Source organism: Allobosea sp. 05T439, assembly GCF_056396005.1.
The window spans coordinates 1-57,146 of record NZ_JBFTKP010000013.1 but is presented as its reverse complement, the minus strand read 5'-3'; the positions used below and the strand labels follow the sequence as shown (position 1 = coordinate 57,146).

The window sequence follows — 57,146 nt, the reverse complement described above, 5'->3', positions numbered from 1 at the left end:
GCCTCGCCGTCTCAATCGAGCTTGAACTTGCCGAATTCGCGGTGCTCGCCATAGATGCGGCGGACGGTGCCGGTGATCGAGCGGTAGACGATGGTCTCGGTCTCGATCACGTCCTTGCCGAACTTCACGCCTGACAGCATGCCGCCGTCGGTGACGCCGGTGGCAGACACGATGACGTCGCCCGAGGCCATTTCGGACATGTCGTATTTCTTGTTCGGATCCAGGACGCCCATGCCATGGGCGCGCTTGCGCTTCTCCTCGGTGTCGAGGATCAGGCGCCCCTGCATCTGGCCGCCGACGCAGCGCAGCGCAGCCGCCGCCAGCACGCCCTCGGGCGCGCCGCCAATGCCCATATAGATGTCGATGCCGGTCTTGGCAGGCTCGGTGCAGAAGATCACGCCGGCGACGTCGCCATCGGTGATCAGGCGGATCGACGCACCGGTCTTGCGGATCTCCTCGATCAGCTTGGCATGGCGCGGACGGTCCATGACCAGTGCGCTGATCTCATGCGGCTTTACGCCCTTGGCCTTGGCGAGCGCATGGATGTTGTCGGTCGGCGACGCGTCGAGATCGATGACGCCCTGCGCATAGCCGGGGCCGATCGCGATCTTGTCCATGTAGACGTCGGGCGCATAAAGCAGCTTGCCGGCTTCAGCCATGGCCATGACGGCGATGGCGCCGGGCATGTCCTTGGCGCAAAGCGTCGTGCCTTCGAGCGGATCGACGGCGATGTGGACCTTGGGCCCGTGCCGGTTGCCGACCTTCTCGCCGATGAAGAGCATCGGGGCTTCGTCGCGCTCGCCCTCGCCGATGACGATCTCGCCATCGATGGGCAGGCGGTTGAGCTCGCGGCGCATGGCATCGACCGCTGCCTGGTCGGCTGCCTTCTCATTGCCATGGCCGCGCAGGCGCGCTGCGGAGACCGCTGCACGCTCGGTGACGCGGACCAGTTCCATCGACAGATAGCGCTCGATGATATGGGATGAGGCGATGGTGAGTTCGGACATGAGGCTCCCTCGAACTATTCAGCAGTCGGCAATCGGCAGGTCGGACACGCAGGCGCCGAAGGCCTATTCCCGTTCAATCCTTATCACCTGCGGCGGTTCAGCAATGTGACCGTCGGCGGTGACCTTTTCGAGCGCGTCGCGGATCGCCGACTCGCTGGTGGCGTAGGTGATGAGTACGACCGGCACCGGCGCTCCGGAACGCCCCGTCGGGTCCCGGGTGGCGGCGGCTTCCGAACGATGCTGGACGATGCTCTCGAGCGAGATATCGGCCTGCGCCATGCGGGTGGCGATGGCTGCGGCGGCACCCGGCCGATCCGCAACCGCGAGGCGGATGTAATAGCCGCCCTCATGACGCTGCATCGGCGTGCGCGCCGGCTGCTCGAGCCGCGAGACCGGAAGGCCGAAGGGCAAGCCCGAGGTGCCGCTCGCGACATCGGTGATATCGGCGACGACGGCAGACGCCGTGGGATCGCCACCGGCACCGGGACCGACCAGGGTCAGTTCACGGACCGCGTCGGCATCGATCGTCACCGCATTGGTAACGCCCATGACCTGCGCGATGGCGGAGGATTTCGGCACCATTGTCGGGTGCACGCGCTGTTCGATTCCGGTGCGAGTGCGCTCGGCGACACCGAGCAGCTTGATGCGGTAGCCGAGCTCGTCGGCCATCTTCAGATCGAGCGGCGCGATCGAGGAAATGCCTTCCACATGAATCGCTTCGGCGTCGATCTTCACCCCGAATGCGAGGCTGGTCAGAATGGCGAGCTTATGGGCTGTGTCGTAACCCTCGACATCGAAGGTCGGGTCGGCCTCGGCATAACCGAGACGCTGGGCATCCTTGAGGCAGGCCTCGAAGGTCAGCCCCTCCAGCTCCATGCGCGAGAGGATGTAATTGCAGGTGCCGTTGAGGATGCCATAGAGCCGCGAAACATTGTTCCCGGAGAGCGCCTCGCGCAGCGTCTTGACCACCGGAATACCGCCGGCGGAGGAGGCTTCGAACGCAAGCGCCACGCCCTTCTCTTCAGCCAGCGCGGCAAGCGCGACGCCGTGATGCGCAAGCAGCGCCTTGTTCGCCGTCACCACCGATTTGCCGGAGGACAGAGCGGCCTCGACCGCAGCCTTGGCGACGCCGTCCGAACCGCCGACGAGTTCGACGAAGCAATCGATCTGCGACGAGCGCGCCAGCTCGACCGGATCGTCGAACCAGGTGTAGCCGGTGAGATCGATGCCGCGATCACGGGTTCGGTCGCGGGCCGAAACGGCCGTCACACGCACGGCGCGGCCGCAGCGGGCCGCAATGGCGTTTTCCTGGCGGTTGAGGATGCGCAGCACCGAAGCGCCGACCGTGCCAAGGCCGGCGACACCAACGCGCAAGGGAGCAGGACCGGGTGAGGAAGCGAGCGTCGTCATGCCGTCGGGGTCGCACGCGACAACGGGCGAGTCAACGGAGCGGATGCGCGGTTCGGTACGAAGCCTGGCGCGACGCGCGCAGTTTCTCAGCTCAGGAACGGGAAGCGATCAAGGACTCACGGCGGACACAACATGTGCGCTGATTCGCCCTTCGAGCTCGTCGGTCGATGCCATGGCGCGCTCCTGTAAGACAGGACGTTCGATCTGGGGCTGGATCGAGCCGCATCCGGTCATTCAGCGCGTATCCAGGCTGAAGAACCGTACGCTGGAGCGCGTGACTGCGAAACGGATATCAAACGGCTGGAGGCTGGTGCGGGCTTGGGTCGCTGGTCAGTCGAACCGGCAGACGACCTCGGCTGCGAGCCGTTTCAGCTTGCCATCGGCAAAGGTCAGATGCAGCCGCAGCAGCTGATTGCCGAAGGCCGTGGTCTTGATGGTGTGCAGCGCTTCCAGCGTCGGTCCGGTCCAGGTCGTCGCGTTCTCGACTACGGGGCGCCAGAACCAGGCGGCAGGCGGCACAATGCTGATCGTGCCCAGGCGCTGTTCGGCTTCGGCCTGTTCCAGCCCCAGGGGGAAATAGCGCGCGGCAATCTCCGTCGCGTCCCGGCCGCATTCGTTGGAGCGAGTCGCGGTGAGAATATCGGACACCAGCGGCGAGTTCGTCTGCGTGTTGCGTCCGCGCGAGTAATCATAGGTGACGACGAGGCAGACCAGCGCGAACAGGCCAAAACCGATGCCGATCAAACGGCCTTTGCTGAACATGCCGAGCCCCTGCCCTCAACTGCAAGACCGATGGCGGCGCGTCTGCGCCGGCCATCGCGCACTCGTCTTAGCTCAGCTTACCCAGCTTTGGATATCTGGATGACGTTGTGAAGCGTTTGATCCGCGCCCTTGAGGAAGCGGCCGATATTCCGGGCCGCCTGCCGGATGCGCTGCTCGTTCTCGACGATGGCGATGCGGACGAAATCGTCGCCATGTTCGCCAAAGCCAATGCCGGGCGCGACGGCGACCTCCGCCTTCTCGATCAGCAGCTTCGAGAACTCGAGCGAGCCGAGATGGCGGAACTTCTCCGGGATCGCCACCCAGGCGAACATCGAGGCCTGCGGTGCGGGGAAGTCCCAGCCGGCCTTGCCGAAGCTTTCGACAAGCGCGTCGCGCCGCTTGCGATAGATCTCGCGCATTTCGCGGATGCAATCGTCCGGGCCATTCAGGGCGGCGGCTGCGGCAACTTGGATCGGCGTATAGGCGCCGTAGTCGAGATAGGACTTGACCCGCGCCAGCGCCGCGAGCAGGCGCTCGTTGCCAACGGCAAAGCCCATGCGCCAGCCGGCCATCGAGAAGGTCTTCGACATCGACGTGAACTCGACCGTGACGTCCATGGCGCCCGGCACCTGCAACATCGAGGGCGGCGGGTCGTTCTCGTCGAAATAGACCTCGGCATAGGCGAGATCGGACAGCAGAATCAGCTCGTGCTTCTTCGCGAAGGCGACGAGGTCGCGGTAGAAATCGAGCGAGGCGGTATAGGCGGTCGGGTTCGCCGGATAGCAGGTCACGAGTGCGATCGGCTTCGGCACCGAGTGGATCATCGCCCGCTCCAAGGCGGGGAAGAAGGCCGGAGTCGGCTCTGCGGGAACGGAGCGGATGACACCGCCTGCCATCAGGAAGCCGAAGGCATGAATCGGATAGCTCGGATTCGGCACGAGCACGACGTCGCCGGGGCCGGTGATCGCCTGCGCCATATTGGCGAAGCCTTCCTTCGAGCCCAGTGTCGCGACCACCTGGGTGTCGGGGTTCAGCTTCACGCCAAAACGGCGCGCGTAATAATGCGCCTGGGCGCGGCGCAGGCCGGCAATGCCCTTTGAAGCGGAGTAACGGTCCGTGCGCGGCTTGCCGGCGGTTTCGACCAGCTTCTCGATGACATGTTTCGGCGCCGGCAGATCGGGATTGCCCATGCCGAGGTCGATGATATCGACGCCCTTGGCTCGTTCGGCCGCCTTGATCTTGTTGACCTGTTCGAAAACATAGGGCGGCAGGCGTTTGATGCGATGAAAATCGGTCATTTCGAACATGTCCCTGGACGCGCCGCGAGAACCGGCTCGTCACAATTGTGCGTTGACTGCCCTTAGCATCGCATCTTCGGTCAGGACAGGCCGTAAGACGCAATTTTCGACGAAAGACGCCAGCGTGGCAGGGGCGGCTCGGGCCTCTCCTAGCGGCATGCCCCTTCCGGCCGCAGCCTTCGTGCCGCTCATTTGGCCTTCATCAGAACCGGCAGTTCCTTCAGAAAGGCGTCGCGGAGCTTCCGGCCGGGTATGCCATCCGTGCGTTCCGCGCCGATCAGCAGGCGCGCGAAGACGACGCGCCTGTCCTTGTTGTCGGCCCAGCCGACGAACCAGCCGAGAGGCCGCTTCCGATCGATTTCGCCTGCAGCGTTCCGAAKCCAGATGCTGCCGGTCTTGCCTTTCACCGTCCAGTCTCCGGCGCTGAAGCTGGGAAGGATCGCCCTGGTCATCTCATGGGCCTTGCCGGAAACCGGCAGCGAGCCGGACAGGAGGCGCCTCAGGAAGCCCGTCTGCTCCTCTGGCGAGATGGTCAGCGACGACGAGATCCAGGAATGGGTCAGGCCATTGTTCTGCCCGCGATCACCCGAGACATCGCCGTTGCCATAGCCGAGCTTCGCGACATGGGCTGCGAAGCTCCTGGGCCCGAGCCGGGCGGTCATTTCGCGCGAGTACCAGATAACCGAATCCGCCTCCCAGATCGTCGGGTCGACCGGCTTGCGATCCCGCGCCACCGCGTTGAATCGCGGTTGATAGTCCCAGAGGGGCTTGTGCTGGTCTTCGAGAATGCCCGCGTCGTAACCGATCGCAGCAAGCGGCACCTTGAAGGTCGATGCGGGGCTGAAGCGCTTGTCGCAGGTTCCTTCGCGGTGGAGCGTCTTTCCCGATGCCGCCTCGAGAATGAGCGTGCAATCGAGATACGGCTTCACGGGGACAGTCTGAGCCTGCGCAGAATTGGGCAGCATTGCGCCCGCGATCAGCATGGCTGCGGCGAAGGAGAATGAACGATGGTCCGCTTGCGCCATGGGGCACGGTCTCCGGAACGGCAACGCCCCTGCCCTAGCGAGCCGGCCCGTCCGGGATATGGCGCGATTCCGACTAACTCGAATTAACCTAACCGATTGGTGAAGGCTGCCCTGCCCGGCAGATTGCAGGAGCCAGACGGGACGAGCCAGCCGAGTCGACTTCCGCCCAATAGAACAGGCGGCTAATCGAATCGCCGATTAGTTGGTCGGAACCACGGCCGGCGCTGGCGGCGCGGTCGCGCCGAGGGACTTGGCTTGTTCGCCGGCAGCCTCATTCGAGAGGCGCTTGGCTTCGAGGTTGGTTTCGAGCGTCTTGAAATCCGCCACGGGCTTGCGCGGTGCAGCGCGCGTCGCAGACGTGCCGACCGAGATGTAATCCCGCTCCGTCGAGCGGCTCTCCTTGACGAAGGGCTTCGATTCCTGCGGCGTGGTCGCCAGTCCCGCAGCCTCGGCGACACCCTTCACGCCATCCCCCGCACAGCCGGCAAGAAATGGGGCGCAGAGCAGCAGCAGCGCCAGGAACCTTGTCGTAGGATTGTTGAGTGACATGAGCAGGTCCGGCGCGTTGCAGAATTATCTTTTTACACCATATCGTTTACGTCCTTAATGGGACCAAAATAGGAAGCAAGGGCTTCCGCAAAAGACGTGGCAAGGGGAGACGATTCATGTGCCCGCCAGCCGACGACAAGCCGAAGGGTCCCGCTGGCTCGGACGAAGCGCCTGTGCCGGATTTCGACCTGCTGGCCCAGAACATGGGGCGCTTCATGGAAGAGGCCGGGAAGGTGACCGCTGCCTATCTGAAGCCGATCGAGCGCGGCGAGGCGAAGACCGGCGCCGCCGACGAGGTAAGCGAAATGGTCAAGACCATTGGCCGCGTCGCAGAACGCTGGGTCACGGACCCGCGCAAGATCATCGAGGCACAAGCTTCGCTGACCAGCGACTTCATGAGTTTGTGGGCTTCGACCCTGAAGCGGGCCAGCGGCGAGGAAGCAGCTCCGGTCGCCGAGCCCGACAAGCGCGATGCGCGCTTTGCCGATCCGGACTGGTCGGCCCACCCGATGTTCGATTTCGTCAAGCAGGCCTATCTGATCGGCTCGCGCTGGGCCGAGTCTATGGTTGATCGCGCCGAGGACCTTGACCCGCATACCCGTGAGAAGGCGCGCTTCTACGTCAAGCAGATCGCCAGCGCGCTTTCGCCCTCGAATTTCGTCGCAACGAATCCCGAACTCCTGCGCGAGACGCTCAAGCAGAACGGCGAGAATCTCGTGCGCGGGATGAAGATGCTGGCCGAGGATGTCGAAGCCGGAGGCGGCGAACTCAAGATCCGCCAGTCGGACGGGCGTGCCTTTGAGGTCGGCGTCAATATCGCCACGACGCCCGGCAAGGTCATCTATCGCAACGAGATCATGGAGCTGATCCAGTACGCACCGTCGACCGAGCAGGTCTTCAAGCGCCCCCTGCTGATCGTGCCGCCCTGGATCAACAAGTTCTACATTCTCGATCTCAATGCCGAGAAGAGCTTTATCCGCTGGTGCGTGGCGCAGGGACTGACGGTCTTCTGCATCTCCTGGGTCAACCCCGACGAGCGCCACGCCGCCAAGGATTTCGAGAGCTATATGCGCGAGGGCATCTTCGAGGCCCTTGACGCGGTCGAGCAGGCGACCGGCGAAAAGCGCGTGACCGCCATCGGCTATTGCGTCGGCGGCACGCTGCTTGGCGTCACCCTCGCCTATATGGCTGCGACCAGGGACAAGCGCATCGAGAGCGCGACCTTCTTCACGACGCAGGTCGATTTCTCGAAGGCCGGCGAACTCTCAGTCTTCGTCGATGAGGATCAGATCCGCGCCGTCGAGGAGCAGATGGCCCAGCGCGGCTATCTCGACGGCGCGCGCATGGCCGGAGCCTTCAACATGCTGCGGCCGAACGACCTGATCTGGTCCTATGCCGTCAACAACTACCTGAAGGGCAAGCTCCCGACCGCGTTCGACCTGCTCTACTGGAACTCCGATTCGACGCGCATGCCGGCCGCCAACCATTCCTTCTATCTGCGCGGCTGCTATCTGGAGAACCGGCTCTCCAAGGGTGAGATGACGATCGGCGGGAAGACGCTCGATCTGAAGGCGGTGAAGATTCCCGTCTACAACCTCGCCGCCAAGGAAGACCACATTGCTCCGGCCCAGTCCGTCTTCATCGGCTCGCAATGTTTCGGCGGGCCGGTCGACTATGTCATGGCGGGCTCCGGCCATATCGCGGGGGTGATCAACCCGCCTGGCAAGGTGAAGTACCAGTACTGGACCGGGGGCAAACCCGAGGGCGTGTTCGCCGATTGGGCCAAGGGCGCCGTCGAACACCCCGGTTCCTGGTGGCCGCATTGGCTCGGCTGGCTGACTTCGCAGGCGCCGAAGACACTGCCGGCGCGCGAGCCGGGCGACGGCGCACTGGCGCCGCTCGAGGACGCGCCTGGAAGCTACGTCAAGATCAGGGTTTGAGCCCCTTCGGAGCCGGATGACCTTCCGGATCACAAAAAAGCCGGCCCAAGGGCCGGCTTTTCGCAGAATTGGGTACGTCGATCAGTTCTTCCGCACCACCGGGCGCATCGGGATCGTCTCCTGCGGATTGTCCCAACGATAGGTGATGCCGGCGGAAACKACATGAACATGCGGCTTGGCCTCGGCCGTGTAGAGAACCGCGCCCTGCTGCGGATGCGCTCCGGAATAGTTCACGCTMGCATTCTGGACGTGGAGGTAGGTATAGCCCAGGTCGAACTTGATCCTATCCGAGACCTGATAGCTGAAGCCTGTCGATAACCAGAGGCGGTCATTATCCGAGATGAAGACCGTGCGGTTCTCGTCGTTCACGGCCGAAAGCTCGTAACCGACACCGGCGCGAAGGGTCAGATCGCGGTTGTATTTGTATTCGAGACCCGCCGCGAAGTACCAGCTGTCGTCATACTGGAAGTTCAGGCTGGTGAAAGGAACGCCAAAATTGCTGGCGACCACGGGAATGCGACGGAAACGGCTCCAGTTCGTCCATTCGACACCAAGGTGAGCTTGCCACTGGTCGTTGATGACCTGGGAGAGGCCGAATACGACCGAATCGGGCAGATTCAGGTTCGCCTTGATCGGGTTCGAACCCGCAGCGAGGATCGGCGGGACCGCGGCCGGGGTCTTGAACGTGCCCTCCAGCGAATGATGGATCATCGAGCGGTAGGCCAGGCCGATATTGGTTCCCTGCCACGGGGTCAGCGTCACGCCGAGCTTGTAACCGAAATCGATCGAGTCGCCTTCGAGGATGGTGTTGGCCGCCGTAGCCGTGATGCCAGCTGCCTGCTTCAGATTGGTCTTGAAATACTGCACCTGGAGCGCTGCGCCCACGGCGAGCCAGTCATTCACCTGGTAGCCGACCGTCGGCGTAACGTTGATCGTCGCGACGCGCGCCGAGCGGCCGTAAATCTGAGACGCATTGAATTGGTTTTCGGGTTTCGAGCGCAATCCGAAGGGCACGCCGGTGTGCATGCCGATCCAGAGGCGATCGGTCAGCTGCCAGGCTGAATACGAAGCCGGCACGAAACCGCCATCGCCGCCGATCTCGCCGGTGCCGAGGTTGCTTCCTCCAGCGGCGCCGATCGGGACGATCGCGCCGTTAGGCAGCCGCACCCGTGTTGGCGAGGTCGGATCGTAGCTGGCGCTCGGGGCGATGTAGCTGAAGTTCCAATTGCTGTTGCGGCCTGGAAACATGGTGATCGTGGCCGGGTTGAAGGTCATGGCTCCCATGCCGATGCCGCCGGAGGCCGCGCCGGCAAATGCCATGCCGAGGCCCTCGGCACTCGTTCCACTGCGCAGCGAAAACGAACTTGCCGAAGCGACGCCGGAAACCAGAAGAGCAGCGACTGAAACGGTAGCAGCGGCGGTGTAGCGAACCATGCTCTTCATCGAGTACCCATCCCTAGGATTGACGTTCTTTCGGGCAAATCACCCGCTTCGCCGACGAACATGCCGCGCTCGCGTTTCTGCCGCAATCCCGCCCTGAACGGCACAATTTCGCCATGCTTCTCCATGTGCTTGCACCGCAGCAGGCAGAATCGGCTAAAAATCCGCCGATTCCTGCAGTGCCGATCAAGTCAGCGCGTGAAAAAGATCGTTTATATGCGAACTATCACAAGTTTTGCGCAGGTGGCAGTTCTACGAGCCTACGTCTAATGGTTGCAGAAGCCTTTGCTTTGGCGACGGCCGTTGCATTCCCGCAACAAGTTTCGGGGCCCCCCTGTGCAGTCGCGTCATGCGCAGGAACCGCTTGCCTCGGGCGCCCCGTCCGCACAGGATCGCGCACCTTTGATCATATCGATTGAAACGGGGGAAACGACGTGAAACTGGTACGTTATGGCGCTTTCGGCCAAGAGAAGCCCGCGCTGCTGGACTCCAAGGGCGTGCTGCGCGACCTGTCAGGCAAGGTTCCGGACATCGCCGGCAAGGCGCTGACCTCGGCCTCGCTTGCGGCACTGAAGGCGCTCGATGCCGAAACGCTCCCCGAGGTTCAGGGGACGCCGCGCATCGGCGCCTGCGTCGGCGATGTGCGCAATTTCATCGCTGTCGGCCTCAACTTCGCCGACCATGCGGCTGAGACCGGCGCGCCGATCCCGGCCGAGCCGATCCTGTTCAACAAGGCGCCGAACTGCATCGTCGGCCCCTATGACGACGTCACCATCCCGAAGAACTCGAAGAAGACCGACTGGGAAGTCGAGCTTGCGATCGTGATCGGCGATGGCGGCTCCTATATCGCCGAGAAGGACGCCATGGCCGCGATCGCAGGCTTTTGCGTCTGCAACGACGTCTCGGAGCGCGAATTCCAGACCGAGCGCGGCGGCCAATGGGCCAAGGGCAAGGGCTGCCCGACCTTCGGCCCGCTCGGCCCCTGGCTGGTGACCCCCGACGAGATCGCCGATATCCAGAATCTCGGCATGTGGCTCGAGGTCGATGGCGAGCGCGTGCAGAACGGCTCGACCAAGACGATGATCTTCGGTGCCGCCTATCTCGTGCACTATATCAGCCAGTTCATGCGGCTCGATCCGGGTGATGTCATCACCACCGGCACTCCGCCCGGCGTTGGTCTCGGCTTCAAGCCGCCGCGCTTCCTGAAGGGCGGCGAGGTCGTGGCTCTCGGCATCGACGGCCTCGGCACGCAGAAGCAGAACTTCGTCCCCTACAAGGGCTGAGATAAAAAGACGCCGCCATGGCTGCTTGACCCAACCATGGCGGCGTTGCCCACACCGCAAATAATGTCGCTCACAGCTGCCATGGAGGCAGCCAAAGCGGCGGGGACTAGTCTCGGGTCTCGTGTCGTAAAGCCACCAGTCGCCGCAGCGACGTGACATTACGCACAACCGATCCCCCGATAGAGGCCATCCCTCCCCATATCGGCTACCCCCATTTGGGGGACGTCAAGGCAAAGGGTCATCACGACCCCGTCAGCTGACCATAGGTCATGACCGCAGCGGATTGCCCGCGCTGCTCCCCTTGCCTCAACGGAGAAGGCCCCGCTTGGGGCCGGGCCTTTCGCCTTTGCGGACGATATCCGGCTCGATGATCTAAGCTTCGCCGAGCCCGAGCATCAGGCGGATATTCTGGACCGCAGCGCCCGAGGCGCCCTTGCCGAGATTGTCGAGCTTGGCGACGAGCACCGCCTGCCGCAGCTCCTCATTGCCGAAGACCCGCAATTCGAGCTGGTTGGTGTCGTTGAGCGACTCCGCTTCCAGCTTGCCGCCGGCCTCGGCCGGAACCACCTTCACATAGGTCGAGCCGGCATAGCGCGCCGCCAGCGCGTCGTGCAGGTCGGCGACCTTCGGCTTGCCCGGAAGCGTGTCGAGATGCAGCGGTACCGAGACGAGCATGCCCTGGCGGAAATTGCCCACGGACGGCACGAAGATCGGCCGCCGGGTCAGGCGCGCGTATTCCTGCAGCTCCGGCAGGTGCTTGTGCTTGAGCCCCAGCCCGTAGAGCTCGAAGGACGGGGCGACGCCCGCCTCATAGGCTTCGATCATGCTCTTGCCGCCGCCGGAATAGCCGGAAACGGCATTGACCGTCACCGGATGATCCTGCGCGAGCAGGCCCGCATCGACCAGCGGCCGCAGCAGGGCGATGCCGCCGGTGGGGTAGCATCCGGGATTGGAGACGCGGTTGGCATTGGCGATTGCCGCGGCATGGCCGGGGGCGAGTTCGGCAAAGCCGTAGACCCAGCCCGGCGCGACGCGATGGGCAGTCGCGGCATCGACGATCTTGGGAGCGTCCGCGCCGAGTTCGTCGGCGAGCGCCACCGATTCCTTCGCTGCCTCGTCAGGCAGGCAGAGCACGACGAGATCAACCCCGGCCATCATCGCCTTGCGGGCGGCCGGATCCTTGCGCTTGTCGGGATCGATGCTCTTCACGACGACCTCCGGCAGCTCTGCCAGCCGGTCGCGAATGCCAAGGCCGGTGGTGCCGGCTTCGCCGTCGATGAAGATCGATTTCAGATTCTGGCTCATCAGGGCCTCCGAAAGCGCGCTCGCGCTCATTGATAGGTCAGCATCAGGCATAAAAAAACCGCGCTCCGGGCGCGGTTCGCGGACAATTCGGGGTTCAGCCGAGCGTCATCGCGGGCGCGCCGGGGCGGCCTGGTTGGTGCGACGTCGGATCGAGCACATGAACATGACGCTGATATGTGGGAGGGCGCCGCCCCTGTCAATCGGCATGTGACGCGACGTTGCCCTGCGGGGCACGGCAAGCCTCTCGCCCGACGGGGCGAAGGCTTGCGTCATGCCAGATTTGCCAACAGATTGAATCGCTTGGTGCACGCGGCTCGTAAGTCGATTCAGCCCGCTCGCACAGCGATTCAACCGGCCTTCTTCTTCAGCGCCAGCGCCTGGATGTAGTGTTGGGCCACGGCGGCACCGGCGATCGCCGTCGCGTCGGCATGGTCATAGGGCGGGGAGATCTCGACGATGTCCATGCCGCGGAAATCGAGATCGCGGATGGCCCAGACCATGCGCAGTGCCTGCGCCGCAGTAAAGCCGCCGGCAACGGGCGTGCCCGTGCCCGGCGCGAAGGCCGGATCGAGCGCGTCGATATCGAAGGTGAGATAGGCGGGGCCCTGCCCGACGCGCTGCTTGATGCGCTCGACGACGCCATCGACGCCGAGCTCATGGGCTTCATAGGCGCCAAGCACCTGKATGCCGCAATCCCGGGGCGCAACCGTGCGGATGCCGACCTGGATCGAGCGATCGACATCGATCAGCCCCTCGCGCACCGCCTCCAGCATGAACGTGCCATGCGAGACAGCGCCGACGCCATCGTCCCAGGTGTCCTGATGCGCATCGAATTGGACGATCGCCAGCTTGCCATGGCGGGCGACATGGGCACGCAGCAGCGGCAGGGTGATGAAATGGTCGCCGCCGAGCGTCACCAGATGGGCGCCGGTGGCGATGATCGCGGCGGATTCGCGCTCGATCGCCTTGGCGCAGCCCAGCAGGTCGCTGCGCGGCAGCGAGCAGTCGCCGTAATCCACGGCCGAGAGATGCTCGAACGGGTCGATGCGCGACGGATACTGGGCATCGCCGTCGAAGATCGCACTGACGCGGCGCAGTGATTGCGGTCCAAAGCGCGTGCCCGGCCGGTTGGAGACCGCGAGATCGAAGGGCACGCCCCAGATCACCAGATCGCAGCCGGCGACATCCTTGCTGTAGCGGCGGCGCATGAAGGAGAGCGCGCCGGCATAGGTCGGGTCCTGCGCCGGGCCGCGCCGATCGCCGGTGAAGGCGTGGTCGATGGAGGGGGTGTCGACGGGTTCGGTCATGGCAGCAATCCGTGAATGAAGTCAGCGCCTGCCCGTGAGCCAGACATAGAGGCACCAGGGCAGGATCAGGGCGAGGCCGGTCAGGACCAGCCGAAACGTGGTCCAGGCGATGGGGTTCTGCAGGGCGCGGCCATCGAGTTCAGGCACGCCATGGATCAGGCCGAGCGCGAAGGCCGGCGTCAGGAAGATGATCAACGCCCGTCCGACCCGACGCCCGGTCGGCTCCCCCGTCCGCGCAAGCGCGAGCAGCGCGGGAACTGCGATCATTCCGAAAGCAATGAGAACGAGCAGGATGCGCATGGCGGAGGCTGGAACCGGAGACGTGAGCCTGCGGTTTAGCATGGCCGCTGCCCTGATCCAGCCGCGCCGGGCGGCAGTCACAGCCGAATCTGTCGTTCAGGGCCCCGGCGCTATCAGCGCCCGCCCGCCACCCGCAGAACCACGCCTGTCGTATAGGCGGAAGCCTCGGACAGCAGGAACAGCACGGCCTCGGCGATCTCGTCCGGAGACGCCGCCCGCTGCAGGGGAACGAGCGGCGCGATGCGCTCGACCCTGCCCGCTTCGCCCGTCGACAGGGCGTGGATCTCGGTCTCGGTAATGCCGGGCGCAACCGCATTGACGCGGATGCCGGCTGGAGCAAGCTCCTTCGCCAGACCAACCGTCAACGTATCAATCGCTCCCTTGGAGGCGGCGTACCAGACATATTCGCCGGGCGAGCCGAGCGTTGCCGCAGCCGAGGAGATGTTGACGATCGCCCTGCCCTTCCGCTCCGGCTGAGCGAGCAGCGCCCGTGCCGCTTCACGCGCGACCAGCAGCGCGCCGGTGACGTTCACGTCGATGCAGTTGCGAATGACCTCTGCGTCCGCCTCGGCCAGCGGGCCCGACTTACCGGTGATGCCTGCATTGTTGACGACCTGGGCGATGGGCCCGAGCTTCCCCTTCGCCTCGGCGAAGACGCGCAGGATATCCGCCTCACCAGACATGTCGCCCTGGAGTGCAACGGCGCTTGCGCCCGCGGCCTTGCAGGCCGCGACAACCGTTGCGGCCGCGGCCGCGTCGCGCTGGTAGTTGACGGCGACATCATAGCCACGACCGGCCGCCATGACTGAGATGGCGGCGCCGATGCCGCGGCTGCCTCCGGTAACGAGAAGAACGGGACGGGTAGCGCTCATCGGCGGCGACTCCAGCTGGTGCGGAGCTGAAGCCAATACGAAAAGGGCGGCTCTTGCGAGCCGCCCTGTAAGCATAGCCAGACTGCGTGAGCCGGATCAGCGCTTCGAGAACTGGAAGCTGCGGCGGGCCTTGGCCTTACCGAACTTCTTACGCTCGACGACGCGCGAGTCGCGGGTCAGGAAGCCTTCCTTCTTGAGCGGACCGCGCAGTTCCGGCTCGTAGAAGGTCAGGGCCTTGGAGATGCCGTGGCGCACAGCGCCGGCCTGGCCGGAGAGACCGCCGCCCTTGACCGTGACGACGACGTCGTACTGGGTCATGCGGTCGACGATCATCAGCGGCTGCTGCAGGATCAGGCGCAGCACCGGACGAGCGAAGTAGACTTCCTGGTCGCGGGTGTTGACCGTGATCTTGCCGGAGCCCGGCTTGATCCAGACGCGGGCGATGGCGTTCTTGCGCTTGCCGGTGGCATAGGCGCGGCCCTGCGCATCGACCTTCTTGACGTGAACGGGAGCGTCGGGCTGAGCCGTCTTGGCGACCTGGCCGAGCTGCTCGAGAGACTGAAGAACCTCAGCCATGATCAGAGCCTCGCATTCTTGCTGTTGAGCGCGGCGACGTCGAGCGCCTCCGGCGACTGGGCGGCGTGGGGGTGCTCAGCGCCCTTGTAGACGCGCAGGTTGCCCAGGATCTGGCGGAACAGCGGGCCGCGCGGCAGCATGCGCTCGACAGCCTTCTCGACGACGCGCTCAGGGAAGCGGCCTTCGAGCAGGAACTTGGCGGAACGCTCCTTGATACCACCCGGGAAGCCGGTGTGATGGTAGTAGACCTTCTGGTCGCGCTTGCGACCCGTCAGGACCACCTTCTCGGCGTTGATGACGATGATGTTGTCGCCACAGTCGACATGCGGGGTGTAGGCGGCCTTGTGCTTGCCGCGCAGACGCATCGCCACAACGGAGGCGAGACGACCAACGACCAGCCCGGAGGCATCGATCACAACCCACTTCTTCTCGACGTCGGCGGGCTTGAGCGAGACGGTCTTCATCGCGGCACCCTTCGGTTGCTTGAAAAAGGACAAGCMGCCGGAAGGCCGGCGGCGGTGTGGGGCGGTGGATAGGGGCAAGCTGCCGTACTGTCAAGCACCACGATCACGGTCCAAGGCGAAAAATCGCATTGTTTTCAGTGCAATGGCAAAAACGGTATTTAGATACCGCATTCCGTTCCAGCGATCCTGCGAGGTCCGGCAGGATCATCCCTTTCCCTGCGCTTCTCCCGACGCTCCGATTCCCCCACGGAGACGGTTCTGCGGCCAGGACCAGCGCTCGACTCCTAGCGCTCCGACGGAATCGAGTAGGTGCCGGTCGCATGGCAGACCATCTCGCTGTCGCCCTGCGAGAACAGCGCGACCTCTCCGACGGCGAGCCGCTTGCCGAGCTTGAGCAGCCTGGCGTCCGCGATCAGCGCCACCGGCCCCGGCTTGCGCAGGAAATTGTAGTTGAGGCTCGTCGTCACAGCGAGGCCGACCGGGCCGATCTGGCCGAGGATCGCGACATAGAGGGCGAGATMAGCCAGCGCCATCATGGTCGGACCGGAGATCGTGCCCCCCGGGCGCAAATGCCGCTCGTGATAGTCGCAGCGCATGCGCGCCGTCAGCGGGCCGACATCTTCGATGAAATGAGTGCGCCCGCCATAATGGAGTTGCGGGAAGACCTGATCGAGATAGGTCTCCACCTCTGAGATCGTCATGCGGGGTGTCATGTGCGGGAAACCGGATGCCAGCGGGAAACTCCTCCCCTTGCAGCATGACGGTTGGGCTCCGACAATAGCCACGGATGCGAAAGGCCATGCCATGAATGCCCATATCGAGCCCGGCACCGCCCCGGTCCTGCTGCGCGCAGACCAGGACGGCATCGCGACACTGACGCTGAACCGTCCGCAGGCGCGCAATCCGCTTGGCGAAGCGATGCTGGCCGCGTTGAGCGAGGCTTTCGGGGCCATTGCGGCAGACGATACGGTGCGCGCCGTCGTGCTGACGGCCGCCGGCCCGGTCTTCTCGGCCGGTCACGACCTCAAGGAGATGAGCGCGCATCGCGCCGATCCAGACCGTGGCCGCGCCTATTTCACCGATATCCTTGGCCGCTGCTCGGCCATGATGCAGCAAATCACCGCCCTGCCCCAGCCCGTCATTGCAGCGGTGGAAGGCACGGCGACCGCTGCGGGCTGCCAGCTCGTCGCGACCTGCGATCTCGCCGTCGCCGGCGCGCAGGCGCGGTTCTGCACGCCCGGGGTCCATATCGGGCTGTTCTGCTCGACGCCGATGGTGGCGCTCTCGCGCAACCTCGCGGGGAAGCATGCGCTGGAGATGCTGCTGCTGGGCGAGATGGTCCCGGCCGAGGAGGCGGCCCGGATGGGGCTGGTCAACCGGGTCGTTCCGGCGGGCGTAGCGCTTGCGGAGGCCTTGCGACTGGCGGGCGTGATCGCATCGAAATCGACTGCCACGGTGAAGGTCGGCAAGCGCGCCTTCTACCAGCAGCGCGAGATGGGCCTCGCCGCAGCCTATGATCACGCATCGGCGGTCATGGTCGAGAACATGCTCGCCCGCGACGCCGAGGAAGGGATCGGCGCCTTCATGGGGAAACGCCAGCCGGTCTGGAACGGCAACTAGCGGCTCAGGAGCCTCAGTCGGGCCCTCTCCATCAAGCCGGAATCAGCGCCGCACGCGGCGACAACCGTGACACGCCGCGTGCAGCTATCCATCAGGCGCCTGTTCACAGGATCGCGGGGAAGTGCTCCGGCATCTCGGTTTGCAGGTGCTCCTTGGTCTCTTCTTCCGGCTGCGGCACGGCTGGCAACTGCAAAACGGTCGCCTTTTGTCCCGTAGACAGGTTCGTCAGCAGAATGACCTGCCCGTCGGGCAGCTCGAGCGCATCGTGATGCGCATAGGGCTTGTCGAGATCGATCTGACGGAAGCGGGCCATCGTCGCTGCCATCTTGCGATGCGGCAGGAAGCCGACCACCCTATCGCACTCGATCTCGCTCGCGAACGCCAGCTCCGTGCCGGGCAGCACGCAGACCGCAACCTCCGGCTGTGCCGAGGTGCAGAACCCGCGCGTGCTCGAATTCGGGAAGCTGGTGGTCGTCAGTTCGTCGCCCACTTTGGCGGGAGTGGACATCACATTGTGCAGGCTATAGTCGCACATGGTAGACCCTCCTTTCATGACGGAACAACCGGGGTTGTTCGCCCTGTGTTCCATTGAATCAGATAAGAGTGGCAAAGCTGTGGTTCAGCCCCTCGGCGCCAAAATGCTGGGGCATGATCGCCGCGTATTTCTCGTGAGGATTCAGCACCTTGAATCATGAGGCCTATGAAGATGCGCTAATCCGCCGCATCCTGCGCGAGGTGAAAACCATCGCCCTGGTCGGCGCCTCGGCCAACGAGGCGCGGCCGAGCTGGATCGTCACCAAGTATCTGCTCGATCGCGGCTATGACGTCATCCCCGTCAATCCCGGCCTTGCCGGCCAGACGCTGCTCGGCAAGACGGTCTACGGTGCGTTGAAGGAGATTCCGGTTCCCGTCGACATGGTCGAGATCTTCCGCAATTCGGAAGCCGCCGGGCCGATCACGGACGAGGCTTTGGCGCTCTCGCCCCTGCCGAAAGTGATCTGGATGCAGCTGTCCGTCCGCAATGACGCGGCCGCCGCTCGCGCCGAGGCCAAGGGCCTTACCGTGATCATGAACCGCTGCCCGAAGATCGAGTATGGCCGGCTCTCCGGCGAGATCGGCTGGCAGGGCATCAACTCGCGCATCATCTCGAACAAGAAGCCGCAACTGGCCGGCAAGGGCTTCCAGAAATTGTCGATCGACCGGCCCGGGACCTGACCAGGCCATCCCCAGGAGAACGGCGATGCGCGAGGAAACGACCACTTGCTGCATCGCCGGAGGCGGCCCCGCCGGGATGATGCTCGGTTTCCTGCTCGCGCGAGCCGGAATCGAAGTCACCGTGCTGGAGAAGCACGCCGATTTCCTGCGGGATTTCCGCGGCGACACGATCCACCCTTCGACACTCGAGCTGATGCATGAACTCGGATTGCTCGAGGCCTTCCTGAAGCTGCCGCACAGCAAGGAAGACCATATCGTCGCCCGCTTCGGAGACGACGAGATCACGCTCGCCGATTTCAGCCATTTGCCGGTCAAGGCTCCCTATGTCGCCTTCATGCCGCAATGGGATTTTCTCGATTTCCTGGCGGAACGGGGACGCGAGCAGCCCTCCTTCCATCTGCGGATGCAGACGAAGGCCGAGGGACTGATCAAGCAGAACGGGCGTGTGGCCGGCGTCGCGGCCATGGCGCCCGACGGCCCGCTTTCGATCAGGGCCGATCTCGTGGTTGCGGCCGACGGGCGCAGCTCCGATCTGCGCGCGGCGTCTGGCCTCCCGGTGAAAGTGCTCGGCGCGCCGATGGACGTGCTCTGGTTCCGGCTGTCGCGCAGCAAGAGTGATCGCAACCAGACATTCGGCCAGGTCGCGGGCGGCCGGTTCTTCATCATGCTCAATCGCGGCGACTACTGGCAATGCGCCTTCATCATCCCCAAGGGTTCGCTGGAATCCTTGCAGGTCCGGGGCATGCGGGCCTTCCGGGACGGTGTCGTCGCGCTCTCGCCCTTTCTCAAGGACCGGATAGCGGAGCTGCGCAGCTGGGACGACATCAAGCTGCTCTCGGTCGCGGTCGATCGCCTGACGCGCTGGTGGAAGCCCGGCCTGCTCTGCATCGGCGACGCTGCGCATGCGATGTCCCCGATCGGCGGTGTTGGGATCAATCTGGCGGTGCAGGATGCCGTCGCAACGGCCAACCTGCTGGCAGCGCCGCTCCGCGAGAGGCGGCTGACGGATACCGCGCTCGCAGCCGTGCAGCATCGCCGTGAATTCCCGGCAAAACTCACCCAATCCATGCAGATCGCCATCCAGAACCGGGTGATCACGCCGCTGCTCGCCAGCCGCGGACCGGTGGCGCCGCCGCTGCCGCTGCGCCTCCTGCAGCGCTTCCCGCTGCTGCGCCGCCTGCCGGCACGGCTGATCGGCCTGGGGATCAGGCCGGAGCATATCGGCCCCGCTCTCAGGCCCGTCCGGCCGAATTGACGCCGCACAGAGCGTTCGTTAAATCGAACGGGACCGTTTCACGATCAGAATTTGCAGGGAGCACGCCATGTCAGACCGCTCACCGGGTTTCCATACGCTCGCCATTCATGCCGGTGCAGCGCCTGATGCAGCCACCGGCGCGCGCGCCACGCCGATCTACCAGACGACATCCTTCGTCTTCGACGATGTCGACCACGCCGCATCGCTGTTCGGCCTGCAGGCTTTCGGCAACATCTATACGCGGATCGGCAACCCGACCAACGCGGTGCTCGAGGAGCGCGTCGCCGCGCTCGAGGGCGGCACTGCGGCGCTCGCCGTCGCATCCGGCCACGCCGCCGAGTTCCTCTGCTTCCACGCCCTGCTGCAGCCGGGCGACGAGTTCGTCGCCGCGCGCAAGCTCTATGGCGGCTCGATCAACCAGTTCAACCATTCCTACAAGAATTTCGGCTGGAATGTGATCTGGGCCGATTCCGACGATCTTGAGAGCTTCGCCGCCGCGGTGACCCCGCGCACCAAGGCGATCTTCATCGAGTCGATCGCCAATCCGGGCGGGGTGATCGTCGACATTGCCGGCGTCGCGGCCATCGCCAAGAAGCACAACATTCCGCTCATCGTCGACAACACGATKGCGAGCCCCTACCTGATCCGCCCGTTCGAGCACGGCGCCGACATCATCGTGCATTCCGCCACCAAGTTCCTGGGCGGGCACGGCAACTCGATCGGCGGCCTGATCGTCGATGGCGGCTCGTTCAACTGGGTGGGCGACGAGCGCTACCCGATGCTGTCCAAGCCGCGGCCGGAATATAACGGCATGGTGCTTGGCGAGACCTTCGGCAATTTTGCCTTCGCCATTGCGACCCGCGTGCTCGGCCTGCGCGACATGGGCCCGGCGCTCTCGCCCTTCAATGCCTTCATGATCCTGACGGGCATCGAGACCCTGCCGCTGCGCATGCAGCGCCACTGCGAGAGCGCACTCGCCGTCGCAAAGCACCTCTCGACGCATCCGGCGGTGGAATGGGTCAGCTATCCCGGCCTGGACGGCGATAAGTATCACGACCTCGCCAAGCGCTACTCGCCGAAGGGAGCGGGCGCGGTCTTCACCATCGGCCTGAAGGGCGGCTACGATGCGGGTGTCAAGCTGGTCTCGAACCTGCAGCTGTTCTCGCATCTCGCCAATATCGGCGATACGCGCTCGCTGGTGATCCACCCCGCCTCGACGACGCATCGCCAGCTCTCGGACGCACAGAAGACCGCGTCGGGCGCCGGACCGGAGGTCGTGCGCCTCTCGATCGGGCTCGAGGACGTGGCCGACCTGATCGGCGATCTCGATCAGGCGCTGATCTAGCATCCGGCAGCGCTCCGACGGGGCGTCCCCCCGGAAAAAATGCAGACCCGGGATCCCTCCATGAACCATTCCGGCCGGGATCCCGGGTCTCTTTCCTTTGCCGCTCGGAGCGACAGTGTTCCGGTGGCGTCAGGCCCGGACTGGATGCGCGGTGCCAGCCCCGCTCCGCGTGACATGTACGACTGTCATCGCCAGCACCATGAAGGCGAGCGCCTGATGGGCGAGCCCCGCCCAGAGCGGGACCACCAGAAGCAGCGTAACGACGCCGAGCGCGGCCTGTGTCAGGGTGAGGCCGGCAATCGCCGTTGCGCGCTTGGCACTGCCTGACCCAGGCGCTGCGCGGCGCATCGCAACGGCATGCCAGAGCGCGGCCGCCAGCAGCAGATAGGCGCCGATGCGGTGGTTGAACTGCACCAGGGCGACGTTATCGACAAAGTTCTCCCAGAGCGGCGTCTGCGCAAACAGCGTCGACGAAGCCGGAGCCAGCCCCCCATCCATCAGCGGCCAGGTGTTGAAGGTGAAGCCCGCACGGGAGCCGGCGACGAGGCCGCCTAGCGCGATCTGAGCGAAGGTGAGCACCAGCAACACCCAGGCGGCCAGGCGGCCCCTCGCCTGCTCGACCCGCCGCAGCGGGGTCAGCCAGGTGGCGAACGCGACAACGGCGGCGAAGAACAGGCCGGCGAAGGTGAGATGAAGCGTCAGCTTGACCGGGGCGACCGCGATCATGCCTGGCTGGAGCCCCGACGCGACCATGATCCAGCCGATCGTACCCTGCAGGCCAAGCAGCAGCCCCATGCCGAACAGCACGGCACTCTGGCGCCAAGGCAGGAGCCGGCGGAGGGCGACGACAAGGAAGCCGACGAGATAGACCAGGCCGATGAAGCGGCCGAGCTGACGGTGCCCCCACTCCCACCAGAAGATGAATTTGAATTCCGACAACGCCATGCCGGCATTGAGCAGCTGGTATTGCGGGCTCGCGCGGTACTTCTCGAATTCCAGCGCCCAGGCGGCGTCGGAGAGCGGCGGGATCGCGCCGGTGACCGGTCGCCATTCGGTGATCGAGAGGCCTGAGCCGGTCAGGCGGGTCGCGCCGCCGACCACGACCATCGCGAAGACGAGTGCCGCGACGATCCAGAGCCAGCGGCGGATGCCTGCGTGGTTGGCGGAGCTGACAGCGCCGCCACGCGGCTGATCGAGAGCAATCGTCACGGGATGGGGACCTCGGGTCGCAAATGTCGCGCTTCACAAGCGTCGTTGGGGGTGACAGATAGACCCGCGCGAAGACGCGAACAACGCCCGCAATGCCGCAGCCGCGCCGGCATGGAGACGAGAGATGACCCAGAGCCACCGCAAGCTGATCGGCACCGTGGTGATCCTGATCTTCGTCTGCGTCTATGCGCTGGTCGCCATGGCACTGGCGCAGGGGCGGATCACGGACGCGCCCAAGCTGGTGCAGACCATCGCCTATATCGCGCTCGGCCTCGCCTGGGTGCTGCCCCTGCTGCCGCTGATCAAGTGGATGGAGCGGAAGGACGGGCCACGCTGAGATCGGCCTGAAATGCGCATTGCGGCTTTCGGAAAAGCCGTTGCAAACATGGAAGTCTGGATCATCGGACGGGATATCCGGTCCGATGGGATCTAGGCGACATTCAGCCGCCGCCCCTTGTTCCAGAGCAGGAACGGCAGCCCCGACAGCAGCGCCCGCAGCGCTGCCTCGCTCTGGTGATAGCCGTTCAGCGAGACACGCGGCAGCGCATGCAGATGCCGCTCATGCCGATCGAAGAGATGGCCCGGCCGCGTGGTGACCGCGCTGGTGAAGCCAGCCGCCCTGGCCAGGGCGAATTCACGTTTGCCGGCGGAGCCCGGATCGCCGACGGGATAGGCGAAATGGCGCATGGGCAGGCCGAGCTCCTGCTCGAGCCGTGCCTTGCTCTCGACGATCTCGGCTCGGGCAAAATCCTCGGGATGCTTGGCCAGCATCGGGTGGCTCAGCGTATGCGCTCCAATGGTCACGCCGGGCGCGCCGGCGAGCGAGCGCAGTGTCTCCCAGGGCAGGCATTCGCGCTCGACCAGGGCTGCGCTATCGATGCCGGCCTGACGTGCAAGATCGGAAATCGTTGACAGCAGAATCGCTTCCGGCCCTTTGCGCAGACGCCAGTAGAGCGTCTCGAAGGTCAGCTGCTTCTCGCGATCAGATTCGGTGCGGGCCGAGAACCCGCCATCCGGCAAGTCCAGGGTGAAGCGCGGCAGAGCCCGGATCGCCTCCTCCATTTCCAGCCACCAGAGCCGCGCGGTGCGCTCGGCAAAGCCCGTCGTCACGAACAATGTCCAGGGCACGCCATGCTTGGCCAGGACCGGCCAGGCATGATCGAGATTGTCGCGATAGCCGTCGTCGAAGGTCAGCGCCACGAAGAAGCGCTGGGAGAGCGGGCTCTGCAGTCGCGCCACCGCTTCATCGAGCGAGACGATGTCATAGCCCTGAGCCTTGATCAGTGTCAGCGTCTGGTCGAGGAATTCAGGCGTGATCTCCAGCAGACGATTGGGGGCGAAGCCCCGCTCGCGCCAGGGCCGGACATGATGCAGGGTCAGAATCATGCCCGCGCCCTGAGCGAGGTCCTTCGCCCATCGGTCGGCGCCGGTCAGCGCAATCGCCTTGAATGCGGCGGAAAAGGCTTGGTGTCGCAGGCTCATCCGGCTCCGGGCAGCAACCGCTCGCTAATATTGTTCGCCGATGCTTCGGCTGGTCGAAGCCAACCTGGCAGGTTCGTTCACAATAGCGGGTTAAGGACAGCGAGGAATGCCGCCACCCGAGGGTCCAGAGACGATGTCTGCACTTGCCGAACGCGCCGGAACTCCGGCCTCGGCCCTGAACCTGACAGCGATCAGGAGCAGGGGGGAGCGCGCGCGCCCCTGGCACAGCATCACGATCAGCAGCGACCCTGCCGCCCTGGAAGCCGAGTGGCGCAGCCTGGAAGCGGCAGCTCTGGTGACGCCCTACCAGGCCTATGGCTGGATCAGGCCCTTCGTCGAGACGGTCGGGGCAGCCCACGGTACGGAGTTCCGATATGCCGCGCTGCGCGACGCGGCCGGGCGCACCCAGGCCATCCTGCCGCTGGCGCTGACACGGCGCAACGGCGTTCGCTTCGGCGAATTCATCGGCGGCAAGCACGCCAATTATCATATGGGGCTCTATGCCCCGGCCTTCGCTGTCGCCCTCGATACGGCCGGCGCGCGAGCCCTGCTTGTCGAGATCGGCACGGCCATTGGAGATCTCGACGCCTTCATCTTCGTCAACCAGCCGAAGGACTGGCAAGGCGTTCCCAACCCGCTCGCGCAGCTTGCGGCAGGGCCGAGTCCGAGCGGAGCCTACAAGCTCGCGCTGGAGGGACGAGACTGCGAAGGCTCGCTGCGGCGCTCGATGAGCTCGCATGCCCGCAAGAAGCTGAAGAACAAGCGCAACCGCTTCGCCGGCTTCGGCAGCTCAGTCCTGCTCAAGGCCGAAACCCAGGAGGATATCGAGCGGGTCGTTTCCGCTTTCCTGAGCCAGAAGGCGGCGCGGTTTGCCAGCATGGGCGTTCCAAACCCCTTCGCGGAGCCCGCCCTGGGTGACTTCCTGCGCCAGGGAGCAAGCCCTGACCGCACTGACACGCCCGTTCTCGAGCTCTACTCGCTCGATCTCGATGGCCGCTGTGTCGCAACCTATGTCGGCGCCGTGCAGGGCCAGCGTTTCTCAGGCATGGCCACATCCTTCGACATGGACGGCGACCTCGCCAAGTCGAGCCCTGGCGAGATCCTGCTGGTCGACTTGATCAAGCTGAAATGTCGTGCCGGAATCGAGGTCTTCGACCTCGGCGTCGGCGAAGCCCGCTACAAGACGACGGTATGCGACGACCGGGACGAACTCGTCGACACCTTCCTGCCGTTGACGCCGAAGGGGCATGCCTTTGTCCTGTTCAGCCGGGCCAAACGTGCCGCGAAGCGCAGGATCAAGAGCTCTCCAGTGGCACTGAAGCTCGCACAACGCGCCTCGGGCTGGCTGAACCGGAACCGAACACTCGCCACTGACGACGACTGAGCGGCAACGCCTCTCGCAAAATCAGATGCGCAAGGTCTGCGCATCTCGCAGGAGGTGCAGGGCCACGGGGCCCTGACGATCCCGGCCGCCCCCGGCCGGGATAAGCTTCGGCTCAGGCCATCGCCGCATCATGCTCGCGGACGGAAAATGGCACGCCCGCCGTCTCCTCGAGCTTGTCCACGACGAGAGAAACCGGCGCCGTCGTCAAATCGGCGAGCCGATAGGCGGCCTCCATGGCGTGCCCGTTGCCGATGCTGCCCGCCATGACGAAGACACCTTGCGCACGTCCGACCAGCGGTGCGAGCACGGCGCTCTCATCGCCCGAAGTCGCCGAGACCAAGACCCAGTCATAGGTCTCGCAGAGCGCATCGAGCGCCACCTCGACGATATCAGGCGCGGCCAGAACCGCCCTGCGCCCTGCGCGTCCAGCGCTGATGCGATGCAGCCGCGAGCCCGGTTCGCGCATGATGATCTCGGAGAACTGGGCCTCGCCGGCAAGAAGCTCGGAGAACCCCAGCTCATCCAGTTCGTCATCGTCGCTGGCAAGGTCGACCAGCACGCAACGGGAGTGGCGGGACAGCAGTTCCGCGAGATCCCGTGCCGACATCGCTTCGGGACCGGCCCCGTCGAGCAGCACGGCCAGCGGCGCCATCTCGGCGGGAGGCGCCGCAATTCGCTCGGAAAGCGCCGTAAGAGCCCCTTCGGGATCGGCCGCGGCCAGGGGAACCCGGCCCACTCGGCCGGTATGGGTCAGCAGCCCCGCAACGCGCTCGCGGCGCTCGTCTCCGTCGGACGGATGTTGCGCGGCCCCAGCCCCGCCGCCGCCGACCCAGCCCGGCGCACGCCGCGGGCCATTGGAGCCGGGCGATGACCCCGCAGTGCCGTTGAGGAGCTCACGCGAGACCACCATGGCGAGCGCGACGAGGAAGGTCGCGAGCGTCGCAACGAGGATGATCGGGATCTTCTTCGGGAAGGACGGCTCGGTGGGTTCGACGGCGCGCGAAATGATGCGTGCATCGGCCGGGCTGGCGTTCTGGGTGTCGCGCGCCACGGCCTCGCGATAGCGCTGCATATATTGCTCGAGCTGATCGCGCAGGGTGCGTGCCTCGCGCTCCAGCGCTCGCAGCTGCACTTCCTTGTCGTTGGCGCTCGAGACATTCTTCTTCTGCCCCTCGAGGGCGGCCGTGAAGCTGTCGACGCGCTGGCCGGAGATGCGTGCCTCGTTCTCCAGGGTGCGAACCGTGCGCTCGGCGGCCGCGCGGATCTGGCCCTCCAGATCGGCGAGCTGGGCGCTGAGTTCCTTGATGCGCGGGTGCCCGGGCAGGAGCGAGCGCGATTCCAGCGCGATCTGGGCGCGCAGATTGACGCGCTGCTCGATCAGACGGCGGACCAGTTCATTGTTGGCAACGTCCGGAATCTCGAAGGTCCGCCCGCTCTTCATCGCATCGCGAATGACGCTGGCCTTGGCCTGGGCCTCGGCCTGTTGACTGCGGGCATTGGAGAGCTGGGTGGAGAGGTCCGCCAATTGCTGTGCGGTGATGGTGGTGTTGTTCGTTCCGACGAGCAGTCCGTTGCGCGAGCGGAAGTCCTCGACCTTGCCCTCCGCCTCGGCGACGCGCTTGCGCAGCGGCTCGATCGTGGTTGAGAGCCAGGACGAAGCGCTGCGCGCGGTGTCCTGCTTCGCCGCCTCCAGCATCTCGAGATAGATATTGGCGATCTCGTTGGCTCCGCGCGCCGCCAGCGCCGGATCGCGCGACGTGAACTCGATCGCGACGATGCGGGACCGGCCGACCGGGAAGACCAGCAGGCGGTCGTAGAATTGATCGAGCACGCGTTCTTCGGGCGAGCGATCGGCCGGATGCGCGCCCAGCCCGACCAGCACGCCAAGCCGCTTCAGCGCACTCAGCGCGCCGGCGCCCGAATCGAATTCGGGATTGCCGACGAGGCCGATGCGCTTGATCGCCTCGCGAGCGAGGTCACGCGACATGATGACCTGGACCTGGCTCTGCACGCCCTCGCTGTCGAATTGCTGGCTTGTGGCTTCGGCCCCGCCCTGCCCCGGACGGGTATAGAAGCTGTCCCGATTCTCGAGCAGGAGCCGCGCCTCGCCCGTGTAGCGCGGCGTGACCAGATTGACGGCGACGAAGGAGAGGCCGAGCGCCAGCACTGTGGGGCCGAGCACCCAGAGCTTGCGCCGCTTGATGGCGGCCCAGAGCGCGGAAAGATCGAGCATGTCGCCGCGGCTCTCGCCGGCATCCCGCATTCCGTCATCGGATCGAGAGGTCATGACTCACCCATTCACGCAAAACTCGCGCGCCCAGCACAGGACGCAGGGTCAATCAAAGCTGATTAAGGTTATTGGCGAGTTAAGAGGTGGCGGCATCTCCAGCGAGGGGGGGCAGCGAGGGAGGTCGTGCTCAACTTTTGTTAACCATAGCCACCCTAACGTGACGGCAGAATTTGGATGGACTGAATATGCGATGAGTCGATCACTCGCCCCACTGGCCCTGGCGGTCGCACTAGCGACGAGCGCCTGCGCGCCGCGCTATGCAGCGCAGGAACTCGCGATCGTCGACGTCAATGTGCCCTATCGGCTCGCCAGCGGCKACCGGCTGCGCGTCATCGTCTTCGGTCAGGACAATCTGTCGAACATCTACGCCGTCGACGGTTCCGGGCGCATCTCGATGCCGCTGATCGGCCCCGTCGAGGCCCAGGGACGCACGACCCGGCAACTCGAGCAGGCGATCGAAGGCAAGCTACGCGGCGGTTTTTTGCGCGAACCCAAGGTTTCGGTCGAGGTCGATACCTACCGCCCGTTCTTCGTCCTGGGCGAAGTCACCAACTCCGGCCAGTTCCCCTTCGTGAATGGCATGACGGTGCAGACCGCGGTCGCCATTGCAGGCGGCTTCACCCCGCGCGGCCAGCGCAACTATGCCGAGGTCACGCGCCAGATCGACGGCCAGCTCGTCACCGGGACGGTGCCGATCACCTACCAGGTGCAGCCGGGCGACACGATCGTCATCAAGGAACGCTGGTTCTGAGCGCAAACGAGGTGACGGCCATGGCGGACGCCCCCGGCATGAAGCCGCTGCGCATCCTGCACGTCTTTCGGGCGCCGCTCGGCGGATTGTTTCGCCATGTCCTCGATCTGGCTCGCGGGCAAGTGGAGCGCGGGCATCAGGTCGGCATCTTCTGCGATTCGAATACCGGCGGTGTGCGTGCCGACCAGGTTTTCGCCGAGTTTGGCCCGGACCTCGCGCTTGGCGTCACGCGCGTGCCGATGTCGCGCTACCCGAGCCTCATGGACTGCAGGGCGCAACTGGCGGCCAACGCGACGCGGGCGCGCCTTTCCCCTGATGTCGTGCACGCCCATGGCTCGAAGGGCGGCGTCTATGCGCGCCTGCCTGCGCTGGTTTCACCGCAGCGGCGCTATATCACGGCCTATACGCCGCATGGCGGCAGCTTCAACTACAAGCCCGGCGGCGCCGAGCATCGCATCTATATGTCGGTCGAACGGCTGCTGGAGCGTGCGACGGACATGTTCTGCTTCGAGAGCGCCTTCATCGCAGGGCGGTTCGAAGCCTATATCGGCCACAAGCCGCGCAGCGATTACCGGATCGTCCTGAATGGTATTTCGGAAGCCGAGTTCGAGCCGATCGACCATGCCAAGGCAAGGTTCGACCTCGTCTATCTCGGGGAGCTGCGCTCCGCGAAGGGGGTCGATACGCTGATCGATGCGCTCGCCTTGCTGAAGCGCCGCGACAGCCTCGAGCCGCGCATCCTGATCGTGGGGGCGGGCCCCGACGAGGCCGTGCTGCGGCAGATGACGTTCGACCGCGGCATCGGCAGTCAATGCGTGTTCGAGCCGCCCGGCCCGATTCGCGCCGCGCTGGCCCAGGCCCATGTCATGGTGATCCCGTCGCGGGCGGAATCGCTGCCCTATGTCATCCTTGAAGCGGCGGCAGCAGCCCAGCCGCTGATTTCGACGAATGTCGGCGGCATCAAGGAAATCTATGGCCCGGATCACGCGCATCGCCTGATACCGGCCGATGACCCGGCAATCTTGGCTGGGAGCATTCGTGCGACCCTGGCCATGCCCGAACCCGAACGACGCGCACAGGCGATCGATCTGGCACAACATGTCCGCCAGAACTTCTGCCTCAACGCGATGATCGACGGCGTACTGGCAGCATACCGCGTCGCGCTGGTGCGACGCGGTATCGACGCGTGATGAAACACTGTCGCGTTAGATCGCCGGACAGGAAATCGTATCCAGTCCGGTGACCTAACCCTTTGTGTTTGCATCGGCTTTGTCCCGAAAACCGCATTCCACTTTTCGGGCCGATGTTTTAGAGGAACTTCAGGCCGACGACGCCTGCGATGACCAGCGCGATGCCGACCCAGCCGGACAGATAGATCCGCTGCCCGAAGGCAAGGGCTCCAACGATGGCCGTGATCACCAGCCCCGCTCCGCCCCAGACCGCGTAGGCGACCGAAAGGTCCATGCCGCGTATGGCCTGTGCCAGGGCCGCGAAGGCGCCGACGACGAGGACCATCCCGACGGCACCGAGCAATCGCCGCGTCATGCCGTCGGAGAGCTTGAGCAGATAGGTACCGAGGACTTCGAGTATGACCGCAAGCCCAAGCCAGGCAAAGGCAAGCGACTGCGGCTGAAGAAGCATGGTCACGCCAGCCTCCCCTGCTTACCCTCCTCGACACCGTGCCCGACACCGCGCTCGAGCAGCACGATACCGGCGATGATGGCCGCAAGCGCCAGCAGGCGCTCAGGCGTCAGATGCTCGCCGAAGAGAAGATGGCCCGCGGCGGCGATGCCGACGATGCCGAGCCCCTCCCAGACGGCATAGGCAACCGCCATGGGGATGACACGCAGCGCCACGCTGAGCAGCGCGAAGGACAATCCGATCAGAACGAGCGGTAGAGCCGTGATGAGCCACGGCTCAGCGACGACCGACTTCAACGCGGCCGTCGCGACAATCTCGACAGCAATCGCTGCGAGCAGAACCAACCAATGAAAAGACATGATGCACACGGGCGAAGCCGGCGCTTACCGTCGGGAAGCGACGTTAGGCAGCTAAGCAAAGTTAGAGTTTTTACGAACGAGTTTCGAAGACCAAGCCCTGGCAGATTGAACTGCTGGGGCTGCACAGCGACTTGCCCAATTGCCTGAATTGGCAACCGCGGGCATCGCTCAGAAATGTTCTTCTCAGACACTCATCGCGAATGGATATGCCCGTTTTAATGCTTTTTGTCAACCAACATCAACTTTATGGGCCAGAAACGACTGCTTTTCGATGCAAAATCGGAAAAAATGGGAGTGAGCTAATTCCTTGGCCGGACGAGAGAAAATCAACTTTCTTTGCATCGGGTTTGAGACGCCGCTTGCAKGGGGATAAACTGGACCGTTCGCGATGGTCCGGAATGCCGTAGAGTCTCCTTGCTGGCCACAAGACAGCGAAGCATCGGATTAAGCCTTCCGAGAGCATTTTGAGCTAATCGCAAGCCGGGACCGGGAGGTGAGTATTGCTCCGGTCTGAGTAGAGGTAGCGTGTGATGGGCACTTTCGATGTGCGTGACCTGATCCAGGCCGACGCGGCCGGAGCATCAGATCCAGCCGGGGGGAGCAAGACGGGTTCGACCCGCGCTTTCCATCCCCTGGCCGAACGCATCGCGGCGATGCCGGTCAAGCCGACACTCTCCCCGGTCCTGATCGAAGGCCTGGTGCGCCTGTTCGACGTTCTGGCCATCGTCAGCGTGGCAGGGCTGGTCTACTGGTTCTATGTCGCGGGCACCACCAGCAGCACCCTTCTCTATCAGATCACCGTTCTCCTGGTGAGCGTCGGCGCACTCGCCGCCTTCCAGGCGCTGCATCTCTACCATATAGGCGCTTTGCGCCATTTCGTCCCGACGGCTGCCCGGCTCGTCGCGGGCTGGACCATGCTGTTCCTGATCGCACTCGCCGCCTTCTTCTTCATGAAGGTCGGAAGCCAGTTTTCCCGGGTCTGGCTGGCTGGCTTCTATGGCGGCGGTCTCGCAGCCCTGCTCGGCGAGCGCCTTCTCGTGACGATGGCCGTGCGCCGGCTGACACGCACGGGACGGCTCGAGCGGCGCACGGCCATCGTCGGCGGCGGCGCTGCGGGCGAAGCGTTGATCAAGGCGCTCGAAGCGGAAAAGGACTCCGGACTGCAGATTTGCGGCGTCTTCGACGATCGCAACGACGATCGCTCGCCCGATCTCGTCGCCGGCTATCCAAAGCTCGGCACGATCGACGACCTTGTCGAGTTCGCCCGCCGCACCAAGCTCGACCTGGTGATCTTCACCCTGCCGATCTCGGCGGAGGGACGCATCCTGCAGATGCTGCGCAAGCTCTGGGTTCTGCCGATCGACATCCGTCTCTCCGCCCATATGTCGAAGCTGCGGCTACGACCGCGCTCCTATTCCTATATCGGCGCGGTGCCGGTGCTCGATGTGTTCGACCGGMCGATCGCGGACTGGGACATCGTGGTGAAATGGCTGTTMGACAAGATCGTCGGCACCCTTGCCCTGATCGCCCTCTCGCCGGTTCTTCTGATCACGGCGATCGCGGTGAAGCTCGACTCGAAGGGGCCGGTCCTGTTCCGGCAGAAGCGCTACGGCTTCAACAACGAACAGATCGAAGTCTTCAAGTTCCGCTCGCTCTATCACGAGATGCAGGATGTTACCGCCAGCAAGCTGGTGACCAAGGATGATCCGCGCGTCACCCGCGTCGGCCGTTTCATCCGCAAGACTTCGATCGACGAGTTGCCGCAGCTCTTCAACGTGGTGTTCAAGGGCAATCTCTCGCTGGTCGGCCCCCGCCCGCATGTCGTCCACGGCAAGGCCGACAGCCGCGCCTATGAGCAGGTGGTCGACGGCTATTTCGCCCGCCACAGGGTCAAGCCGGGCATCACCGGCTGGGCTCAGATCCATGGCTGGCGCGGGGAGACCGACACCGAGGACAAGATCCAGCGCCGCGTCGAGCACGACCTGTACTACATCGAAAACTGGTCCGTGATGCTCGATCTCTACATTCTGTACAAGACGCCGATCTCGCTGCTGACCAAGTCCGAGAACGCCTATTGAGCGCGCTCGCCGACCGCGCGGGAGATGAAGGCGGCCGTCGCGGCCTGAGGGTGTCCTTGGCCTCGATCAAGCGAGGCACGCTCTGGCTGCTGACCGCCTCCAGCGGCTTCGCGCTGATCGAGCCGTCACCCTATGAATTCTTCTTCCTGCTCACGCTGTTCGTCTTCGCGCTGACAGGCATCCGCTTCTCGCAAAAGCTGCTGCCGATGGTCGTTCTGCTGCTACTCTACAATATCGGCGGCATCTTCTCGCTAATTCCGTGGATGGACGAGCCGGCCTCCGTGCGCTTCACAGCCGTCTCGGTCTACCTGATGATCACTGCGATCTTCTTCGCGGCCATCATGGCGGAGGACCCGCTCGGCCGGCTGGAAACCCTGCGCAAGGGCTATCTCTTCGCCGCCTGGTGCGCGAGCTTTGCCGGCATCCTCGGCTATTTCGACATCGCCGGCCTTTCCGACGTCTTCTCCTATGCCGGCCGCGCCTCCGGCACGTTCAAGGATCCCAATGTGCTGGGGCCCTTCCTCGTGGTGCCTATCGTCTACGCGCTGCAGCATATCCTGATTGGGCGCCTGGGCCTGATACGCGGCTTCCTGGTGATGAGCGTGCCGCTGATGGCCGTGCTGCTGGCCTTCTCGCGCGGGGCCTGGGGCAATCTGGCCGGCTCGGCCCTGATGATGGTCGGGCTGATGTTCCTGACTGCACCCAACGCTGCGCGCCGCGCCCGGATCGTGATGCTCACCCTCACTGCGCTTGGGGGCATCCTTGTCGCATTGCTGATCGCGCTCTCGTTCGAGAGCATCCGCGACATCTTCGAGATTCGCGCCAGCCTCAACCAGAGCTACGACCAGGGCGTAACCGGCCGATTCGGCAGCCAGCTGCGCTCGCTCCCGCTCCTCCTCGATGCGCCCAACGGGCTTGGCCCGTTGCGCTTCCGTTGGCATTTCCCGGAAGATCCGCACAACGTCTACATCAATGCGTTCGCCTCCTATGGCTGGCTCGGCGGCATCGCCTATCTCGGCTTGATGGTCACCACCTGCTATGTCGGCTGGCGTCTCGTCTTCAACCGCTCGCCCTGGCAGAACCACGCGATCGTGCTGTGGTCGGTGCTGTTCATCACCATCCTGCAGGGTGTCCAGATCGACACKGACCACTGGCGGCACTTCTACCTGCTGCTCGGGCTGGTCTGGGGCCTGGCAGCGCTCAAGCCGGGCAACGCTGCCGGTCAACTCCCGCGCGGACGATTGCCCGCTGGTCGGGCATAGGTCATCGGACTGGATATCGTCTCCGGTTCTCTGACCTGCCCTTCTGTGTCCGCATCGGCTTCCCCAAGACCGCAATCCATTTTTCAGGTCGGTGTCCTAGACCGGCGCCTTGCGGACCAGCACGTAGTCGTAGGTCGTCACCAGGTCCCAGCCCGTTTTCGCAGCCAGCAGGTTGAAGGCGTGGTCGATCTCCCGCAGCCCCGGCAAGCGCTCGAAATAGCCATGCCCCCAGAAGCGCTGGACGTGAACATCGCGGAATCCGGCCCGGTTGAGCATCGGCGTCAGCTGCGCGCGGCTGCCGCGGCACCAGTCGTAATGGGCCGGGAATTTTGGATCGCTGCCGTCCTGCCGACGTGCCGGAAACAGCGCGTGCAAGATGGCGCGCGAGGCGGCCTCCGGCAGGATGTGGTTCAGCGCGAAGACCGGCGCCCAGAGCGTCGGGAAGAAGGCCAGCGCCATTCCGCCTGGCGCCAGCAGCGCATGGATGTTCGTCCAGGCCCGCTCGACATCCCGGATATGCTCGAAGACCATGCGCGAGACCATCAGGTCGTAGCCGCCGCATTCGACATCAGGTTCGGACAGATCGCCAGCAATGTCGAAACGCGCCGTCCGCAGGCCGGGCGCCGACAAGGCCAACTCGTTCGCGTCGATATCATTGACGACGAGGTCCAGACCATGGCTGGCGGCTTCGGCGGCGGAGAACAGCGGGTCGCGGCCACCACCGATCTCGCAGATCCGCCTCAAGCCGAACTGTCGGGTCAGGGCGAGAATCGTCCGCTCGTAGTTCTTCCAGGCCCAGCGCGAATGCCAATCGGGCTGCAGCTCGGCGAAGAAGGTTTCGAGAGCGCGGTCCTGATTCCGTGTCGCCCTTGCGGCTGTTCCCTTCGCACCCAACGCAATCGTCGCGGTCATGCCACTCTCCACCGATCATCCGGGAGGGAGGATGTGGACGAACGGCTCTCTCCGCAATGTTTTGCTTAACATGCAGTTAATGCCGACGGTTTCGAAGCCGGAAGGCTATCGCTCAAGGGTATGCGTCCAGCCGGCTCCTGCCATGGAGCCMCTTGGCGCTTGTTCCCGGTGCACGCCGAAAGCGCAGGTGGACGTGGTTCTTTCGCGCCCCGAACCAAGGCTTGGCGCGAGATATGGCAGCGCGGCATGGCGGCGATGCAGCGCTTCTGAAAAACCCTGCGGAGAGTATGCCGAAGCGCGTTGCATCCGCGCGCCCACCCCTCTATAAGCCGCCCTGTCGGAGCGTAGCGCAGCCCGGTTAGCGCACTTGTCTGGGGGACAAGGGGTCGGAGGTTCGAATCCTCTCGCTCCGACCATAAAACCTCATGGAACCATTGAGTTGGCGAACGGCATTAAGATGCCGCGGCGCCGTATCTGCTCGGGCACATTCGGGCTACACCAGCGCGATTCTGGCATTTCCAGCACGTGGGCCAAGCGTCAGTTGCGGCTCGCGAGGGAACTGCCGAGCTCTGACGCTATGCTGTTCTGATCTGGAAATTGATCGAGCGCGGCGGGAAGAGAATCAAGCGGCGGCGCACTTCAGCGCCGCGCATCGACCTTTGAAGCGACGGCGCCCTCCGCTCCCCTCAACCGGCCGAATCGTTCCCAGTTGGGCGGCATCGGCTCGCCGAAAATGCGGGCCAGCATCATGCGGCCGACCTCAGCGGAATAGTGAGCCTGGTCGCCCATCCAATAGTTCGGATCGTCCGAGAGCCAGTCGGCGCCCGTGAAGTCCCAGAGCGGCGTGACACGCGCAACCTGATCAAGCGCTTGCGCGAGATCCTTCGGCAAATAGCGGCTCTCGACGGCACGGTGGAGCGGGCTGACGGCCACAATGAGCCTGGTGCCGTTCTGTCGAGACAGCGTGGCGATACGCTGCAGGATCTGCAGCTGGTCTGCGAAATACGCGCGCTGCGCGAACGGCCTGTTGTAGTCGCTTCCGGCCTGCGAGCCACGCCCGGCCAAGCTGCTCAACGATGCCAAACGGACGAATGCCAGTTTCACCTTGTCGACGACCGAAGGGCTCTTGCGATCCCTCTCCTCGATCGCGGCGCGGGCCTCGCGCAGGATACGCTGCCAGCTCCGGACCTGCATGGCCGTCAGATTGCGCCACCAGAAATACACGCCGCTTTCGCCGCTCAGGGCCTGAGGCAGCAAGGTCTCGATGTAGCGGTTTGTCGCCGGGGGATCTCCGAAGGTATCGATATCGAGGAGCAGGAACACCGTGCGCAAGTGCTGCCCTCGTTTCGCCTTGTCGGCGAGGACGTATTCGAGCGCGGGCAGGAAGTCCGGCAGCATGCCGCGTGTGGCCCAGAAACTGGCGAAATTCACCCCGTCCAAGCGGCGGGACAGCTCCGCTGGCGCAGTGGCCTGGGCGCGAGAGGAGCCGAACAGCACGCCCTCGAAACTGTCCGGCGCAGCGTCATAGGCCGCGAGATTACGGTAGTGGTAATTGAGGTTGGGCGTACGCGGAAGGACGTTTGTGCCGAACACGCCCTGCGGATCGATCACGACATTCGCGACGACCACGCTGGCAAAGAACGCCGCAGCGCCCAGGATAAGGGCCAGCGCATAGGTCCGAGGGTTCATCCCGGACGCAGCGGAAACCGGCTGCTTCTTACGCCAGAGCATCGGGCAAACCTGGCTGGAGTTCGGCAAGGCGTCCGTCGAGGAAAAGGCTGCGGGCAAGGCCGCGCTGGATCTTGCCGCTCGTCGTCTTCGGCAGGTTGCCGGGGCGGATCAGTACGACATCCTGGATGGCAAGCTCGTGCTCGGTGGCGATCGCCTCGCGGATCGTGTCCTCGATGTCATCGATGGAGACGTGGCGCATCTGCGTCCGCTCGATTTCCTGCACCACGACAAGACGGCCCTCGCCATCCTCGTCCAGGATCGAGAAGGCGGCGCCGCCATGCCTCCGCAAGGCCGGGTGGCTCGCCTGAACGGTGTCCTCGAGGTCCTGCGGATAATGGTTGATGCCGCGAATGATGATCACGTCCTTGATGCGCCCGGTGATGAAGAGCTCGCCGGTGTCATCGAGGAACCCGAGATCGCCGGTACGAAGCCAGCGCTCCGCCGCTTCCCCTTCGATCCGCGGCCAGAAGGTCGCGGCGGTGGCCTTGGCGTTTTGCCAATAGCCCTGGGTGACATTCGGACCGGAAATCCAGATCTCGCCGGCATGACCGGTTTGAAGGCGTCGGCATGTCTCCGGATCGACGATCGCGAGCCTTTCGCCGACGAGGGCCTTGCCGCAGCCTGCGACGAACTGCGCGTCGTCTTCGCTCGTCGGCGCGGCCGCGCGAAGGCGTTGCAGCGCCTCCCGGCTTATCCGACGTTTTACGAGCCCCCGCCCCCGTCCGCCGCCGGAGGCGAGAAGCGTCGCCTCCGCGAGCCCGTAGGCCGGCGAACATGCGTCCGGCGCGAAGCCATAGGGCGCGAAKGTCTCGGTGAAGCGCTCCATCGTTTCCGCGCGCACCGGCTCGGCGCCGTTGAGCGCAATTTTCCAGTGGGACAGATCGATCCCCGCCATCTGGTCGGGGCGGAAGCGATCGACGCAGAGATCGAAGGCAAAGTTCGGCGCCGTCGCGAACTCGGCGCGGTAGTCGCTGATCGCGCGCAGCCAGTTCAGGGGGCGCTGCATAAAGCTGACGGGGGCCATGAGTACGCAAAGCGAGCCGATATAGAGCGTCTGCAGCACGTTCAGGATGAGCCCCATGTCGTGATAGAGCGGCACCCAGCTCACATAGGTCGTCGCGCGGGTGTTGCCGTATACGAGCCGGATCATCTCGCTATTGGCGAGAAGGTTGCCATGGCTCACCATCACGCCCTTGGGATCCGACGTCGAGCCCGAGGTATATTGCAGGAAAGCCAGGTCCTGCAGGCCGGGCTCCGGGAACATGCTTCCCGCCGGCGCCTGGGCCTCCTTCGTGGCGTCGACGGCCATGAAATCGAGCGTGGGGGCCTGGAGACGCTCCGAGAGGTCGCCGCGTGTCGCCTGCAGTGCCGGACTCGTCAATGCGATACGCGGCGTGCAGTCGGCGACGATGCTGGCGCTCGAATTGCGCGCGCCCAGGCGCCGTGGCGGCATCATCGGTACAGCGATCGTGCCGGCAATCAGGCAGCCGAAGAAGGCGACGAGGAAATCGAGCCCAGGCGGGAACATCAGGAGCGCGCGCTCTCCGGAGAGACCGCGCCCTACCAGCTCCGCCGCAAGCGCACGGGCGCGGCGCTCGAGCTCCGAGAAGGTGAGCGATGCCTCCTCGCCGCCGCGATCCGACAGGAAGGCATAGGCGCGCTCGTTCGGCTGCTCCGCGGCGCGCGCACGCAGCAGCTCGACCATCGAGCTGTAGCCGGCCTCGAGGACCGCCGGGCTCTCCTGAATTGTCGGAATCTGGTTCAATCCTGCGCTCCCGCGAGGTGACGGGCAAGCGCTGCGATGCTGGGGTATTCGAAGGCCAGTTCAGGGGCGAGTTCGCGCCCAAGCCATTCCTCGAGCTCGGCCACCAGGTAAACCGCCATCGCGGAATCGACGCCCAGGCGCGTGAACTTGGCCTGCGGATCGATCTTTTCCGCAGGACGTCGCAGCCCCTTGGCGAGATGCGCGACGCACCACGCGGTGATTTCGGCTTCGCCCTTGTCCGTTGCCATCAAACGCTACGCTCCCAGACTGATCGTCAGAATTGGTAATAGAGGAACTCGCTCACCTGCCCGAGCCGGAAGAACACTTCGCCGAAGAGCAGGAAGGCCGTGCCGAGGGCGATGAGCGAGGGGCGCCAGGCCAGCGCGCCGACATGTCTTCGCCAGTTCGACTGAGCATCGCCTTCGCGATAGCCGGTGATCTCCATCGGGTCCGGCAGGAGAAGGGCAATCGCCAGCGCCAGCAGGGTCAGCGCAGTCCCGGTGAGCGACCAGGTGCTGCCGAGCCAGGTGCGGATGAAGGCCTCAGAGATCCAGCCCTGGCGTATCGCCCACCAGTCGTGCTGGAGCGTGAGCGCCTCCGCGACCGGGGATTGACCCATGCCTCCCATGGCGGCGAAGAGATGCCCCGACGTCTCGATATCCGCAGAGCGAAACAGGACAGAGCCCACCACGAAGGCCGTAAAGGTCAGCGCCCATCCGACGAACCGCCCAGTCTGTGTCGGCTCATCCCGCTCGGGCACGATCCGCTGCCAGATCGTGTTGATGGTGAGAAGGCAGCCGTGATAGGCGCCCCATACCACGAACGTCCACCCGGCTCCGTGCCAGAGACCGGCCAGGGTCATCGTGATCATCACTGCGATGGCGCGCCACCACCCCATCGGCCGGCCGAAGGTCAGCGGCCCGTAGACATAGTCCCGCAGCCACTGCGACAGCGTGATGTGCCACCGCCGCCAGAAGTCCAGGATGCTGGTTGCGCGCAATGGTGCGGCAAAATTCACGGGCAGCCGGAAATTGAACAACAGCCCGAGGCCGATCGCCATCTCGGAATAGCCGGAAAAGTCGAAGTAGATCTGGGCCGAGAAGGCTAGGGCACCGCCCCATGCGGCGATGGCGGTAACCGGGTCGCCCCTCGCCGCAGCGTCGAAGACCGTGCCGACATGCGGCGAAAGCGAATCGGCGATCAGCACCTTCTTGGCGAGGCCGATGATGAAAATCGTCAGCCCAAGGGCAACGTTCGACCAATCCAACCGGAAGCGCGCATCATCGCCGAGCTGCCGGCCGAAGCTGTTCCAGCGCACGATGGGTCCCGCGATCAGATGCGGGAAGAAGGCGACAAAGAACGCGTAGCGGCTGAAATGAAGCGGAACTTTGCGGCGGTAGACGTCGACCAGAAAGGCGATCTGCACGAATGTCGTGAACGACAAGGCGAGCGGAACGACGGGGGGCGCGGCTTTGTAGGAATGAACGATCGAGAGAAGGAAATCAGCGTATTTCCAATAGCATAGCACGAGGATGTTGCTGACGATTCCGAAGACCAGGAGTCGCTTCGCCGCCGGCTTCTCCGCGGCTGCGATCAGCCGTGCGAACCAGAAATTCGCGACGATCGACGCCACGGGCAACAGCACATAAGGCGGGTTCCACCATGCATAGAAGACGAGCGACGACAGCGTCGTGCCGATGATCGCGGCCGCGGCGCTCACGCGCGCCAATGCGAAGTGCAGAAGCACCGCAAGCGGAAGAAAGACGAAGATGAACTCGGTAGAATTGAAGAGCATCGGGCGTGCCGTTGGAGCCGTGCGAGGCTACAGGCATACAGCCGGTCCGGACGCACGCAAGACGGACCGGAAGCTTGTGGCCCATTAGCCGGCCATATGTGTGAAATATGTCACCGATACTGCCGCTACGGCGCGGTCGGTCATTGGGCAATCTCCACGACTGCGCAGGAGCCTCAGTAAAGGGTCTAGCTTTGCCACTCTTCGCCTTGATCGAGATTGAGAATCGCTGCGGGCATCAAGCCCGGCATGGAGCTCGGAAGCCTGAACCAGTGATGTCGATGGCTGCGTGAATCTCTGCGGGCCTTCGGGGTACAGGTTGCTTTACCAGATTTTGATCCCCAGCCTGCCGTCATAGGCATGCGAGCGGCCATTCAGGCCGATCTGGTAGCCGGCGGAGGCATAGAGAGCTCCCATAATCGCCTCGGGTGCGCCGCGATTGATCCGACCTTTGGTCACACGGCCGCCGCCGATCGCAAGCAGGATCTGGAGCATGATGCGCCGGGCCTGCGATTGACCATGCTGATTTCGATGATCTTGCTTGTGATGAACGGATTCAGCGGCCGGCGGAGGCGGCCTCGATTGCGGAGCAAGCGGCCGCGGCGCTGAACACTGCGTCGGCGACGCTACGCGGCCGAGCGCGGACCGTGCACTTCCGGCGCTCGACGGAGACACCGCGCGTTGGCTTGCCAACGCGGCACATTATGTTCGCCGCGCGAGAGGACGAGCGCCCTTCATGTCCGCTCACGCGACCTTTGGGCTGGTTCCGCGTGGGCGGAGCCAKCCGGCGACGTTCATCCTACTGCCGCCTCTTCCCCGGCGCCCCAGGCTTGGCCGGGCTCTGCGCGGCGACCGGGTCGCTTGCGGGGAACGTATCCTTCAGCGCCTTGTCGAGCTGCTGTTCCGGCGTGCTTTCACGCTCGGTCTTTCGCTGCTGCTTCTGCTCCTTCCGGAGACTTTCGACCGCCGGGGTTGTGTGCTCTCGCATTGCCATGCCTCTGCCATTGATGAAGCCGATAGACGAGCTAACGCCAGCGAGACCCATACGTTCCCAAACCGTGTCGCTCCTCCCGGTCCCCGCGGGAGATGGCGAGGCGCTCGATCGAAGGTACTTCCGATCGTCGCCCGCCAATCCTGATCTGGCGGCTCGCTTCAGCGCCGGTATCAKGCCAGCCGCACGGAAATGCCGCCATCCACGAGCATCGGGCTTCCCGTCACGAAGCTGGACCTGTCGGACAACAGGAACAGGGCCGCCTGCGCGATCTCCTCTGAACTCGCCATGCGCTTCATCGGGTGCAGGTTGGCGACGAAATCCAGGACGGCCGGCTGTCCCTCGCCACCGCTTGGCGTGATGGTGCCGCCCGGCAGGAGCGCATTGACGCGGATGCCGTCCGCGGCATGCTCGGAGGCCAGCGACTGCATCAGGCCGATCATGCCCGCCTTGGACGCGGCATAGGCCGCCATTCCCGGCAGCCCGCCATTGCTGAAGCCGACGAAGGAGGATGTGAAGACGATCGAGCCCTGCCCGCTCTCCTTCATGGCCGGGATCTGGGCTTTCGCTGCCAGAAACGCGCTCGTCAGATTGACCGCGATGACATCGTTCCAGTTGGCCATCCCCATCTCGGCGACCGGCATCATGTCGCCGACGATGCCGGCATTGTTGAAGGCGCCGTCGAGGTGACCGAATTCCTTGAGGGCCAGGGCGACGAGCGCGCTGGCATAGTCCTCATCTCTGACGTCGCCGGCCAGACACACGGCCCGGCCATGGTTCTTCCGGATCTGCGCAGCCAAGGTTTCCATCTCGGCACCACGGCGGGCTCCGAGAACCAGCTTGGCTCCTTCGGCTGCGAACAATAGAGCCGCCGCAGCGCCGATTCCGCTGCTCGCACCCGTGATGATGAGCGCCTTGTCTTCCAGTTCCACAGCTCGCTCCCCTGTCGGTGTCGTCAAGGCGAATTAGCGATTGGCCGCGGGGTGCAGCCACCCGTTTCCTGTGGTTCGGATCAGCCGCGCGGCGGAACCTGACGTCCGGCGGCACCGTTGTTCCGTCATTCGCGGATAGCCGCGAGCTTGAAACCGTGCGGAGGAGAACGCCATGGAAACGGAGACTGAACGCAGGGCCGAACGGCAATCGGCGACACGGGGCGGCGACCCGATCTCTCCTCTGCGCCCCGACGATCACTCGGCCGCCCATCCCGCACAGGAGACGCCCGTCGAAGCACGGCAGGGTTTCCTTGGCCGCCCGGTCCTGAAGGTTCTGATCGCAGGGCTTGTCCTGGCAGTATTGGCCTGGATTGTGGTCGCACTCCTGGCCCCCTGACCGGAGGCTCGCAGATGCCCCCTGGACTGCTTGCCCCTGAGCCGAGGCCTGCCGGTGCCTCGCCTGCTCCGATCCAGACAACAGAAACCCGGCCCCCTTTAGGAGAGCCGGGCCAAGTTTGGGGTCACTAACTCGTCCTGTACTACGCGCCGCGAACGATTAGGTTCCGATGGCCGATGCGCGATGAGCGCGCTCCGTTTCCACGGCGTTCTGCCATCAGATAAGCGCCCGGCGACAGTCGCGATGACGTGATGACGCTCGACTGCGCTGTGATCTCTGGCTGCGACAATGCGTCGTATATTGCGGTTATTGCCGAGGTTGAGGGGGCAATATCGTCTCACCTTTCACGATGAGGTGTAGTGATGACCTATGTACTTCGTCTTTCACTGGCTGCTCTTGTCTTACTGCCGCTCGCGGGATGCATGGAACAACAGGCGAGCCGCACGATGTCTACCCCCACGACAACATCCTCCATAGCAACTTGGCATTATAAGCCTGCTCCCGATTCAGTGAAGCTGATGGAGGAACGCACGTTCTGACGGCGCGATCGCGGAGCGGACCTTCCCGGGGTTTGTGAAGCGATGGGTCCGGAACAGCGTTTCCCTGTGACGTTCTGCTGCCGCCGGATCGTCGTCGCCCAGCCTGAGCGTATTCATCCACCTCGAGACCTTCCCCCGCATCGCTTGCGCCATGGCCGCGTCGCGTTTTCCGGCTGCAGAACGAGAACGAGCCCGCTGCACCATTCGGCGCAGCGGGCATAATCGGCGCCTATGAGCGGTCGTCCCCGGCGTGTCCGGCTCCGGCCCCATGGCCCAGATGCCTGCGCTGCGGGGCCTCGAAAGATCGGCCCCCAAGTCGTCAGCGCTGCGTGAAGAAGGTCAGCAGAACCTTGCCCCTTTCCCCGATGAGGCACAGGAACCGCCGCGGTTTGTCCGTGCGATCCGTGCGCAAGTAGGCTTCGCCCATGATGATGCGTGTGATCGGCGTATCCCCCACCTTGGTTTCGGAGGTGGCGATCGTCGCCCCGTCCTCGTCGATATAGATGTCCTTGATCTCTGGCTCCCGCGACGAGATCGTATGGAGCGCCGTGGCCTTGCAGGCGACGATCTCGGGTGAGGACGGATTTTCTGCCGGAGCAGTCTGGCTGGACGCGGCGCCCGAGAGCAGCGCCAGCGCAATCAGGCTATGGAAAGTCGTACGGATCATGATCAGCACTCTGTTGAGGTCGAGGCTAAACGCATGATCCTGGCGCCGGTTCAAAACTGCCCGGCACCGGACACTCCATCCTCGCCGACGCACGGGCTCGCCGTGCTCTCGCCGCACGCCGCAGGGGCGCCCTCCGAGACTCCATCGATCACGGCCAGGTGAGCGTATCGCAGACACGCATGGCCGCCGAGGTTTTGACTCGCACTTGCTCGAGAACATAACTAGAACAATCGAAGGCCGCGGAGATTCACGCCATGAATGTCGACACCTTCATCATCCAGGAATTCGTCACCCGCCGGAAACGGCTGGTGCCGGGCAACAAGACGCCCGCCAAGACCAAGCACCATGCCCTGCGCGATGCGGAGCGGCTCGCGGGGCGGGCGGAAGGCGTCGCCGTCATCCATGTCGTGGCCGATGACGAGACCAGCGAACTCAGCTCGATTGAGGTTCTCGCCCGCCATGGCGCCATTCCCGAGGAGTTTGAGGAAGGCATCAGGGCCGCATGATATGTCCCAAGGGGTCTAGGGTCTTAGGGCTTGGAAGACACCGGCCGTAAGTCTCTACCCGCGCACGCTCAGGCTGCATCATGCTCAGGGGCTCCCGCAGCCGGCGGTGATCGTTATGCAACCTGTCTATGACGACCTGATCCTTCGTGCGCGCAAAGCCGTCGTGTTCCTCAAGCAATGTGGTCTCGATCACAGCGCCGAAATCGTCGATGAGATGGTCGACGCGCTCAATGAGCTCACAGGGAGGGTCTCGCTGCTGATTGCCTTGAACGTCTCGCTCCAGACGGGGCAGGACAACGAGGCGGGCCACGGCCAGCTGGGAGAGCCTGGCCCTTTTCCCAATCCGGACAGCTGAGCGCTCTCCCAGGCCAGCCCGGCGCCAAGGCGCATCCCAGGACGTTCCCGAGGACCCCTGCGAGATCGCGGGAGCAAGGGCATCGGGAGCGGAGTGTGCGCGCCTGCGTCAGATCAAGGCGGAGAGGTCCTACCTCATGCCGCCCCATCAGCGATGTAGAATCCGATGGCCGAGGCACATGCCAGTACGATCGATAGCTCGAGAATGCCCATTGTCGCCTCCGAGGTTTGCTCAGCTTCAACTGCGGCAGCACTGCCCAAGTTCCGCCGCATCATCGCCCAAAACAAGTAAATTCGCCACCCCTGCGGCAAGTGGTTCCGATTGCTGGGAGAAATCCAAGACCGGACCGCGAGCGACGCTCGCAGCATGACCGCCCTGCCCGGCACCGTGCTCGCCTCCCGGGTGGCGGCGTCTCACCCGGATCTTGCGTCGGCGCCGGGCCGGGAGCAGATCGTCCCCATCGCGTACGACATAAGGACCGATCGCCATGTCAGACGAAACAGACAGCCTCGATCGCCGTGACTTCATGAGGGCAACCATTGCCTCGGTCGGCGCGTCGGCTGCCCTCGCGGCCCATGCCGGCCCCGCACGAGTTCAGGCCGCTTCGGCGCCGGCGGCACGCTCGGCCCAGGCCGCGTCGCGCGGGACGGTCTTCACCGGAGACGTGATCGGCGGGAAGAGAGTGATCAGCGCACTCGACCTCGAGGACCTCGCGCCCGGCAGGCACCTTTTCTATTTCCAGGGCGTGCAGATGCCGACGGGGCAGCACTGGTACGTGTCCGTTATCGTCGCCAAGGGAGCGAAGCCAGGCAAGCGCATCGCGCTCATCAGCGGTGTGCACGGCGACGAGATCAGCCCGATGCACATGATCCAATCGGTCATGGCCCAGCTCGATCCGGCCACGATGTCGGGCAGCGCCATGGCGGTTCTCGATGTGTCCCGTCCGGCGCTGGAGGGCATGGCGCGCCGCTGGCCCAATTCCGGACGGGGCATAGATCTCATCGACATCAATCGCGAATGGCCCGGAAACGAGAACGGTGACAGCGCGCCCAGCCGGCATGCCGGMTTGCTGTTCAACAGGCTGTTCAGGCCGAATGCCGATTTCGCGATCGACTTCCACACGGGGACCACCGGGATGGATCTCACGGGGTTCCATCTCGCCCGAATGGACCTGCCCGAGGTCAGGGCCATGGCCGAGCTCTATCCGATCGACCAGATTTTCGACAATCGCGCCTATCCCACACTGCTGGCGAACGCCCTGATCGACGCAGGCATCCCAGCCTTCACGCCCGAGATCGGGGCTGCGCGCATTCTGGACCACAGCCTGATCCCGCTCTTCGCAGAGGGCACGATGAATGTGCTGAAGCATCACGGCATCATTGCCGGTCCGATCGGGCGCACGGGTCGCGATTCAGGCGTGTTCCTCGCCAATAGCGGGCACACCATTCTTTCAACCCATGGCGGCTTCGTCGAGCTTCTCGTCAAGCTGAGGGACAAGGTCAAGATTGGGCAGAAGGTCGCCATCCAGCGCAATGCTTTCGGCGAAGTGGTCGCGGAATACATCTGCGATGTGGCGGGCGAGGTCTGTGGCCGGCGCACGGACGCCACAGCCGAACCCGGTACACCGCTCGTGTTCATCTTCTACAACGCTGCGCCCGCCGAAGCCCCCGTCGACTATTCCGAGTAGGCGCCAGCGGCCCCCTGATACCGCTCCGGGCCGAATGGCTTGACGCCGGCAGCCCTGGAGAGGAGGCCGGCTCGCCATCGCGCCCGAGCCGCTCGCGCCTATTTGCCGGTAGCGATCAGCCGCATGACCTCCGACATCACGGGATCCTTGCCGGCGGCATAATCTGCGAAGGTCGGTGCAACCGTCAGCGTCGGCTGGAGCGATCCTGCGGGCACGGCATAGGCATAGTTCAGCAGGAAGCACGTCATGATCTGCGAAAGGCTGCAGCCGTTCTCCCAATCGTGATAGGCCGTCGTATAGCGCAGCGTCAGTTTCGTGTTCGGCAACAGGGTGGTTCCGCCCTCACCCCAGAACTGGGACCGATCGCCCATCGCCTCTCCGATCAGGAGCGCGCGGGAGCCGGCGAAATATTTCAGCCGTGCCGCGGTGCTGATCGCCGCGGAGAAGGTGTTTGCGCTGGTCAGAATGAAGAGCCTGCCACCCGGCGGCAGAAGCTCAGGCAAGCGGCGCGAGAAGTCCGCGGTCAGGACATAATCGCCGCCGCGGTTGAAGCGCAGGTCGACGACGGCGTTTCGAATGGGTTTCTTGCCCGCCTCGTCGAGCATGTCCGATAGATACCGGGATGCGGAGACCGGCCCCTTGTCGCTCAGCCGGTTGATCTGGACATAGAGCAGGTCCTGCGCCGGATAAACATGCCAATAGTTCTCTTCAGGGCGCGAGAGATAGAGCGGCAGAGCAACGCCGTCGAGGACGTGCCGCCATTCGGCCGCGCCAGTGACTGGCGCAACGGGGCTGAGATGGCGCTTCGGCCAAAAATTGCTACTCAACGGAGACTGGCTGGCAGGCAGCGCAGCAAGCTTCGCCCGCCTCATGCTGCCATCCGCCGTACGGATGTCGAACGTGCTGCTGCTTGCCGTGTCGGCGAGCCCGGCGGCATGGAGCAGTTCAGGCGAGATCAGGAAATTCGGCACGAACTCCTTCGACAGATTGGTAGGGCCGCCGACATAAGGGCGCAGCGCCTCCACCAGCGCTTCGGTCGGGCGCTCGTTTGCGCCGAGGATCTGCCCTCCGAGAAGATGACGCAGGTTGTCGGCGGCCGCGATCACGAACAATCCGTCAGAAAACCATCCCAGGCGAATGGGCGCGGCGTTGAAACCATGATCCCCTGCCATCCCGACGATGTTGGTATGGCCGTTATCGGCAAGGGCCACGGCCTTCGCCGTCGCCATCGCCATGCCCGCCTTGTCGAGCTCACCTGCCCGCTGCTCGATCGCATCGAGAGCTCGCCCATACGCCGCGCGGGTTTCGCTGGTGAAGCTCCGCTCGACCTCGGGCAGACGCCGCAGATGCGCCAGATCCTGGCGATTCCTTTGGGCCTGGGAAGCGGCGGCCTGAAAATCCGTCTTGGGATAGGGCTTGAGCGTCGGATAAAGAACGAGGCCGAGCGGCAGCAAGACGAGAACAAGCAATGCCGCCATTGCGATGAGGGAGACCTTGATCCAGCGCCGGTGCAACAACCGCTTGGGAGCATCACCGTCTCGTCGCATTGACCTGGCCAACCCTTAAGCACCCTGTCGATCACGTGGCTATGGCATGGCCTCGGTCCGCTCCGCCAGCCTGAACGCAAAGGTTGTGGCTGGAAGCAAAACACGGCTGGCGCGTGTTGCAATAACGACGCGAATCCGTCGCTTCATCGCCGGTCCGCTCAGGTGCGCCGGCCATGGCGGGAGAGCCCCGGCCGATGTCTCCAAGTGCGGGCCGATACGACGTCCGTTCCGGGCCGAACTCGCTGGATCAAGCGTCCCCGAAAAATCGGGTCACGGCATCGGATCCGAAATCATTTCGGAAGGCACTCCACATGATAGGCAATGATGATCTGCCCCGGGCTGGCCTTCCCGATGCTCTTCAAATCCTCCAGGCCACTTCTAATCTTGTCTCCGGCCTCCCTTAAACTGTCGTCAAGCTTCGATTTGGCGGACAGACATCGTTCTTCCGTCGAGAATTCCTGGAACACCACGCTCGGGCGGAGCCTCCATTCGGCCCTGTCGTTTGTCGCGGCAGGGTTGACCGAGTAGGAGAAGACATACATCAGAATCCACATCGGCATGCTCCACTGGTGGCAGATGATCCCCGTGCGGCGGCCAAAGCCGCCTGGATTGCCTTGATCAACGCGCCTCTGTCCGGTCGAGCGCCGACAGCGCGCATGACCATCATGATCTCCGTGGCCTCGTCAGGCGACGTATGCTTGGTCGGTTCCAGACGAGGGAATACAAGGGCTCAGGAACCTCAAGTATATCGGCAGCGAATACCCGAGATATCCGGTGCATCGTTATAGCCCCTCCGGGGACGCATCGTAAGGCGTTTTTCGGGCGCCCCCCCGCAAGGTGAGCCCGCTGAGCCGCAGTGCCGGCTTTCGCTCGAAGAGGATATCCGTCTGCGGCCTGCATCGCATATGTGATGTTGCAGCCGCCTGCCGTGGCGCAGCCCTGGGCTGCTGATTGTCCTCCCTCGACGAACCGGCCCTGCTCCGTCCATTACGTCGGACCGTCGCAATCAGCGCGCGGCTTCCAGCCACGCCAAGGCTTGCGCCCTTTCATCGAAGGGAAATTGCCGAACCTCCGCTGAAACGAAGTGCTTGGCGATATGCGGCATGATCTTCAGCAACTCGCTATCGGTTACCGCCGCGATGCGATCGATCTTGCGGTGGTGATCCCTGACGAAGCGGAGATGGGACACGAGCGCGCCGAAGCTGTCCCAGCCCGGAAAGGCCTTTGCGCAGATCATCACTCCAGCGAGCCTGCCATGGGATGCGATGAACGGATCGACCTCCCGGGCGATCCGCTCAAAATCGGCCTTTTCAATCGGCCCGTCCGGCGAGAGTACAAGGACAGCCTGGGCGCGCAGCAATTCGAACTGGATCATCGTTMCCTCCCGATCTGGCGTTCGAGGCGGTCCCTCGCATCAGGAAAACCCTTGGCGTCTTCCGCGCCAGGATTCTGGGGAGCATATGTCATGGCGCGCATGCGGTTCGCATGAGGCAAGCGGCCCCCCTAGCGGGTCCGGCTCAGATAATCGCTGAATCCCTCCAATGGTTCCATGAGTTTCCGCCGCGCCAGGCTGACTGATCACGGCAACGCGGACAGGCCCAACGCCAATGGCTCTTGCGTTGATCCTGAGACCAGGCCTCCCCTTGGGCCGGCCGCGACCAACGCGAGCGGCCTCTTCCGCGCCGCCGAATTCCGTCTCGACGTCGACCGCAGATCAGGCGGCGCGCAAGGCGCTCTCTATCGACCGGGTCCGAGCGAGGGCCTCGCCCGGACGTCCGATCGGGAGCCTAGAAGCTCACCTTGACCAGAGCCTGTCCGCCGAGGCGATTTGCACTTGCTGCGAGTTCACCATCGAAGCGAGCGCCCAGGGTTACGGCTGGCGTGATCTTCAGATCGAGCCCGGCCGCCAGGAGCGCACTGTTGCGGGGGGCGCGCGCGCCATCGATCGCAAACCCTGAACCCGCGAGACCGCTGATCGTGGCGCTCAATCCGGCTTCGCGCTGATAGTAATGCGCCCAGCCAGCCCGGAGATAACCGGCAACCGGGAGGCCGTTCACAGCCCCACCGACATCAAGCTGCATTCCGAGCTCGCTTCGGCTGGTCACGTCGCTCCGCCGAGCCAGGTTCAACGCGGCGGCGTTGGCGCCATTCCAGCTCGCCTCGGTCAGGGCGGGGCTGCGGACCTGGATGGCCTGCAATGCTGCCACCGGTGAAAGCGTGACGCCGGACCACTCAAACAGAGCGGCGCTGGCCTGCAGGCGCCCGCTCCAGGCGTTGCTGCCATAGGACGATGAAAGGCTGGATGCACCGAGAGCCGGCACGGCCCGGTTCACATCGTTCTCCAGGCGCGCATAGGCCAGGGCAGCAGCCAGGTTGACCGGTCCGAGCTTGGTCATGCCGTAGATGCCGGCCTGGAAAATGTCTGCATCGGCCTTTCCGAGCCCGCCCGAGAGCGATGCGCGGGCGCTGCCGCCAGCCACGGCGAAGCCGACGGTACTGCCAGGGCCAACGCGAAGGTCGGCACCGACGGCGAGATGCACGTCGTCGACATCACGCTTGGCCGAACCGTCCCGGGCTCCTCCGTCATTGCGCCCTACGGAGCCGAGCACCGCCCCCCAGACCGAGTATGCGGGGGCGTCGAGGAAGGCCGGTCGAGCCGGTTCGTCGCTTCCCTTGCCGCCCAGCGCCGAGAACGTCGCGGCGCCAGGGCCGGCCCCGCTTCGCCCGGCGCTCGCCGGGTTCAACATGGCGTGGAGGAACTGGTCCGCGGCGGCATTGGCCATGGCCGGCACCGACGTATGGGCTTCGCCGGAAAGCTGGTTCACGGCAGCGGGTATCTCGGCTGCCGGCAGGTTGTAGATCGTAAACAGCGGCGATGGATCGCCCCCGGCAGCGACGGCCCGATCGATCGCGCTGGCAATCGAGAAGCCGCTGAACATCCTGGCGCCAAACATGCGCGGCGACAGGCCTCCCGGGGGAGCTGCCGGCGGCGTGACGATCGGCACCAGCGGTTTTGGCGTCAATGTCAGGAGGACGTCGTTGCTGGTGTAGGAGATGGCCGTGGTGACGCCGTCGCCGAACGTGCCGGATGTTGCCTCGGTGCCGAAGCGGCTTCCTCCGAGCCCGCCCGCGGCCGAGAGCAACGTGTAGGGGCTGGAGAATGTGTACGCGCCGCCAAGCGGCACGATTCTGAGCGTACCGGCGAGTGCTGCAGCGCCCGTGACGTTGACGCGATCCGAGACCGCACCCTGTACCTCGGCGAGATAGCTCGATCCGGCGGCCAGCGTCAGGCTGCCGTTGACGGTAAGCGTGCCGGGCGAATTTCCGGGAGCGAGCGTGCCATTGACGATCATCGCGGGAATCTGGCCGGAGCCACTCAGCGTAGCGCCAGGCGAGACGGTCACGCTCGACGAGGATGCGATCGAACCATTCACGACGAGCGTGCCGCCGGTCACGAGTGTCGCGCCCGTATAGGTGTTGGTGCCGGCCAGGGTCAGCGTGCCGCTGCCCATCTGCGTGAGCCTGCCGCTTCCGGAGATGACGCCGCGATACGAAACGGTGTTCGATCGGTTGACGATCAATGCACCCGCATTGCTGATCGAGCCGACAAAGTTGCCGGTGCCGCCGATCCAGCCGGTCGTTCCGCCATTGCCCAGCTGCAACGTGCTGCCGACTCCGATGAAGACGTCGCCTCGGGTGCTGTTCGTCGCGGTCAGCGTGAGCTTGCTCGACCCAAGATGCGAGAACGTGCCCGGGCCCGAGATGCTCCCGGCATAGGTCACGTCATCGGATCGTTTGAAGATCAGGCTGCCATAGTTCGTCACGTCGCTGGTGATCGACCCCGCATTGCCGTTATTGCCGATCTGCAGGGTGGCGCCACTCGCGATCCCGGCGCCACCGGAGAAATCACTGGCGCCGGTCAGGATCTGGGTGCCGCCATTGATCGAGATTCCGCCGGTGCCGCGGATGGCGCCGGAAAAGATGCCGCTGGCATTGTTGACCATAAGGCTCGCGGTTCCGAGCTGGACCTCGCCGCTGCCGTTCAAGGCCTTGACCTGCGCAGAGGCTGCCCCGCTCACGTCAAAGATACCGTCGACGGTGATGCCGCTCGACTGGTTGATCCGGCCCTGACCTGTCAGGGCAAGGGTGCCGCCAGCCGCAACACTCGTCGCGCCCGTATAGGTGTTCATACCGCTCAAGGTGAGGGTGCCGGTGCCGGTCTTGTTCAGGCTGCCCACCCCCGTGATGTCACGGGCGAACGTCGTGTCGAAGCCGTTGGTGTCAATGGTGCCGCCGGCGGAATCAAGGCTAAGCGCCCGCCCCGTCGAGAGGTTGAAGCTCGTGCCGAACCGGAGCGTGCCGCCGTTGAAGATGACCCCATCGCCAGACGGACCGACATCGGCATCACTCGATACCGGCAAGAGGCCCGGGCCAATCGTTATGTCCGCGGCCGACGCACGGGGGGCCATGACGCCTGCAATAATACAGGCGGACAGCAAACTCGCGACAGACGTGGTTGAGCGCAGCCCCCTCGATATCGCCTTCAGGCCGTAAGGTAACATAGGCGAAAACGAAACGTCAGGCGCTGAGGGCACCCGAGAATTACATAGAATCGGCACAGAAAGCCCCCAAAAGACAGCATTTTTCTTTTGGGACTAGCACGCACGTTGCCGTGCAACCAACCTAGAATTAACAAATCGATAACGATTGTGACTGGCTGTTCACAGCCAACCCGACGGAACCCACCTGCCCTGCGGCGAGCACTTCGCGCTGCCGCAGGGGGTTGAGTTCATCCTGTTTCGCCAAGGCCCAGATCCAGACGCCGCAAGTCATGGCTTGACCTCTTCGAAATCCGCCGGCTTCCAGCTMTTGTCGAAGGCCGCCGCCTCCGGGCCATAGATCCAGGATCGCTATGATAATGGTCCCGGTGAGGCGTTAAGTGGCTGGCAAACCAGCGCGAGAACGGGTCATCCCATGGCGAATACGAGCGGTCATCACGAGTGGTGGTGGACGGGCGCTTCGCTTTGCCTGAGCTCCCACTCCTTCAACGCATGAAACGCCGCGATATTTGCCTGTCCCTCGTCCATTGCCCTCTGCATTTGGCCGCTTTGCATCATGTCGTAGCTTTCATAGATGGCATCCATCGTGCAGCCCTTGGGGCTGTTGCACGAACCCTGACTGGGCAGAGGAACCCAGGCGGCCAGTACGACTGTCCCTGCCACCAAGACTGCGCGGTTGATCAGCTTGCTCATCGTCAATGCCTCCACGCTCGGTCCGCGCATTGAACCTCGCAGGTTGCCGCGCGAGCCGTATCTATTCGTCGCCCTGAGTGAAGTATATGCCTATGTTCGATTTCACCATCTGCGGCGAATTCTCGCAGCTTACAGATCAAGAGCCCTCGATCGGAAGAACACTATCCCAGCTTTCCCTGCTGTCTTTCTTTTCGATCAGGATTTTGCGKAGCGCCATCGTCTTCAGCTACTCGTCTCCGCCCCGCAATGCCCAGAGCGCTGCGCCGACGGGGCTCCAGTCGGATAGCTCGCCGCGACGGCCTAATTCGCATGGGTAAGACGCTGCCGGAGCGGAAAACCGGCGAGCCGGGCACCTTCGATCAGGACGGCGCGATCCTTTTCGTTGAAATTGCGCTTGGCGAGTTCCGCATCGAGATTGGCGAAGAAATCGGGGCGCAGCTTGAGAAACTGCGACCGGCTCGCGGTGGCCTCTACGTCAAGGCCGGCGCGCGCATAGATGAGTGCAGCCACGAAATGATAGAGCGAGAAGCTGGCGAGGTCCGCCCGCCGGATCAGTGAGAGCGCCATCTGGTCATCATTCAGCATATAGGCAGCGAGCGCCTGCATCCCGACATAGTAGCTCGATCGGACCGGATTTCTTGCAACCGCTTCATCGAGCAGATCAAAGCCGCGCTTCCACTGACCTGCCTGCGCCAGGCGGCTGCCATATTCCCCGAGCAGTTCCATGTCGTTCGGGTTGAGGGCCAGCGCCCGCTCCCCGATCCGCAGTGCCTCGGCCGGCTCCTGGTTGAAGAACAGCATCGTCATCAGAGCCTGTTGAGCCCGCACATTCTCCGGATCGAGCTCKACCGCACGCAGTGCTGCGCTGCGGGCTCTGGAGCTCGCATCGGGCGGTCCTGGCCGACGATTCAGCCGGAAGCGGTCCTCATCGAGATAGAGATAGGACAGCATGGCCCAGCCCGTCGAATAGCTGGGGTAGCGTGCAGTCGTCTGTTCCAGGCATTGCCGCGTCGCGATGTGCTCGTCCGGACCCAGGCTTTGCCTGTACCGGTAGAACCGGAGCATGCACTGATAGGCGTCGAAGCTCTCTGGCCTGCCGTCCTCCGCCTTCACCTGCGAGGTATCGAACACGATGCCATAGGGTTGTGCGACGGCCGTGGCGACCTTGGCGGCGATATCGGATTGGACACCCAGGATGTCGCTGACGCGCAAGTCCGCATCATACACCCGGGACCAGAGGATCGCCGCCGTGGCGCCATCAAGCAGGCGGCTGGAGACCCGGAGCTTTCCGTCAGAGGTGCGTATGCTGCCTTCAAGGACGAACTCCCTGCCCGGCCTGCCTCCGGCCTCCGGCGCGGGGAGTGCGGACGTCGTCTTGCCCGGCGACTCCCGCACATAGACCGACAATTCCTTGAACCTCGCCAGCTGGACGAGCACCTCTTCGGTGATGCCCGCAGCGAGCAGCCCGGCCTCGGAGCCAGGAGAGAGATTGGCGAAGGGCGCCACGACAAGGGCCGGACGGACCGGGCCGTCCGCCCGACCGCTGCGCCAGACCTGCCCCGTCCCGACGCCGCCGACGACGACCAGCGCCATGGCGCCGATCAGCGCCCAGGCCCAGGGTGTCCGCGGCTTCGGCCGGGCCGAGGCGGCTATGGCCGTGTGCTGCGGCCTCTGCCTGTGCACGGTCGATGAATCGAGCGACCGCCATGAGAAATGCGGAACGTAGCCGCCCTTCGGAATTTCGATGAGCACGCGATCGGCCTGCCCCGCGACAAAGTAATAGCGCTCCATCGCGCGCCTGAGACGCCCGGCTTCGATGCGCACGACGGGATCATTCTGAATATCGAAATGTGAATCGCGGCCCAGGACCTGGGTCGCTATCGAATAGGCCTTGATACGCTCGGCCCGGCCCGCAAGTGTTTCATTGGTAACATAACTTAAAAACCGCCTGATCCGGTCGGATACCTTGAACTCCGGACTTGCCAGGATCAGTTCAAGTTGTTCCATAATATCTCTGGATGATGGGCCGCTCCCGTCAGAACTCAGAAAGGCCCTGCCAGAATTTCTCCGCTGCATGGACTTGGCCTCCCCCGACCAACATCTCCACGTACAGGTCCGAAATCCGTAAGAGTTTTAAGAAGCGCGCCGGAAGCTTACGCCTGCCCGACGCATTCGGCCACCATTTTTATGGGGATCTCGTGCGGCTGCTATGGCCTGCGCGAGCCATTGGCCGCGAGCTGCGCATGGCGGGCGCGAGGGACGACGATCGATCGGTGGGCGAGCTGCCGGATCAGTGTCCGGCGAAGACCAGTGTTTGAATGGGCAAGACCAGCGCCTGGATCCTCAGGAGCATGGCATGGACAAGCCCGACCGCATCCACCGCATGAAGGAGGACCTTTTTGACGGATCCAGTTTCTTTGGACTCGATGCGATCGTGATTGCTGGAATAGGCGTTGGCGATGCAGCTGCTGCCTGGCGTCACGCCATCGAGCCCATCGGGATAGAGCGGCTCGAGAAATGTCAGGATCGTGCCGGGCCGGGCGATCTGCTGAACATCGATCAACTGCTCGCCGCCGCGAAACTGCCCGGCTGCGATGAAGTCCTGCACCCCGGTCACCACCATCGGAATGACGACCCAGGGCTTCGAGATGCAGGTGGCTTCGGCTACCATGCCGACCTTCATGACCTGCGCCTCGATCTGGGAGAAACCGGCCTGCAAGGAGGAGCGCCCGGCCTCTTCGGGGATCAGGACGCCGCCGGGGCGCAGAAGCGGATTGACGATGTCGCCGACACGAAGCGCAAATTGTTCGACACGCCCGGACACTCCGGCTCTGATCACGGTCTTCTCGAGATCGACCTGGGCCTGGGCCAGGGCCGCCTGAGCACTTTCCCTCTCCGCCGGCAGCAGGGTCGAGATCCGCGTTTGCGCCGTGTCTCGCGCCGCGGTTGCCGAGTTCACAGCGGCTTCCTTCCCGGCGACGAGGACTTGCAGCCGCTCGATCTCGCGCTGCGCGACGACATCCGCGTTCCGTCGCATCAATTCCTGCTTGGTCCGCAACTCGTCCTGCGCCTGCTGGAGGTCACTCCGCGCCTCCTGGATCTTGGATTCGTTCGAGGCGAGCTCGGACCGGGCGACAGCGAGCGCAGCGTCGGCCTCGATAATCTTGCGGCGGGCGGTTTCGGCCGCCGCTTCCTGCCGGCTGCTATCCAGTCTGAAGATCGGCGCGCCTTTTTCGATCCTGCCGCTGAGCCCGACATAGACCTCGGCGACCCGCCCATTGATCTCGGGCACGATCGGCACCGCCCTGAAGAACAGGGTCGCGTTCGTAGTCGAGGGATGATTGTAGAAGATCACCGTGATCAACCCGATGGTCAGCATCGCGCAGGCCGTGATGCCCCAGCGCAATTCGAACCAGACCGAATAGAGCGTGATCTCCTTGCCAATGCGCCGGCCCTGATAATAGCGGCGAAACAGATAGTCCGGCAGGATCGTCAGAAGCGAGCAGAACATGAGCTCAAGCATGGGTCGGCTCCTTCTTGCGCCCATGCTGCTCCGCCCCGTGATCTGTAGGCATCTCCTGGGAATCGGACGGGTCTGGTGGCTCGGTTGTTGCTCCCCCGCCGCGGCGGGGCGTCGAACCCGCAATGCGCTCGAGAGCGTGAGCCATGCGACCAAAGAGACCGGAGAAGTCGGGCAGGTCGATCAGCGCCAGCAGGAGCCCGGCCACCCAGAACAGGTGGATGTGCGTGAACAGAGCCAGAAGCCCAAGGACCGCGACAATCTCGAACTGGAGCTTCTGCGACTTATGCGCCATCCGCTCCGGCAATGTGTGCAGCCGGAAGAAGATGACGCCAACCGTCAGGATCGCGACGAGGAGCAGCACCGCCATCGCGACCATGAGATAGTCAGTCTCTCCCGGCGCCGTGATGAAGGGCGGCAAATGGCCCGGGGCAGCAGGATGAATGTTCGGCGACGACATGGCTTCCGCATCCAACCCTTTGAAATTATCACGACGGTATCCGTGTCAGGCGGGAAATGCCAGCCCGCGCCTACTCACTTGAGTGTCACCTGGAACGCCTCGGTAAAGACGATCTCGATCATGTCGCCGCGCTTCAGCTTCTGGAGATCGGCAGCGAGGACGGGATCCGCGACCGGCAGCGACCGCCGGCCATCCGGCCCGTCGATCGTGGCAATCTTCTTGGCAGGATCGAAGCCGTTGAATTTCGCCGTCACGGTCGCGGTGCGGGTCACAAACCGTGAGGGCAGATTCTGGAAAACCGCATCCGACTTGCCTTCGGAGTAACGGATGCCGGGTTTGAGTCCCTTCTTGCCCCTGGTGACGGCCGCGATCGCCCCGTCGATCCGCTTGATTTCGAGGTTGTCTCCAACCTTGACCCTGGAGAGATCACCGAAAACCTCCGGCACCTCGACAAGCCAACGGTGGCCTCGCTGCTGCACGATTATGGTGTGATTGGCCCGGTCGACTGCCGCAACCTTGACATTGAGCTCATCGATGGCCGCCGGGCCGACACCCGCGACAATGACCGTCTGCGCTCTGGCCGGCTGGCTGTCGGACCAGGACGCCACGCCGGCAAGCAGGGCGAAAGCAAGCGACCAGTGCTTCAATGTCGACATGTTGTGGC

The 57,146-nt window shown here is 64.3% G+C and carries 54 protein-coding genes and 1 tRNA gene; 17 read left to right on the top strand and 38 right to left on the bottom strand.

The annotated features are described in order from the left end of the window. Positions 1–11: 11 nt before the first annotated feature. The 6 genes from glpX to AC1DIO_RS16805 all read right to left on the bottom strand — a co-directional run bounded on the left by glpX (position 12) and on the right by AC1DIO_RS16805 (position 6,051). Positions 12–1,007 (bottom strand): class II fructose-bisphosphatase, encoded by a 996-nt coding sequence (gene glpX, locus AC1DIO_RS16830; protein ID WP_069881040.1) that lies wholly within the window; start codon positions 1,005–1,007, stop codon positions 12–14. A 63-nt stretch (positions 1,008–1,070) separates the two neighbouring features. Beyond that, positions 1,071–2,417: a homoserine dehydrogenase gene (locus AC1DIO_RS16825; RefSeq protein WP_441508366.1), complete on the bottom strand. Its 1,347-nt coding sequence runs from the start codon at positions 2,415–2,417 to the stop codon at positions 1,071–1,073. A 330-nt stretch (positions 2,418–2,747) separates the two neighbouring features. Further along, on the bottom strand, positions 2,748–3,179 hold the full coding sequence (locus AC1DIO_RS16820; protein WP_476770311.1) for a hypothetical protein: 432 nt from the start codon (positions 3,177–3,179) through the stop codon (positions 2,748–2,750). 77 nt (positions 3,180–3,256) lie between these two features. Continuing rightward, positions 3,257–4,477: an LL-diaminopimelate aminotransferase gene (locus AC1DIO_RS16815; RefSeq protein ID WP_441490925.1), complete on the bottom strand. Its 1,221-nt coding sequence runs from the start codon at positions 4,475–4,477 to the stop codon at positions 3,257–3,259. Between the two features lie 188 nt (positions 4,478–4,665). Further along, a complete protein-coding gene (gene blaOXA / locus AC1DIO_RS16810; RefSeq protein ID WP_476853718.1) occupies positions 4,666–5,502 on the bottom strand; it encodes a class D beta-lactamase in 837 nt (278 codons plus the stop codon). Positions 5,503–5,700: 198 nt separating this feature from the next. Continuing rightward, positions 5,701–6,051, bottom strand: a complete 351-nt coding sequence (locus AC1DIO_RS16805; RefSeq protein WP_441490926.1) for a hypothetical protein — start codon at positions 6,049–6,051, stop codon at positions 5,701–5,703. A 116-nt stretch (positions 6,052–6,167) separates the two neighbouring features. On the opposite strand from AC1DIO_RS16805, the gene phaC reads away from it, so the two are divergent. Then, positions 6,168–7,991, top strand: coding sequence for a class I poly(R)-hydroxyalkanoic acid synthase (phaC, locus tag AC1DIO_RS16800; protein WP_441490927.1), 1,824 nt, complete (start codon positions 6,168–6,170; stop codon positions 7,989–7,991). Positions 7,992–8,072: 81 nt separating this feature from the next. Here phaC and AC1DIO_RS16795 read toward each other — a convergent pair whose 3' ends face one another. After that, positions 8,073–9,434, bottom strand: a complete 1,362-nt coding sequence (locus tag AC1DIO_RS16795) for an OmpP1/FadL family transporter (protein ID WP_441490928.1) — start codon at positions 9,432–9,434, stop codon at positions 8,073–8,075. A gap of 431 nt (positions 9,435–9,865) precedes the next feature. On the opposite strand from AC1DIO_RS16795, the gene AC1DIO_RS16790 reads away from it, so the two are divergent. Beyond that, entirely contained in the window at positions 9,866–10,714 is an 849-nt protein-coding gene (locus AC1DIO_RS16790) for a fumarylacetoacetate hydrolase family protein (RefSeq protein WP_441508362.1), read from the top strand. A gap of 372 nt (positions 10,715–11,086) precedes the next feature. Here AC1DIO_RS16790 and argC read toward each other — a convergent pair whose 3' ends face one another. From argC to AC1DIO_RS16755, 7 genes are all read right to left on the bottom strand, one after another. After that, entirely contained in the window at positions 11,087–12,019 is a 933-nt protein-coding gene (gene argC, locus AC1DIO_RS16785) for an N-acetyl-gamma-glutamyl-phosphate reductase (protein WP_476770802.1), read from the bottom strand. 347 nt (positions 12,020–12,366) lie between these two features. Beyond that, positions 12,367–13,326 (bottom strand): agmatinase, encoded by a 960-nt coding sequence (gene speB, locus AC1DIO_RS16780; RefSeq protein WP_476776359.1) that lies wholly within the window; start codon positions 13,324–13,326, stop codon positions 12,367–12,369. Between the two features lie 21 nt (positions 13,327–13,347). Then, the gene (locus tag AC1DIO_RS16775) at positions 13,348–13,593 is read right to left on the bottom strand and encodes a hypothetical protein (protein ID WP_476770804.1); all 246 of its coding nucleotides are present in this window, start codon (positions 13,591–13,593) and stop codon (positions 13,348–13,350) included. Positions 13,594–13,739: 146 nt separating this feature from the next. Then, complete coding sequence (locus tag AC1DIO_RS16770; protein ID WP_476770805.1) at positions 13,740–14,498, bottom strand: SDR family oxidoreductase; 759 nt, start codon at positions 14,496–14,498, stop codon at positions 13,740–13,742. A 96-nt stretch (positions 14,499–14,594) separates the two neighbouring features. Continuing rightward, positions 14,595–15,074: a 30S ribosomal protein S9 gene (gene rpsI / locus AC1DIO_RS16765; RefSeq protein ID WP_043232079.1), complete on the bottom strand. Its 480-nt coding sequence runs from the start codon at positions 15,072–15,074 to the stop codon at positions 14,595–14,597. Positions 15,075–15,076: 2 nt separating this feature from the next. Then, the gene (rplM, locus tag AC1DIO_RS16760) at positions 15,077–15,538 is read right to left on the bottom strand and encodes a 50S ribosomal protein L13 (protein WP_113516586.1); all 462 of its coding nucleotides are present in this window, start codon (positions 15,536–15,538) and stop codon (positions 15,077–15,079) included. Between the two features lie 284 nt (positions 15,539–15,822). After that, entirely contained in the window at positions 15,823–16,239 is a 417-nt protein-coding gene (locus AC1DIO_RS16755) for a PaaI family thioesterase (RefSeq protein ID WP_476853717.1), read from the bottom strand. A gap of 103 nt (positions 16,240–16,342) precedes the next feature. Between AC1DIO_RS16755 and AC1DIO_RS16750 the strand changes: the two genes are divergently transcribed. After that, positions 16,343–17,158, top strand: a complete 816-nt coding sequence (locus AC1DIO_RS16750) for an enoyl-CoA hydratase (RefSeq protein WP_476776358.1) — start codon at positions 16,343–16,345, stop codon at positions 17,156–17,158. 103 nt (positions 17,159–17,261) lie between these two features. On the opposite strand, the gene AC1DIO_RS16745 is transcribed toward AC1DIO_RS16750, so the two are convergent. Next, entirely contained in the window at positions 17,262–17,693 is a 432-nt protein-coding gene (locus tag AC1DIO_RS16745; RefSeq protein ID WP_441508359.1) for a hypothetical protein, read from the bottom strand. A gap of 149 nt (positions 17,694–17,842) precedes the next feature. Between AC1DIO_RS16745 and AC1DIO_RS16740 the strand changes: the two genes are divergently transcribed. The 3 genes from AC1DIO_RS16740 to AC1DIO_RS16730 all read left to right on the top strand — a co-directional run bounded on the left by AC1DIO_RS16740 (position 17,843) and on the right by AC1DIO_RS16730 (position 20,973). After that, positions 17,843–18,373, top strand: coding sequence for a CoA-binding protein (locus AC1DIO_RS16740; RefSeq protein WP_476776357.1), 531 nt, complete (start codon positions 17,843–17,845; stop codon positions 18,371–18,373). Positions 18,374–18,398: 25 nt separating this feature from the next. Beyond that, the gene (locus tag AC1DIO_RS16735; RefSeq protein WP_476776356.1) at positions 18,399–19,628 is read left to right on the top strand and encodes an FAD-dependent oxidoreductase; all 1,230 of its coding nucleotides are present in this window, start codon (positions 18,399–18,401) and stop codon (positions 19,626–19,628) included. Between the two features lie 67 nt (positions 19,629–19,695). Beyond that, positions 19,696–20,973, top strand: coding sequence for an O-acetylhomoserine aminocarboxypropyltransferase (locus tag AC1DIO_RS16730; protein ID WP_476853716.1), 1,278 nt, complete (start codon positions 19,696–19,698; stop codon positions 20,971–20,973). Between the two features lie 129 nt (positions 20,974–21,102). On the opposite strand, the gene AC1DIO_RS16725 is transcribed toward AC1DIO_RS16730, so the two are convergent. Next, on the bottom strand, positions 21,103–22,182 hold the full coding sequence (locus AC1DIO_RS16725) for a COX15/CtaA family protein (RefSeq protein ID WP_476770328.1): 1,080 nt from the start codon (positions 22,180–22,182) through the stop codon (positions 21,103–21,105). Positions 22,183–22,306: 124 nt separating this feature from the next. Between AC1DIO_RS16725 and AC1DIO_RS16720 the strand changes: the two genes are divergently transcribed. Next, on the top strand, positions 22,307–22,519 hold the full coding sequence (locus AC1DIO_RS16720; protein ID WP_069881058.1) for a DUF2842 domain-containing protein: 213 nt from the start codon (positions 22,307–22,309) through the stop codon (positions 22,517–22,519). A gap of 92 nt (positions 22,520–22,611) precedes the next feature. Here the strand turns inward: AC1DIO_RS16720 and AC1DIO_RS16715 are convergent, their stop codons facing one another. Next, positions 22,612–23,664: a polysaccharide deacetylase family protein gene (locus AC1DIO_RS16715; RefSeq protein WP_476776354.1), complete on the bottom strand. Its 1,053-nt coding sequence runs from the start codon at positions 23,662–23,664 to the stop codon at positions 22,612–22,614. A gap of 106 nt (positions 23,665–23,770) precedes the next feature. Between AC1DIO_RS16715 and AC1DIO_RS16710 the strand changes: the two genes are divergently transcribed. After that, entirely contained in the window at positions 23,771–25,048 is a 1,278-nt protein-coding gene (locus AC1DIO_RS16710) for a GNAT family N-acetyltransferase (protein WP_476853715.1), read from the top strand. 112 nt (positions 25,049–25,160) lie between these two features. On the opposite strand, the gene AC1DIO_RS16705 is transcribed toward AC1DIO_RS16710, so the two are convergent. After that, a complete protein-coding gene (locus AC1DIO_RS16705; RefSeq protein ID WP_441508352.1) occupies positions 25,161–27,335 on the bottom strand; it encodes a GumC family protein in 2,175 nt (724 codons plus the stop codon). Between the two features lie 193 nt (positions 27,336–27,528). On the opposite strand from AC1DIO_RS16705, the gene AC1DIO_RS16700 reads away from it, so the two are divergent. Both AC1DIO_RS16700 and AC1DIO_RS16695 read left to right on the top strand, forming a co-directional pair. Beyond that, positions 27,529–28,089 (top strand): polysaccharide biosynthesis/export family protein, encoded by a 561-nt coding sequence (locus AC1DIO_RS16700; RefSeq protein ID WP_476853714.1) that lies wholly within the window; start codon positions 27,529–27,531, stop codon positions 28,087–28,089. Between the two features lie 20 nt (positions 28,090–28,109). Beyond that, entirely contained in the window at positions 28,110–29,279 is a 1,170-nt protein-coding gene (locus AC1DIO_RS16695; protein WP_476770324.1) for a glycosyltransferase family 4 protein, read from the top strand. Positions 29,280–29,397: 118 nt separating this feature from the next. Here AC1DIO_RS16695 and mdtI read toward each other — a convergent pair whose 3' ends face one another. Then, entirely contained in the window at positions 29,398–29,730 is a 333-nt protein-coding gene (gene mdtI / locus AC1DIO_RS16690; protein WP_476776386.1) for a multidrug/spermidine efflux SMR transporter subunit MdtI, read from the bottom strand. Between the two features lie 2 nt (positions 29,731–29,732). After that, on the bottom strand, positions 29,733–30,089 hold the full coding sequence (locus tag AC1DIO_RS16685; RefSeq protein WP_069881065.1) for a DMT family transporter: 357 nt from the start codon (positions 30,087–30,089) through the stop codon (positions 29,733–29,735). Between the two features lie 530 nt (positions 30,090–30,619). Here AC1DIO_RS16685 and AC1DIO_RS16680 point away from each other — a divergent pair. After that, on the top strand, positions 30,620–32,167 hold the full coding sequence (locus AC1DIO_RS16680; RefSeq protein WP_476853713.1) for an undecaprenyl-phosphate glucose phosphotransferase: 1,548 nt from the start codon (positions 30,620–30,622) through the stop codon (positions 32,165–32,167). A gap of 56 nt (positions 32,168–32,223) precedes the next feature. Further along, positions 32,224–33,429 carry an O-antigen ligase family protein gene (locus AC1DIO_RS16675; RefSeq protein ID WP_476776350.1) on the top strand — a complete coding sequence of 402 codons (1,206 nt, stop codon included), beginning with the start codon at positions 32,224–32,226 and terminating at the stop codon, positions 33,427–33,429. 96 nt (positions 33,430–33,525) lie between these two features. Here the strand turns inward: AC1DIO_RS16675 and AC1DIO_RS16670 are convergent, their stop codons facing one another. Next, positions 33,526–34,341: a class I SAM-dependent methyltransferase gene (locus AC1DIO_RS16670; protein WP_441508347.1), complete on the bottom strand. Its 816-nt coding sequence runs from the start codon at positions 34,339–34,341 to the stop codon at positions 33,526–33,528. A gap of 338 nt (positions 34,342–34,679) precedes the next feature. Between AC1DIO_RS16670 and AC1DIO_RS16665 the strand changes: the two genes are divergently transcribed. After that, positions 34,680–34,757 (top strand) — tRNA-Pro (locus AC1DIO_RS16665). 223 nt (positions 34,758–34,980) lie between these two features. On the opposite strand, the gene AC1DIO_RS16660 is transcribed toward AC1DIO_RS16665, so the two are convergent. From AC1DIO_RS16660 to AC1DIO_RS16630, 7 genes are all read right to left on the bottom strand, one after another. Next, on the bottom strand, positions 34,981–36,072 hold the full coding sequence (locus tag AC1DIO_RS16660) for a hypothetical protein (protein WP_476853712.1): 1,092 nt from the start codon (positions 36,070–36,072) through the stop codon (positions 34,981–34,983). After that, entirely contained in the window at positions 36,059–37,837 is a 1,779-nt protein-coding gene (locus tag AC1DIO_RS16655) for a fatty acyl-AMP ligase (RefSeq protein ID WP_441508345.1), read from the bottom strand. Before AC1DIO_RS16655 ends, AC1DIO_RS16660 begins: the two co-directional genes overlap by 14 nt. Next, a complete protein-coding gene (locus tag AC1DIO_RS16650; protein WP_441490951.1) occupies positions 37,834–38,085 on the bottom strand; it encodes an acyl carrier protein in 252 nt (83 codons plus the stop codon). The genes AC1DIO_RS16655 and AC1DIO_RS16650 overlap by 4 nt, the downstream gene beginning before the upstream one ends. Positions 38,086–38,111: 26 nt before the next feature. Next, positions 38,112–39,632, bottom strand: a complete 1,521-nt coding sequence (locus AC1DIO_RS16645; protein WP_441508344.1) for an MBOAT family O-acyltransferase — start codon at positions 39,630–39,632, stop codon at positions 38,112–38,114. A gap of 321 nt (positions 39,633–39,953) precedes the next feature. Further along, complete coding sequence (locus AC1DIO_RS16640; protein WP_476770320.1) at positions 39,954–40,124, bottom strand: hypothetical protein; 171 nt, start codon at positions 40,122–40,124, stop codon at positions 39,954–39,956. Positions 40,125–40,428: 304 nt separating this feature from the next. Then, entirely contained in the window at positions 40,429–40,617 is a 189-nt protein-coding gene (locus tag AC1DIO_RS16635; RefSeq protein ID WP_141740231.1) for a hypothetical protein, read from the bottom strand. Between the two features lie 176 nt (positions 40,618–40,793). Then, positions 40,794–41,552, bottom strand: a complete 759-nt coding sequence (locus AC1DIO_RS16630; RefSeq protein WP_476853711.1) for an SDR family oxidoreductase — start codon at positions 41,550–41,552, stop codon at positions 40,794–40,796. 172 nt (positions 41,553–41,724) lie between these two features. Here AC1DIO_RS16630 and AC1DIO_RS16625 point away from each other — a divergent pair, with 172 nt between their 5' ends. Further along, on the top strand, positions 41,725–41,949 hold the full coding sequence (locus AC1DIO_RS16625; RefSeq protein ID WP_441508342.1) for a hypothetical protein: 225 nt from the start codon (positions 41,725–41,727) through the stop codon (positions 41,947–41,949). Between the two features lie 858 nt (positions 41,950–42,807). On the opposite strand, the gene AC1DIO_RS16620 is transcribed toward AC1DIO_RS16625, so the two are convergent. Further along, a complete protein-coding gene (locus tag AC1DIO_RS16620; RefSeq protein ID WP_441508341.1) occupies positions 42,808–43,155 on the bottom strand; it encodes a hypothetical protein in 348 nt (115 codons plus the stop codon). Positions 43,156–43,409: 254 nt separating this feature from the next. Between AC1DIO_RS16620 and AC1DIO_RS16615 the strand changes: the two genes are divergently transcribed. The 3 genes from AC1DIO_RS16615 to AC1DIO_RS16605 all read left to right on the top strand — a co-directional run bounded on the left by AC1DIO_RS16615 (position 43,410) and on the right by AC1DIO_RS16605 (position 45,703). Next, positions 43,410–43,661 carry a hypothetical protein gene (locus AC1DIO_RS16615; protein ID WP_069881075.1) on the top strand — a complete coding sequence of 84 codons (252 nt, stop codon included), beginning with the start codon at positions 43,410–43,412 and terminating at the stop codon, positions 43,659–43,661. Positions 43,662–43,776: 115 nt separating this feature from the next. Then, a complete protein-coding gene (locus AC1DIO_RS16610; protein ID WP_441508973.1) occupies positions 43,777–44,016 on the top strand; it encodes a hypothetical protein in 240 nt (79 codons plus the stop codon). 487 nt (positions 44,017–44,503) lie between these two features. Then, positions 44,504–45,703, top strand: coding sequence for a M14 family metallopeptidase (locus AC1DIO_RS16605; RefSeq protein WP_441508974.1), 1,200 nt, complete (start codon positions 44,504–44,506; stop codon positions 45,701–45,703). Positions 45,704–45,801: 98 nt separating this feature from the next. Here the strand turns inward: AC1DIO_RS16605 and AC1DIO_RS16600 are convergent, their stop codons facing one another. The 9 genes from AC1DIO_RS16600 to AC1DIO_RS16560 all read right to left on the bottom strand — a co-directional run. Then, positions 45,802–47,250: a S41 family peptidase gene (locus AC1DIO_RS16600; protein ID WP_476853710.1), complete on the bottom strand. Its 1,449-nt coding sequence runs from the start codon at positions 47,248–47,250 to the stop codon at positions 45,802–45,804. Between the two features lie 290 nt (positions 47,251–47,540). Next, positions 47,541–47,804, bottom strand: a complete 264-nt coding sequence (locus AC1DIO_RS16595; protein ID WP_441490962.1) for a hypothetical protein — start codon at positions 47,802–47,804, stop codon at positions 47,541–47,543. Positions 47,805–48,256: 452 nt separating this feature from the next. Then, positions 48,257–48,625 carry a SpoIIAA family protein gene (locus tag AC1DIO_RS16590; RefSeq protein WP_476853709.1) on the bottom strand — a complete coding sequence of 123 codons (369 nt, stop codon included), beginning with the start codon at positions 48,623–48,625 and terminating at the stop codon, positions 48,257–48,259. A gap of 412 nt (positions 48,626–49,037) precedes the next feature. Further along, entirely contained in the window at positions 49,038–51,671 is a 2,634-nt protein-coding gene (locus AC1DIO_RS16585) for an autotransporter outer membrane beta-barrel domain-containing protein (protein ID WP_476777332.1), read from the bottom strand. Positions 51,672–52,244: 573 nt separating this feature from the next. Then, positions 52,245–52,502, bottom strand: coding sequence for a hypothetical protein (locus AC1DIO_RS16580; protein WP_441490965.1), 258 nt, complete (start codon positions 52,500–52,502; stop codon positions 52,245–52,247). A 300-nt stretch (positions 52,503–52,802) separates the two neighbouring features. Beyond that, positions 52,803–54,509: an adenylate cyclase gene (locus AC1DIO_RS16575; RefSeq protein WP_441508978.1), complete on the bottom strand. Its 1,707-nt coding sequence runs from the start codon at positions 54,507–54,509 to the stop codon at positions 52,803–52,805. Positions 54,510–54,792: 283 nt separating this feature from the next. Next, a complete protein-coding gene (locus AC1DIO_RS16570) occupies positions 54,793–56,025 on the bottom strand; it encodes an HlyD family secretion protein (RefSeq protein ID WP_441508979.1) in 1,233 nt (410 codons plus the stop codon). Continuing rightward, the gene (locus AC1DIO_RS16565) at positions 56,018–56,482 is read right to left on the bottom strand and encodes a hypothetical protein (RefSeq protein WP_441508980.1); all 465 of its coding nucleotides are present in this window, start codon (positions 56,480–56,482) and stop codon (positions 56,018–56,020) included. The genes AC1DIO_RS16570 and AC1DIO_RS16565 overlap by 8 nt, the downstream gene beginning before the upstream one ends. Before the next feature lie 74 nt (positions 56,483–56,556). Continuing rightward, on the bottom strand, positions 56,557–57,146 hold a 590-nt coding region (locus tag AC1DIO_RS16560), incomplete at its 5' end, for a hypothetical protein (protein WP_476833185.1).

Bases quoted from the DNA above. Each gene is read 5' to 3' on its own strand.
- AC1DIO_RS16600 (WP_476853710.1), bottom strand. From the start codon at position 47,250: ATGCGACGAGACGGTGATGCTCCCAAGCGGTTGTTGCACCGGCGCTGG.
- AC1DIO_RS16710 (WP_476853715.1), top strand. From the start codon at position 23,771: ATGCCGCCACCCGAGGGTCCAGAGACGATGTCTGCACTTGCCGAACGC.
- AC1DIO_RS16820 (WP_476770311.1), bottom strand. From the start codon at position 3,179: ATGTTCAGCAAAGGCCGTTTGATCGGCATCGGTTTTGGCCTGTTCGCG.
- AC1DIO_RS16565 (WP_441508980.1), bottom strand. From the start codon at position 56,482: ATGTCGTCGCCGAACATTCATCCTGCTGCCCCGGGCCATTTGCCGCCC.
- AC1DIO_RS16805 (WP_441490926.1), bottom strand. From the start codon at position 6,051: ATGTCACTCAACAATCCTACGACAAGGTTCCTGGCGCTGCTGCTGCTC.
- AC1DIO_RS16615 (WP_069881075.1), top strand. From the start codon at position 43,410: ATGAATGTCGACACCTTCATCATCCAGGAATTCGTCACCCGCCGGAAA.
- AC1DIO_RS16770 (WP_476770805.1), bottom strand. From the start codon at position 14,498: ATGAGCGCTACCCGTCCCGTTCTTCTCGTTACCGGAGGCAGCCGCGGC.
- AC1DIO_RS16695 (WP_476770324.1), top strand. From the start codon at position 28,110: ATGGCGGACGCCCCCGGCATGAAGCCGCTGCGCATCCTGCACGTCTTT.
- phaC (WP_441490927.1), top strand. From the start codon at position 6,168: ATGTGCCCGCCAGCCGACGACAAGCCGAAGGGTCCCGCTGGCTCGGAC.
- AC1DIO_RS16735 (WP_476776356.1), top strand. From the start codon at position 18,399: ATGCGCGAGGAAACGACCACTTGCTGCATCGCCGGAGGCGGCCCCGCC.
- AC1DIO_RS16610 (WP_441508973.1), top strand. From the start codon at position 43,777: ATGCAACCTGTCTATGACGACCTGATCCTTCGTGCGCGCAAAGCCGTC.
- AC1DIO_RS16645 (WP_441508344.1), bottom strand. From the start codon at position 39,632: ATGCTCTTCAATTCTACCGAGTTCATCTTCGTCTTTCTTCCGCTTGCG.
- mdtI (WP_476776386.1), bottom strand. From the start codon at position 29,730: ATGCTTCTTCAGCCGCAGTCGCTTGCCTTTGCCTGGCTTGGGCTTGCG.
- AC1DIO_RS16620 (WP_441508341.1), bottom strand. From the start codon at position 43,155: ATGATCCGTACGACTTTCCATAGCCTGATTGCGCTGGCGCTGCTCTCG.
- AC1DIO_RS16580 (WP_441490965.1), bottom strand. From the start codon at position 52,502: ATGAGCAAGCTGATCAACCGCGCAGTCTTGGTGGCAGGGACAGTCGTA.
- AC1DIO_RS16815 (WP_441490925.1), bottom strand. From the start codon at position 4,477: ATGACCGATTTTCATCGCATCAAACGCCTGCCGCCCTATGTTTTCGAA.
- AC1DIO_RS16625 (WP_441508342.1), top strand. From the start codon at position 41,725: ATGGAAACGGAGACTGAACGCAGGGCCGAACGGCAATCGGCGACACGG.
- AC1DIO_RS16745 (WP_441508359.1), bottom strand. From the start codon at position 17,693: ATGTGCGACTATAGCCTGCACAATGTGATGTCCACTCCCGCCAAAGTG.
- glpX (WP_069881040.1), bottom strand. From the start codon at position 1,007: ATGTCCGAACTCACCATCGCCTCATCCCATATCATCGAGCGCTATCTG.
- AC1DIO_RS16720 (WP_069881058.1), top strand. From the start codon at position 22,307: ATGACCCAGAGCCACCGCAAGCTGATCGGCACCGTGGTGATCCTGATC.
- AC1DIO_RS16685 (WP_069881065.1), bottom strand. From the start codon at position 30,089: ATGTCTTTTCATTGGTTGGTTCTGCTCGCAGCGATTGCTGTCGAGATT.
- AC1DIO_RS16750 (WP_476776358.1), top strand. From the start codon at position 16,343: ATGAATGCCCATATCGAGCCCGGCACCGCCCCGGTCCTGCTGCGCGCA.
- argC (WP_476770802.1), bottom strand. From the start codon at position 12,019: ATGAGCCAGAATCTGAAATCGATCTTCATCGACGGCGAAGCCGGCACC.
- AC1DIO_RS16635 (WP_141740231.1), bottom strand. From the start codon at position 40,617: ATGCGAGAGCACACAACCCCGGCGGTCGAAAGTCTCCGGAAGGAGCAG.
- AC1DIO_RS16775 (WP_476770804.1), bottom strand. From the start codon at position 13,593: ATGATCGCAGTTCCCGCGCTGCTCGCGCTTGCGCGGACGGGGGAGCCG.
- AC1DIO_RS16640 (WP_476770320.1), bottom strand. From the start codon at position 40,124: ATGCTCCAGATCCTGCTTGCGATCGGCGGCGGCCGTGTGACCAAAGGT.
- rplM (WP_113516586.1), bottom strand. From the start codon at position 15,538: ATGAAGACCGTCTCGCTCAAGCCCGCCGACGTCGAGAAGAAGTGGGTT.
- AC1DIO_RS16650 (WP_441490951.1), bottom strand. From the start codon at position 38,085: ATGGCAACGGACAAGGGCGAAGCCGAAATCACCGCGTGGTGCGTCGCG.
- AC1DIO_RS16595 (WP_441490962.1), bottom strand. From the start codon at position 47,804: ATGTGGATTCTGATGTATGTCTTCTCCTACTCGGTCAACCCTGCCGCG.
- AC1DIO_RS16670 (WP_441508347.1), bottom strand. From the start codon at position 34,341: ATGACCGCGACGATTGCGTTGGGTGCGAAGGGAACAGCCGCAAGGGCG.
- AC1DIO_RS16570 (WP_441508979.1), bottom strand. From the start codon at position 56,025: ATGCTTGAGCTCATGTTCTGCTCGCTTCTGACGATCCTGCCGGACTAT.
- AC1DIO_RS16825 (WP_441508366.1), bottom strand. From the start codon at position 2,417: ATGACGACGCTCGCTTCCTCACCCGGTCCTGCTCCCTTGCGCGTTGGT.
- rpsI (WP_043232079.1), bottom strand. From the start codon at position 15,074: ATGGCTGAGGTTCTTCAGTCTCTCGAGCAGCTCGGCCAGGTCGCCAAG.
- AC1DIO_RS16705 (WP_441508352.1), bottom strand. From the start codon at position 27,335: ATGACCTCTCGATCCGATGACGGAATGCGGGATGCCGGCGAGAGCCGC.
- AC1DIO_RS16715 (WP_476776354.1), bottom strand. From the start codon at position 23,664: ATGAGCCTGCGACACCAAGCCTTTTCCGCCGCATTCAAGGCGATTGCG.
- AC1DIO_RS16660 (WP_476853712.1), bottom strand. From the start codon at position 36,072: ATGCTCTGGCGTAAGAAGCAGCCGGTTTCCGCTGCGTCCGGGATGAAC.
- AC1DIO_RS16590 (WP_476853709.1), bottom strand. From the start codon at position 48,625: ATGATCCAGTTCGAATTGCTGCGCGCCCAGGCTGTCCTTGTACTCTCG.